General features: G+C 71.8%; 47 protein-coding genes and 1 pseudogene. 26 read left to right on the top strand and 22 right to left on the bottom strand.

From position 1 onward, the window contains the following. Positions 1-35: 35 nt before the first annotated feature. The 5 genes from ADK57_RS20110 to sucD all read left to right on the top strand — a co-directional run bounded on the left by ADK57_RS20110 (position 36) and on the right by sucD (position 7,339). Positions 36-1,199, top strand: a complete 1,164-nt coding sequence (locus ADK57_RS20110) for a VWA domain-containing protein (protein ID WP_053750859.1) — start codon at positions 36-38, stop codon at positions 1,197-1,199. 203 nt (positions 1,200-1,402) lie between these two features. Continuing rightward, positions 1,403-2,344 carry a hypothetical protein gene (locus ADK57_RS20105; RefSeq protein WP_159050106.1) on the top strand — a complete coding sequence of 314 codons (942 nt, stop codon included), beginning with the start codon at positions 1,403-1,405 and terminating at the stop codon, positions 2,342-2,344. A 429-nt stretch (positions 2,345-2,773) separates the two neighbouring features. After that, entirely contained in the window at positions 2,774-4,786 is a 2,013-nt protein-coding gene (locus ADK57_RS49130) for a hypothetical protein (RefSeq protein ID WP_053750857.1), read from the top strand. A gap of 468 nt (positions 4,787-5,254) precedes the next feature. Beyond that, positions 5,255-6,433, top strand: coding sequence for an ADP-forming succinate--CoA ligase subunit beta (gene sucC, locus ADK57_RS20095; protein ID WP_053750856.1), 1,179 nt, complete (start codon positions 5,255-5,257; stop codon positions 6,431-6,433). A 21-nt stretch (positions 6,434-6,454) separates the two neighbouring features. Then, complete coding sequence (gene sucD / locus ADK57_RS20090; RefSeq protein ID WP_053750855.1) at positions 6,455-7,339, top strand: succinate--CoA ligase subunit alpha; 885 nt, start codon at positions 6,455-6,457, stop codon at positions 7,337-7,339. 76 nt (positions 7,340-7,415) lie between these two features. On the opposite strand, the gene ADK57_RS20085 is transcribed toward sucD, so the two are convergent. Beyond that, positions 7,416-8,540, bottom strand: coding sequence for a helix-turn-helix domain-containing protein (locus ADK57_RS20085; protein WP_053750854.1), 1,125 nt, complete (start codon positions 8,538-8,540; stop codon positions 7,416-7,418). Between the two features lie 96 nt (positions 8,541-8,636). On the opposite strand from ADK57_RS20085, the gene ADK57_RS20080 reads away from it, so the two are divergent. Beyond that, positions 8,637-10,262, top strand: a complete 1,626-nt coding sequence (locus ADK57_RS20080) for a DUF6350 family protein (protein ID WP_078973226.1) — start codon at positions 8,637-8,639, stop codon at positions 10,260-10,262. Positions 10,263-10,271: 9 nt separating this feature from the next. Here the strand turns inward: ADK57_RS20080 and ADK57_RS20075 are convergent, their stop codons facing one another. After that, positions 10,272-11,087 (bottom strand): hypothetical protein, encoded by an 816-nt coding sequence (locus tag ADK57_RS20075; protein ID WP_053750852.1) that lies wholly within the window; start codon positions 11,085-11,087, stop codon positions 10,272-10,274. Between the two features lie 254 nt (positions 11,088-11,341). Here ADK57_RS20075 and purN point away from each other — a divergent pair, with 254 nt between their 5' ends. Further along, entirely contained in the window at positions 11,342-11,980 is a 639-nt protein-coding gene (gene purN / locus ADK57_RS20070; protein ID WP_053750851.1) for a phosphoribosylglycinamide formyltransferase, read from the top strand. Beyond that, positions 11,977-13,542: a bifunctional phosphoribosylaminoimidazolecarboxamide formyltransferase/IMP cyclohydrolase gene (gene purH, locus ADK57_RS20065; RefSeq protein ID WP_053750850.1), complete on the top strand. Its 1,566-nt coding sequence runs from the start codon at positions 11,977-11,979 to the stop codon at positions 13,540-13,542. The genes purN and purH overlap by 4 nt, the downstream gene beginning before the upstream one ends. Before the next feature lie 108 nt (positions 13,543-13,650). On the opposite strand, the gene ADK57_RS20060 is transcribed toward purH, so the two are convergent. From ADK57_RS20060 to ADK57_RS20050, 3 genes and pseudogenes are all read right to left on the bottom strand, one after another. Further along, positions 13,651-15,438 carry a protein kinase domain-containing protein gene (locus ADK57_RS20060; RefSeq protein ID WP_053750849.1) on the bottom strand — a complete coding sequence of 596 codons (1,788 nt, stop codon included), beginning with the start codon at positions 15,436-15,438 and terminating at the stop codon, positions 13,651-13,653. Between the two features lie 177 nt (positions 15,439-15,615). Next, positions 15,616-15,846, bottom strand: a pseudogene (locus ADK57_RS20055) (ALF repeat-containing protein); the annotation flags it as partial. 36 nt (positions 15,847-15,882) lie between these two features. Then, positions 15,883-17,934: a hypothetical protein gene (locus ADK57_RS20050; protein WP_053750848.1), complete on the bottom strand. Its 2,052-nt coding sequence runs from the start codon at positions 17,932-17,934 to the stop codon at positions 15,883-15,885. A 260-nt stretch (positions 17,935-18,194) separates the two neighbouring features. On the opposite strand from ADK57_RS20050, the gene ADK57_RS20045 reads away from it, so the two are divergent. Beyond that, positions 18,195-19,208 (top strand): ArsR/SmtB family transcription factor, encoded by a 1,014-nt coding sequence (locus ADK57_RS20045; protein WP_053750847.1) that lies wholly within the window; start codon positions 18,195-18,197, stop codon positions 19,206-19,208. Positions 19,209-19,231: 23 nt separating this feature from the next. On the opposite strand, the gene ADK57_RS20040 is transcribed toward ADK57_RS20045, so the two are convergent. From ADK57_RS20040 to ADK57_RS20020, 5 genes are all read right to left on the bottom strand, one after another. Then, on the bottom strand, positions 19,232-20,743 hold the full coding sequence (locus ADK57_RS20040) for a serine/threonine-protein kinase (protein WP_053750846.1): 1,512 nt from the start codon (positions 20,741-20,743) through the stop codon (positions 19,232-19,234). Continuing rightward, positions 20,740-21,480, bottom strand: a complete 741-nt coding sequence (locus ADK57_RS20035) for a hypothetical protein (RefSeq protein WP_053750845.1) — start codon at positions 21,478-21,480, stop codon at positions 20,740-20,742. The genes ADK57_RS20040 and ADK57_RS20035 overlap by 4 nt, the downstream gene beginning before the upstream one ends. A 174-nt stretch (positions 21,481-21,654) precedes the next feature. Next, complete coding sequence (locus ADK57_RS20030; RefSeq protein WP_053750844.1) at positions 21,655-23,256, bottom strand: serine/threonine protein kinase; 1,602 nt, start codon at positions 23,254-23,256, stop codon at positions 21,655-21,657. After that, a complete protein-coding gene (locus ADK57_RS20025) occupies positions 23,253-24,026 on the bottom strand; it encodes an FHA domain-containing protein (protein ID WP_053750843.1) in 774 nt (257 codons plus the stop codon). The genes ADK57_RS20030 and ADK57_RS20025 overlap by 4 nt, the downstream gene beginning before the upstream one ends. Before the next feature lie 139 nt (positions 24,027-24,165). Further along, positions 24,166-24,801, bottom strand: a complete 636-nt coding sequence (locus ADK57_RS20020; protein WP_053750842.1) for an RDD family protein — start codon at positions 24,799-24,801, stop codon at positions 24,166-24,168. A gap of 266 nt (positions 24,802-25,067) precedes the next feature. Here ADK57_RS20020 and ADK57_RS20015 point away from each other — a divergent pair, with 266 nt between their 5' ends. The 6 genes from ADK57_RS20015 to ADK57_RS19990 all read left to right on the top strand — a co-directional run bounded on the left by ADK57_RS20015 (position 25,068) and on the right by ADK57_RS19990 (position 30,937). Continuing rightward, the gene (locus ADK57_RS20015) at positions 25,068-25,922 is read left to right on the top strand and encodes a bifunctional methylenetetrahydrofolate dehydrogenase/methenyltetrahydrofolate cyclohydrolase (protein ID WP_053750841.1); all 855 of its coding nucleotides are present in this window, start codon (positions 25,068-25,070) and stop codon (positions 25,920-25,922) included. Between the two features lie 97 nt (positions 25,923-26,019). After that, positions 26,020-26,487 carry a DUF3017 domain-containing protein gene (locus ADK57_RS20010; protein WP_053750894.1) on the top strand — a complete coding sequence of 156 codons (468 nt, stop codon included), beginning with the start codon at positions 26,020-26,022 and terminating at the stop codon, positions 26,485-26,487. A 241-nt stretch (positions 26,488-26,728) separates the two neighbouring features. Continuing rightward, positions 26,729-27,199: a helix-turn-helix domain-containing protein gene (locus tag ADK57_RS20005; protein ID WP_053750840.1), complete on the top strand. Its 471-nt coding sequence runs from the start codon at positions 26,729-26,731 to the stop codon at positions 27,197-27,199. 323 nt (positions 27,200-27,522) lie between these two features. Beyond that, the gene (locus ADK57_RS20000; RefSeq protein ID WP_078973225.1) at positions 27,523-28,764 is read left to right on the top strand and encodes a helix-turn-helix domain-containing protein; all 1,242 of its coding nucleotides are present in this window, start codon (positions 27,523-27,525) and stop codon (positions 28,762-28,764) included. Positions 28,765-29,076: 312 nt separating this feature from the next. After that, positions 29,077-30,066 carry a malate dehydrogenase gene (locus tag ADK57_RS19995; RefSeq protein WP_053750838.1) on the top strand — a complete coding sequence of 330 codons (990 nt, stop codon included), beginning with the start codon at positions 29,077-29,079 and terminating at the stop codon, positions 30,064-30,066. Between the two features lie 142 nt (positions 30,067-30,208). Then, positions 30,209-30,937, top strand: a complete 729-nt coding sequence (locus tag ADK57_RS19990) for a hypothetical protein (RefSeq protein ID WP_053750837.1) — start codon at positions 30,209-30,211, stop codon at positions 30,935-30,937. A 3-nt stretch (positions 30,938-30,940) separates the two neighbouring features. Here ADK57_RS19990 and ADK57_RS19985 read toward each other — a convergent pair whose 3' ends face one another. Then, the gene (locus tag ADK57_RS19985) at positions 30,941-31,819 is read right to left on the bottom strand and encodes a bifunctional helix-turn-helix transcriptional regulator/GNAT family N-acetyltransferase (RefSeq protein WP_234390322.1); all 879 of its coding nucleotides are present in this window, start codon (positions 31,817-31,819) and stop codon (positions 30,941-30,943) included. 223 nt (positions 31,820-32,042) lie between these two features. On the opposite strand from ADK57_RS19985, the gene ADK57_RS19980 reads away from it, so the two are divergent. From ADK57_RS19980 to ADK57_RS51310, 3 genes are read left to right on the top strand one after another with little or no spacing between them, the layout of a single operon-like run. After that, positions 32,043-33,830: a hypothetical protein gene (locus tag ADK57_RS19980; protein WP_053750835.1), complete on the top strand. Its 1,788-nt coding sequence runs from the start codon at positions 32,043-32,045 to the stop codon at positions 33,828-33,830. Next, entirely contained in the window at positions 33,817-34,170 is a 354-nt protein-coding gene (locus ADK57_RS19975; protein ID WP_053750834.1) for a hypothetical protein, read from the top strand. The genes ADK57_RS19980 and ADK57_RS19975 overlap by 14 nt, the downstream gene beginning before the upstream one ends. Positions 34,171-34,180: 10 nt before the next feature. Further along, complete coding sequence (locus ADK57_RS51310) at positions 34,181-35,371, top strand: hypothetical protein (RefSeq protein ID WP_234390320.1); 1,191 nt, start codon at positions 34,181-34,183, stop codon at positions 35,369-35,371. A gap of 57 nt (positions 35,372-35,428) precedes the next feature. Here the strand turns inward: ADK57_RS51310 and ADK57_RS19965 are convergent, their stop codons facing one another. After that, positions 35,429-36,184 (bottom strand): hypothetical protein, encoded by a 756-nt coding sequence (locus tag ADK57_RS19965; protein WP_053750833.1) that lies wholly within the window; start codon positions 36,182-36,184, stop codon positions 35,429-35,431. A 204-nt stretch (positions 36,185-36,388) separates the two neighbouring features. Between ADK57_RS19965 and ADK57_RS19960 the strand changes: the two genes are divergently transcribed. From ADK57_RS19960 to ADK57_RS19940, 5 genes are all read left to right on the top strand, one after another. Beyond that, positions 36,389-37,909: an aldehyde dehydrogenase family protein gene (locus ADK57_RS19960; protein ID WP_053750832.1), complete on the top strand. Its 1,521-nt coding sequence runs from the start codon at positions 36,389-36,391 to the stop codon at positions 37,907-37,909. Between the two features lie 64 nt (positions 37,910-37,973). After that, the gene (locus tag ADK57_RS19955) at positions 37,974-39,503 is read left to right on the top strand and encodes a GMC family oxidoreductase (RefSeq protein WP_053750831.1); all 1,530 of its coding nucleotides are present in this window, start codon (positions 37,974-37,976) and stop codon (positions 39,501-39,503) included. Then, complete coding sequence (locus ADK57_RS19950) at positions 39,503-40,591, top strand: quaternary amine ABC transporter ATP-binding protein (RefSeq protein WP_053750830.1); 1,089 nt, start codon at positions 39,503-39,505, stop codon at positions 40,589-40,591. Before ADK57_RS19955 ends, ADK57_RS19950 begins: the two co-directional genes overlap by 1 nt. Further along, positions 40,591-42,537, top strand: coding sequence for an ABC transporter permease (locus ADK57_RS19945; protein WP_053750829.1), 1,947 nt, complete (start codon positions 40,591-40,593; stop codon positions 42,535-42,537). Before ADK57_RS19950 ends, ADK57_RS19945 begins: the two co-directional genes overlap by 1 nt. A gap of 1 nt (position 42,538) precedes the next feature. Next, positions 42,539-43,495 carry an ABC transporter substrate-binding protein gene (locus ADK57_RS19940; RefSeq protein WP_053750828.1) on the top strand — a complete coding sequence of 319 codons (957 nt, stop codon included), beginning with the start codon at positions 42,539-42,541 and terminating at the stop codon, positions 43,493-43,495. A gap of 3 nt (positions 43,496-43,498) precedes the next feature. Here ADK57_RS19940 and ADK57_RS19935 read toward each other — a convergent pair whose 3' ends face one another. From ADK57_RS19935 to ADK57_RS19925, 3 genes are read right to left on the bottom strand one after another with little or no spacing between them, the layout of a single operon-like run. Continuing rightward, positions 43,499-44,215 carry an isocitrate lyase/PEP mutase family protein gene (locus ADK57_RS19935; protein WP_053750827.1) on the bottom strand — a complete coding sequence of 239 codons (717 nt, stop codon included), beginning with the start codon at positions 44,213-44,215 and terminating at the stop codon, positions 43,499-43,501. Further along, complete coding sequence (locus ADK57_RS19930) at positions 44,212-44,685, bottom strand: carboxymuconolactone decarboxylase family protein (protein WP_324612199.1); 474 nt, start codon at positions 44,683-44,685, stop codon at positions 44,212-44,214. The genes ADK57_RS19935 and ADK57_RS19930 overlap by 4 nt, the downstream gene beginning before the upstream one ends. Beyond that, a complete protein-coding gene (locus ADK57_RS19925; protein WP_053750826.1) occupies positions 44,682-45,191 on the bottom strand; it encodes a carboxymuconolactone decarboxylase family protein in 510 nt (169 codons plus the stop codon). The genes ADK57_RS19930 and ADK57_RS19925 overlap by 4 nt, the downstream gene beginning before the upstream one ends. 47 nt (positions 45,192-45,238) lie before the next feature. On the opposite strand from ADK57_RS19925, the gene ADK57_RS19920 reads away from it, so the two are divergent. Both ADK57_RS19920 and ADK57_RS19915 read left to right on the top strand, forming a co-directional pair. Continuing rightward, on the top strand, positions 45,239-46,630 hold the full coding sequence (locus ADK57_RS19920) for a PLP-dependent aminotransferase family protein (protein ID WP_053750825.1): 1,392 nt from the start codon (positions 45,239-45,241) through the stop codon (positions 46,628-46,630). Between the two features lie 48 nt (positions 46,631-46,678). Then, positions 46,679-47,170 carry a carboxymuconolactone decarboxylase family protein gene (locus ADK57_RS19915; RefSeq protein WP_053750824.1) on the top strand — a complete coding sequence of 164 codons (492 nt, stop codon included), beginning with the start codon at positions 46,679-46,681 and terminating at the stop codon, positions 47,168-47,170. 182 nt (positions 47,171-47,352) lie between these two features. Here ADK57_RS19915 and ADK57_RS19910 read toward each other — a convergent pair whose 3' ends face one another. The 6 genes from ADK57_RS19910 to ADK57_RS19885 form a co-directional block, all read right to left on the bottom strand. Beyond that, positions 47,353-48,228, bottom strand: a complete 876-nt coding sequence (locus ADK57_RS19910; RefSeq protein WP_078973234.1) for an aminotransferase class IV — start codon at positions 48,226-48,228, stop codon at positions 47,353-47,355. Positions 48,229-48,241: 13 nt separating this feature from the next. Next, positions 48,242-49,465 carry an FAD-dependent monooxygenase gene (locus ADK57_RS19905; protein ID WP_053750823.1) on the bottom strand — a complete coding sequence of 408 codons (1,224 nt, stop codon included), beginning with the start codon at positions 49,463-49,465 and terminating at the stop codon, positions 48,242-48,244. Then, positions 49,462-51,027 (bottom strand): class I adenylate-forming enzyme family protein, encoded by a 1,566-nt coding sequence (locus ADK57_RS19900; RefSeq protein ID WP_053750822.1) that lies wholly within the window; start codon positions 51,025-51,027, stop codon positions 49,462-49,464. The genes ADK57_RS19905 and ADK57_RS19900 overlap by 4 nt, the downstream gene beginning before the upstream one ends. Before the next feature lie 23 nt (positions 51,028-51,050). After that, entirely contained in the window at positions 51,051-52,556 is a 1,506-nt protein-coding gene (locus ADK57_RS19895) for an AMP-binding protein (RefSeq protein ID WP_053750890.1), read from the bottom strand. Positions 52,557-52,630: 74 nt separating this feature from the next. Next, positions 52,631-54,895, bottom strand: coding sequence for an aminodeoxychorismate synthase component I (gene pabB, locus ADK57_RS19890; RefSeq protein WP_053750821.1), 2,265 nt, complete (start codon positions 54,893-54,895; stop codon positions 52,631-52,633). Between the two features lie 30 nt (positions 54,896-54,925). Beyond that, entirely contained in the window at positions 54,926-55,522 is a 597-nt protein-coding gene (locus ADK57_RS19885; protein ID WP_053750820.1) for an antibiotic biosynthesis monooxygenase, read from the bottom strand. A 185-nt stretch (positions 55,523-55,707) separates the two neighbouring features. On the opposite strand from ADK57_RS19885, the gene ADK57_RS47620 reads away from it, so the two are divergent. Further along, positions 55,708-56,085 carry a DUF3050 domain-containing protein gene (locus tag ADK57_RS47620; protein ID WP_324612198.1) on the top strand — a complete coding sequence of 126 codons (378 nt, stop codon included), beginning with the start codon at positions 55,708-55,710 and terminating at the stop codon, positions 56,083-56,085. 116 nt (positions 56,086-56,201) lie between these two features. Here ADK57_RS47620 and ADK57_RS19880 read toward each other — a convergent pair whose 3' ends face one another. Continuing rightward, positions 56,202-57,041: a DMT family transporter gene (locus ADK57_RS19880; RefSeq protein ID WP_053750889.1), complete on the bottom strand. Its 840-nt coding sequence runs from the start codon at positions 57,039-57,041 to the stop codon at positions 56,202-56,204. Between the last annotated feature and the right edge of the window lie 189 nt (positions 57,042-57,230).

Below are 57,230 nucleotides of genomic sequence, written 5' to 3'. Positions count from 1 at the left end.
GCGGAACGGGCCTTCGAGCGCAGAGGAGTTGCGGGATGACGACGGAGCTGACCGACCCGGCGCAGGAGCGCCTGCGGCGCTGGCGGCTGGTCCTCGGGGGCGACACGGCCGACGGCACCGGCTGCGCGCTGTCAGGGCAGGACGCCGCGATGGACGGGGCGCTGGCCGCGCTCTACGGCAAGGCGGACAAGGGGCCGGCGGGGCGGGACCGTTCGGCGGGCCTGGGGACGTCGGCGCCGGCCGTGGCGCGCTGGCTCGGGGACATCCGGACGTACTTCCCCTCCTCCGTCGTGCAGATCATGCAGCGCGACGCCATCGACCGGCTCGGGCTGTCCACGCTGCTGCTGGAACCGGAGATGCTGGAGGCGGTGGAGGCCGACGTGCACCTCGTGGGCACGCTCCTCTCCCTCAGCAAGGCGATGCCGGAGACCACCAAGGAGACGGCACGGGCGGTGGTGCGCAAGGTCGTCGAGGACCTGGAGAAGCGGCTGGCCAGCCGCACCCGTGCCACCCTCACCGGCGCCCTCGACCGCAGCGCGCGGGTCAACCGGCCCCGCCACCACGACATCGACTGGAACCGCACCATCGCGGCCAACCTCAAGCACTACCTGCCGGAGTACCGGACGATCGTGCCGGAGCGGCTCATCGGATACGGGCGGGCGTCCCAGTCCGTGAAGAAGGAGGTCATCCTCTGCATCGACCAGTCGGGGTCGATGGCGGCGTCCGTCGTCTACGCGTCCGTGTTCGGGGCGGTGCTGGCGTCCATGCGCTCGATCAGCACGCGGCTCGTCGTCTTCGACACGGCGGTCGTCGACCTCACCGACCAGCTCGACGACCCGGTCGACGTCCTGTTCGGCACCCAGCTCGGCGGCGGCACCGACATCAACCGGGCGCTGGCGTACTGCCAGTCGCAGATCACGCGGCCCGCGGAGACGGTCGTCGTCCTGATCAGCGACCTCTACGAAGGGGGCATACGGAACGAGATGCTCAAGCGGGTCGCGGCGATGAAGGCGTCGGGGGTGCAGTTCGTGACGCTGCTGGCGCTGTCGGACGAGGGGGCGCCCGCGTACGACCGGGAGCACGCGGCAGCGCTCGCCGGGCTGGGGGCGCCGGCCTTCGCCTGTACGCCCGATCTGTTTCCGGAGGTGATGGCGGCGGCGATCGAGAAGCGGCCGTTGCCGATACCGGAGAGTGCGTGAGGGGTCGGGAAGCGCGGTGGCTCGCAGGTGATTTGTCGACCCATTGACCTGCATTGTCGGGCGAGTCGAGTAGGCAAACCGGACATGACTACCCATCGGTAACGGGGGACTTGCGCAACCTCGGGAGGTCCGTGCGAGTATCAACGCGCCCGTCGGCGGTGCGTCGCGCTCCGCTTGTTCCGCACGGGAGGACCTCCCCCCTCTTGACTGTGCCAGCCGTTCTTTCCGGTGCCGCTCTGCGCGTGATGCGTACGGCGGCCGGGCGGCGTGCCCTGCAAGTGGCGTTGCTGGTGGGTGGGTTGTTCGCGCTCGGGTTCCTCTGCGGGGAGCAGGCGCATGCGGCGGACGGTGTGCTGTCGACGACCTCCAGGCCTTCGGTGACCTCAGCGACCTCTATGACCTCTACGACCTCTGCCGCTTCGACCGAGGTCGTCTCCTCGGATTCGGCGCACGGCGTCCGGTCGTTGACGAAGAGTTCGGTGGGCCGGGTGGTGAGTGGTTCGGACGACGATCAGGTCGTGCGGCCGGTTGCCCGCCACGTCGTCCGGAGCGTGGACACTCGCGTCGCGCAGCCGGTCGGCCGGCTTGTGGGCACCGTGGTCACAGGGCTGGCCGAGGTGGAGGCGAAACTGCCGGCGCTGCCCGGGTCCTCCGAGTTGCCGAGTCTGCCGGATCCTTCGGACCTGCCCGGTCCCTCCGAGCTGCCCGGCATGCCCGGCCTGCCCGCGCTTCCGGGGCAGACGCTGCCGGCACCGGTCACGTCCACGCCGCAGCCGGGCTCGCCGGCCGCGCCTTCGGCGACGGATGAACAGGACACGGAGGGGAGTTCCGCTGCGGCGATGCCCCTCACGTACGGACCGTGGTTCGCCGCCGACGCCGCCGTGACCGGCGGCGTGGCGGACCCGTCCGCACATCGGGCCGGGCCCGCCGTGCAGGCCCCCGTGCAGCAGGCGCCCCCCGGCGATCCGGGTGACGCGCTGAGCGGCAAGTCGGCGGTCGACAACGGCACGCCGAGGCATGGCGACGCGCACGCCGTCACCGGCTGCGACCGGGCACCGGTGCGGCTCGTGGCCGGCGTCGCCGCGCGCGCCGCGGCGGACAGTACCCGGGACAGGTACCGGGACATCCCCGTATTCCCCGGCTAGGGCAGGCACCTCCCCCGCTGTAGACCTGCCGCGCGGGGGCGGAACAGGTCTGCCCGACCGCCCGGACACCCCTCCGATCTCCGGACGGAAGCCCCCGGAGCCCTCACCGATTTCGCGGTCCCGCATGGATCCCCGGGTCCCTGGATCCCCGGGTCCCTGGATCCCCGGGTCCCTGGATCCCCGGGTCCCCGGATCCCCGGGTCCCTGGATCCCTGGGTCCCTGGATCCCCGGATCCCCGGATCCCCGGATCTCTGAGTCCCTGGATCCCCCAACTCCCGGACCGCGGCCGGAACCGGCGCCGGAATGTCCCCAAGCCTGCCCAAGTCCCGAGGCCGCGAGGGCCCTTCGAAGGAGCTCCTCGAACGAGCTCTTCCAGGAGCTCTTCCCGTGCTTCGGAACTCCCGAGGATCTAAGGATCTGACGTACGCATGAACAAGAACATCCGCCGTTCCATCGTCATAGCCGCCGGCGTCACCGGCGCGTGGGCGCTCGGCTCCAGCGTGGCCAGCGCGGACGAACTGCCCGCGTCCTCCCTCGCCGCGCCGGACGCCACCACCGACGCGACGACCGACGCGACCATCGGCCTCGATGACACCCTCGGCACGGTCACCGACACCGTCACCGGCACGGTCGACGGTGTCGTCTCCGGCGTGCAGGACACCGTCTCCGGTGTCACGGCCGCCGACACCGCCGACACCATCGGCACGGCCCAGAAGACGGCGCCCACCGAAGCCGCGGACCAGGCCCGCCGGTACGTCGACGCGAAGGTCACCGTCCCGAAGGCGTCCAAGGTCAAGGGCGCCGCGGCCATCCAGGGCGCGAAGGCCGCCCGCGCAGCCCGGGCCGCCACCACCACGGCCACGGCCACCGCCGACGAGAGGGTCACCGGCGTCCGGACCGCCGCCTCCGACGCGAGCACTGCAGGCACCGCGAGCACTCCGCGTGCTCCCCAGGACGAGATCGACTACCTCTTCGGTCCCCTCACCGCCTTCGCACCCGAGCTGGAGCAGGCCCTGGCCGCGGCCCAGACGAGGCTGCAGGGCGTGCAGTCGGCGGCCCGTTCCCAGGCGCAGGGCGTCGACGGCGTCGTACGGACGAAGGCGCAGCACTCGGTGGCCGGCGCGGGCCGCACCGCGGCAGGCGTGACCGACTCCGCGCAGGCGACGGTCGTGGGCGTCGAGGGCCGTACGGCCGACGCGGTCGCCACCGCCCACGGCGAGGCCACCACCGTCAGGACCGCCGCTGGGGCCACCGTCTCCTCCGTCCCGGGCCACGTCACGGGCACGGTCGGCGGTGTCGAGCAGCAGGTCGTCGGCACGGTCGCGAGCGTCCCCGGCAGGGTCACCCCGGTCGTCGAGCAGACGGCGGCCGCGGTCGTCCCGCCCGTGGCGACCGCCGCCGTGGACGGGGTCCTGCCGGTCGCCGGACATGCGGTGGCAGGAGTCGCACCGACCGCCGAGCACGCCGTCGCCGGGATCGTGCCCGTCGCAGGTCACGCCGCGAACGGGGTGCACCCGGTCGCCACCGACGCGGTGAACGGCGTGACGCCGGTCGCGGGCGGCGCCGTGGCCGGGGTCGAGCAGACCGCCGGGCACACCGTCGACGCCGCGACCGCGCTGGCGTACGGAGTCGTCGCCGACGTCCAGCCCGTCGCGGGCGGTGTCGTGCGGGGCGTACAGCCGGTCGCCGAGGGTGTGGTTCCGGGTGTGCGGCCGGTCGTCGGCGGGGTCGTCTCGGACGTACCCCGGTACGCAGCGGCCTCGGTCGCCGACGTCCAGTGGGTCGTGAACGGTGTTGCCACGGACGTTCCGCCCTACGCCACCGGCCTCGTCGGCCAGGTCGCCGACGGCACCACGGACGCCGTACTGCCCCCGGTCGCGAACACCGCCGTGCACGGCGTGGTGCCCGTCGCCGGGCAGGCCGTCGCGGACGCGAACACGCCGGCGTACGGCGTCACCCAGGACGTCCAGCCCTTCGCGTACGGCGTCGCCGGTGCCGTACCCCCGCTCGCGCACGGTGTGACCGGGCACGCGGGCGATCTGGCGTACGGCGTGGTCGGCCAGGTGCCGCCGTTCGCGCAGGGGGTTCACGGAGCCGTCCAGCCGGTGGTCGACGCGGTCGTCGAGACCGTCCGGCCCGTCGCGCAGGGCGTCGGCGGCAGCGCGACCGCGCTGGCGTACGGCGTCACCCAGGAGGTCCAGCCCTTCGCGTACGGCGTCGTCGGCGAGGTCGCCCCGTTCGCGTACGGCGTCACCGACCAGGTCGCGCCCTTCGCGGAGGACCTGACCGGGACCGTCCGGGCCACCGCCGGTCCGCTCGCCGGCCACGCCGTCACCGGCGTCGAGGGCGTCGCCGAGTCGATCACCCCGGGTTACGTGCAGGACGTACAGAACACGCAGGCCGCACAGAACCTGCACCACGGCACCACGTACACCGTCTGACCGCTTTGTGACCGGTGTCCACGGCGGCCCCCGACGGAGCCGCCGTACGGCACCCACCACCGACTCCGTGAGGTCGCAGGACCCGGACGGCCGAAAGCCGTCGGTTTGTCCGGCCGAAACCTCTCGGATGGGGCCGGGTGATCCTCATTGGGGTGAGGATCACCCGCCCCGCGCCCCTTTGGGGCTGTTCAAGGGGCCTCACCGGGTCAACCCCAACCCGGTGAGGCCCTTCACTTTCGGCACGGGGTGCCAGTGAACCCGGCATCATGTGACAGGTATCACCGCTCAGGTGTGACCCGCGATTTAGAGGCCTCCCGCAAGCAGGGATAACCTGCGAGACGGACATGCCGCGCGCTCGGACACCGTGTGCGCCTCCCTTGTGACTGACAGACGGCGGACGTCACGTTGCCCTCGCGGCACGCCCACGCAGACAACGAACCGCGAGATCACTGATAGGGACGGAAGCGCGTGGACCTGTTCGAGTACCAGGCGAGGGACCTCTTCGCCAAGCACGATGTACCGGTGCTGGCCGGTGAAGTCATCGACACGCCTGAGGCGGCCCGCGCAGCCACTGAGCGTCTCGGTGGCAAGTCCGTAGTCAAGGCCCAGGTGAAGGTCGGCGGCCGTGGCAAGGCCGGTGGCGTGAAGCTCGCCGCCACCCCGGACGAGGCCGTCGCCCGCGCGACGGACATCCTCGGCATGGACATCAAGGGCCACACGGTCCACAAGGTGATGATCGCCGAGACGGCCCCGGAGATCCTGGAGGAGTACTACGTCTCCTTCCTCCTCGACCGCACCAACCGCACCTTCCTCTCCATCGCCTCCGTCGAGGGCGGCATGGAGATCGAGGAGGTGGCGGCCAACCGCCCCGAGGCCGTCGCGAAGACCCCGATCGACGCCAACGAGGGTGTGACCCCCGAGAAGGCCCGCGAGATCGTCGCGGCCGCGAAGTTCCCGGCCGAGGTCGCCGACAAGGTGGCAGGCGTCCTCGTCACCCTGTGGAAGACCTTCATCGCCGAGGACGCGCTCCTCGTCGAGGTCAACCCGCTGGCGAAGGTCGCCTCCGGTGACGTCATCGCCCTGGACGGCAAGGTCTCCCTGGACGAGAACGCCGAGTTCCGTCAGCCGGAGCACGAGGCTCTCGCCGACAAGGACGCGGCCAACCCGCTCGAGGCCGCCGCCAAGGAGAAGAACCTCAACTACGTCAAGCTCGACGGTGAGGTCGGCATCATCGGCAACGGCGCGGGTCTCGTCATGAGCACCCTGGACGTCGTCGCGTACGCCGGTGAGGCGCACGGTGGAGTCAAGCCCGCCAACTTCCTCGACATCGGCGGCGGCGCCTCCGCCGCGGTCATGGCGAACGGCCTGGAGATCATCCTCGGCGACCCGGACGTCAAGTCCGTCTTCGTCAACGTCTTCGGCGGCATCACCGCCTGCGACGAGGTCGCCAACGGCATCGTGCAGGCGCTGCAGCTGCTCGCGGACAGGGGCGAGGAAGTCACCAAGCCGCTCGTCGTCCGCCTCGACGGCAACAACGCCGAGCTGGGTCGCAAGATCCTCTCCGACGCCAACCACCCGCTGGTACAGCGCGTGGACACCATGGACGGCGCGGCCGACAAGGCCGCCGAGCTCGCGGCTGCGAAGTAAGGAAGAGGGACAGACACAGCCATGGCTATCTTCCTCAACAAGGACAGCAAGGTCATCGTCCAGGGCATGACCGGTGCCACGGGCATGAAGCACACCAAGCTCATGCTGGCGGACGGCACGAACATCGTCGGTGGTGTGAACCCCCGCAAGGCGGGTCAGTCCGTCGACATCGACGGCACCGAGATCCCGGTCTTCGGCACGGTCGCCGAGGCGATCGAGAAGACGGGCGCCAACGTGTCCGTCCTCTTCGTGCCGCCGGCCTTCTCCAAGGCCGCCGTCGTCGAGGCGATCGACGCCGAGATCCCCCTCGCGGTCGTCATCACCGAGGGCATCGCGGTCCACGACTCGGCCGCGTTCTACGCGTACGCCGTGTCGAAGGGCAACAAGACCCGGATCATCGGCCCGAACTGCCCCGGTCTCATCACCCCGGGCCAGTCCAACGCCGGCATCATCCCGGGCGACATCACGAAGCCGGGCCGCATCGGCCTGGTCTCGAAGTCCGGCACGCTGACGTACCAGATGATGTACGAGCTGCGTGACATCGGCTTCTCGTCGGCGGTGGGCATCGGTGGCGACCCCGTCATCGGCACCACGCACATCGACGCTCTGGCCGCCTTCGAGGCCGACCCCGACACCGACCTGATCGTCATGATCGGCGAGATCGGCGGCGACGCCGAGGAGCGTGCGGCGGACTTCATCGCCAAGAACGTGACGAAGCCGGTCGTCGGCTACGTCGCCGGCTTCACCGCGCCCGAGGGCAAGACCATGGGCCACGCCGGCGCCATCGTCTCCGGCTCCTCCGGCACGGCCGCGGCCAAGAAGGAGGCCCTCGAGGCCGCCGGCGTCAAGGTCGGCAAGACGCCGACCGAGACGGCGAAGCTGGCGCGCGCCATTCTCGGCAGCTAGTACAGCCCCGCCGGCTGAAGCTGAACCACGGGCAAGGGCCCGCATCCTCATCGAGGGTGCGGGCCCTTGCCTCTGTTCAGTGTGCTTGCGGAGCCAACCTCATCGGCCCGCTCACCATCTCCCCCCGCAATTTCGCCCGCAGCTTCGCCTCCGCCTTCGACAGGGAACCCGGCGCCACCCGAGGCGGCACCCCCTGCACCGTCTCGCCCGGAGCCACCGGCGGTTCGTACCGCGTGGGCGCCGTCCGCACCGTCAGCGCCGTCGCCCCGATCAGGGCGACCGTGAAGGCGATGGCCGCCCGCGTCCAGAAGCGCGCCCTGCGCTCACTGACCGTCCGCACCGTCGGTGGCTTGGCGGCCCGCAGCCGCTCGGTGGAGGCCAGTTCGGCCAGCCGCCGGGCGAGCTCCGCGGGGTCGGACAGCTCCGGCAGCCGTGCGGCGACCGCCTCCCGCGCGTGCAGCAGCCGGTTCGCCGTCGCCGGCGTGCTCGCCTCCGTCTCCGCAGCCGTCTCCGGCAGGTCGAGGCCGACACCGTCGTACAGCAGGAGCGTGCGGCGGTGCGGCGGCGGGAGCGTCAGCAGTACGTCCATCAGTGCGCGGTCGGACGCGTCCGCGGGCGGCGCCTCGGGGTGCCGGTGGCGGGGCCGGAAGCGATGCCAGGGGGAGAGGGCGTACTCGTACGCCATGGCCCGCACCCAGCCCCCGGGATCCCGGTCGACGGCCACCTCGGGCCAGCGCTGCCAGGCGAGTTGGAAGGCCCGCTCGACCGACTCGCGCGCGAGTTCACGCCGGCCGGTGAGCAGATAGGCCTGCCGAACGAGGGCGGGGGCGCAGAACGCGTACAGGGCGTCGAAGGCCTGAGAAGGTGTCAGGGGAGGTGCGGGGACGTCCGGTTCGGGGGCCGGTTGGGGGGCCGGTGCGGGACTCGGTGGGGGGCTCGGTGTGGACGGTGGCTCGGGTGCCGGGGGGTCTTCCGTTCGTACGGGGCTGTCGGCGGCGTCGTTCGCCGACCTGGCCAGCAGCTTCGCGTACGCCTCCCGCTTCCGGCCGCGCGGCGTCGTACGGCCGGTCTCCCACGCGCGTACGGTCGCCGGGGTGACGCCCAGTCGTGCCGCGACCTGAGCCTGCGTCAACGACGCGGCCTCGCGCAGGCGTCGGCGCTCCTTCGGCGGGGGAAGCGGGGTTGCAGGACTCTGCGTCACCGGGCACCCCTTCGTACGAAAAAGTACATAAACGTATATTGAGCGACACTTCGGAGGTTCGCCTGTTACGGCCGGAAAGCGTGTGTCATTGGGAGCATGAGGGCCGTGATCCACATGACCGCACGCCGACCGTCGTTGTCGTCCCTGCTCACCCGGTTGCGCGACCGGCCGCCCGGACTCGCCGCCGGCCTCCTGGGCGGTGCGATCGCCGCCGGACTGGGACTCGGTTCGTTCGCCGTCCTCGTGATGGTGCTGTGGATCAGCTCGCCCTACCCCGACAGCGGGCCCGACGGTGCGCTGCACGTCGCCGCGGCGCTGTGGCTGCTGGCCCACGGAGCCGAACTGGTCCGCACCGACACGCTCTCCGGCGTCCCCGCGCCCGTCGGCGTCACCCCGCTGCTGCTCCTCGCGCTGCCGCTCTGGCTGGTGCACCGGGCGGCACGGGACGCGACCGACGGGGGAGAGGAGGACGACGGACGGACGGCTGTCTCGGGGAGGACGGCCTGTGCGGGCGTCGTCCTCGGCTATCTCGCCGTCGGCGCCGCCGCCGCGCTCTACGCGACGGGCGGCGGCCTGCGGCCGTCGTGGGTGTGGACGAGCGTGAGCGTGCCGCTGGTCGTGACGGTGGCGGCGGGCACGGGGGTGTGGATGGCGTACGGCCGCCCGCGCGAGATGGTGGACGAGGTGCTGATCCTGCTGCCGACGGGCCTGCGACGGCACGTCCTCGGCCCGGACGCCCCGGGCCGCCTCGACACGGCCGCGCGGGCCGCGGGCGCGGGGGCGGCGGTGCTCGTCGGAAGTGGGGCGCTGCTGCTGGCGGTGTCGCTGGTGTGGCACGGCGGGGCGGCCCGGGGGGCGTTCGTCCAGCTCACGGAGGGATGGTCGGGCCGGTTCGCCATCCTGGTGCTCTGCCTCGCCCTGGTCCCGAACGCGGTGATGTGGGCGGGGTCGTACGCCCTCGGCCCCGGCTTCACCCTCGGCGTCGGCCACGCCGTGACGCCCCTTGCCTCCGCCCCCGCTCCGTTGCTCCCGCCGTTTCCACTGCTGGCGGCGGTACCGGACACGGGCACCGGGACGCCTCTGCACTGGGCGGCGGGCGTGGTGCCGGTGGCGGTCGGGGGCACGGTGGGGTGGTTCGTGGGACGGGTCGCCGACGGGTCTGCGGGAGGCGACGAGGGCCGGACTGCTGCGTGGTCGCAGGGCCGGACCGCCGGGACCGCCGCATTGGCGGCCGTCCTGTGTGCGGCCCTGGTCTCCGTCCTCGCGGCGCTCGCGGGCGGGCCGCTCGGCGTCGGCGCGCTGGCCCGATTCGGGCCGGTGTGGTGGCAGACGGGGGCGGCGGCCCTGGCGTGGACCTCGGCGCTGGGGGTTCCTACGGCGCTGGGGCTGCGGGCGTGGCGGTGCCGGGAGGGCAAGGGGCGGGCGGAACGCGAGAAAGGCGGGGAGCGTGAGGCGACCATCGGGAAGCCGCGGGTGGAGGTACCGAAGGCCGTGGCGGTGCCGACGGCCGACGACGACACCTTCGAGCCCTACGACTTCCTGCCCACGGAGGCCGCGCAGCCGCTGTGGCACGACGACGACGTGGCGCGCGAGGCGCGCTGGGCGGCGCTGAGGGAGGCGTCCGCGGAGTCGGCACCGTCCGAATCGCGACCGTCCGAATCGCAACCGTCGGAGTCACGACCGTCTGAGTCACGACCGCCGGAGCCACCCGACGGCCTCTGAGGGCCGCCGTCAGCTACTCGCCCCCAACACCCCCCGCAGCTCCTTCGGCAGAAGCTCCGAGCAGGTCTGCTTCGCCTCGTTGGTGAGGGCGTCGTTCGTGCAGGTGTAGTAGTCGCTGTAGACCAGCTTCACGGTGAAGCCCGCGGCGACCAGGGCGATGGCCAGGGACGCCGTGACCAGGCCGCTCACCGCGGCGGTCCGCTGCGGGCGGCCGGTCTGCGCGTGCGCCGGGATGTTCGGGTCAGGGGCGGCGGCGCCGGGCTTGGCGCGCAGGGCGCCGATGCCCCAGTACAGGGCCAGCGCACCGAGCAGCAGTGCCACATAAGGCCAGCTGAACAGGGCGAAGAAGAAAGCCCACATGCCGGACAGGAGGGCGTACCGCGCGCGCCGCTGGGCCGGGTCCGTCGGGTCCCAGCGCAGCCCCGGGCCCTGCCCGCCGCCGCCCGGGCCCGGCCCCTCGGGACCGGCACCGGGGCGCTCGCCGAAGCCACCGGGGGAGCGGCCGGGCTGCCGGTCGCTCCACTGACTGCCCCAGGGGGCGTCACCGCCGTCGCCCTGCGAACCGTCGGCCCCCCGGCCGCCCTCGTCACCCTCGCCGCCCGCCGGGTGGCGAGGCTGCCACGGCCGGTCCGGTGTGCCCTCCGGCGGCGGTGCGAAGGGGTTGTCCTCCGTGCCCGCGCCGCCGCCCTGCCCCTCGCCGTGCTGCTTGTCCGAAGGGGCGTCGGGCGGTGAGGCGGGGCGCTCCCGCAGAAGCACGCCGCTGCGCTCCCCTCCCTGCGATGACTGCGGGGGGAGCGTAAGGAGTCGCAGACTGCGGTCCGGCATCAAGTGAGCGTCTTCCCCTAGGTGATACGGCTGTCTGTCCTGAGCTGTCACTTGGAGAACGCGCCGTACGACGACCGCGTTCCCGAGCCCGCTCCTTCCAGACGCTACCTTCCGGCCAAGCCCCCGTCCCGTGGGGGCCGCCCGGTGTGCCGGTATCGTTGCTGACGGTCGGCCGCTTCGTAGACTTCCCCGTATCCCGGGGCGCGAAGCATTCGTACGACCGTACAAACGCACCCCCGAGAAAGGGTCCCACCGTGGCCGCCAAGCCCGTGGCCAAGCGCCTCGTCGTGCTGGTCTCCGGTTCCGGTACGAACCTGCAGGCGTTGCTCGACGCCATCCAGACCGTCGGCAGCGAGGCCTACGGCGCCGAGATCGTGGCCGTCGGTGCGGACCGCGCGGGCATCGAAGGACTGGCCCGAGCCGAGCGCGCCGGGATCCCCACCTTCGTCCGCAGGGTGAAGGACTACGGGACGCGTGAGGAGTGGGACGCGGCGCTCGCCGAGGCGACGGCCGCCTACGAGCCCGACCTCGTGGTCTCCGCAGGGTTCATGAAGATCGTGGGCAAGGAGTTCCTCGCGCGCTTCGGCGGGCGGTTCGTGAACACCCACCCCGCTCTCCTCCCCAGTTTTCCCGGCGCCCACGGCGTCCGCGACGCGCTCGCGTACGGCGCCAGGGTCACCGGCTGCACCGTCCACTTCGTCGACGACGGCGTCGACACCGGACCGATCATCGCGCAGGGCGTGGTGGAGGTCCGGGAGGAGGACTACGAGGACGAGGGTGCCGCTCTGCACGAGCGCATCAAGGAAGTCGAGCGAAGGCTGCTCGTCGATGTCGTGGGGCGGCTCGCCCGCAACGGCTATCGCATCGAGGGACGAAAGGTAGTTATCCAGTGACCGCCGAGAGCAACAAGCGGGCCATCCGACGGGCGCTCGTCAGCGTCTACGACAAGACGGGCCTCGAAGACCTGGCACGCGGCCTGCACGAGGCGGGCGTGGAGCTCGTCTCCACCGGGTCGACCGCCTCCCGCATCGCCGCCGCCGGTGTTCCCGTCACCAAGGTCGAGGAGCTCACCGGCTTCCCCGAGTGCCTGGACGGCCGCGTCAAGACGTTGCACCCGAAGGTCCACGCGGGCATCCTCGCGGACCTCCGGCTGGAGGACCACCGGCGCCAGCTCGCCGAACTCGGCGTCGAGCCGTTCGACCTGGTCGTGGTCAACCTCTACCCGTTCCGCGAGACGGTCGCCTCCGGCGCCTCGCCCGACGAGTGCGTGGAGCAGATCGACATCGGCGGCCCGTCGATGGTGCGCGCGGCGGCGAAGAACCACCCGTCGGTCGCGGTGGTGACCAGCCCGGCCCGCTACGGCGACGTCCTGGCGGCCGTCCGCGACGGCGGTTTCGACCTGTCGACGCGCAAGCGACTGGCGGCGGAGGCCTTCCAGCACACGGCGTCGTACGACGTGGCGGTGGCGTCGTGGTTCGCCTCCTCCTACGCCCCGGCCGACGAGTCGCAGTTCCCCGACTTCCTGGGCGCCACCTGGGAGCGCAAGAACACCCTCCGCTACGGCGAGAACCCGCACCAGCCGGCCGCCCTCTACGTCGACGGCACGGGTGGCGGCCTGGCCGAGGCCGAGCAGCTGCACGGCAAGGAGATGTCGTACAACAACTACACGGACACGGACGCCGCCCGCCGTGCCGCGTACGACCACGACGAGCCCTGCGTGGCGATCATCAAGCACGCCAACCCCTGCGGCATCGCCATCGGCGCGGACGTCGCCGAGGCGCACCGCAAGGCGCACGCCTGCGACCCGCTCTCGGCGTTCGGCGGCGTGATCGCCGTCAACCGCCCGGTGTCGAAGGAGATGGCCGAGCAGGTCGCCGAGATCTTCACCGAGGTCGTCGTCGCGCCCGACTACGAGGACGGCGCGCTCGAGGCCCTCGCCAAGAAGAAGAACATCCGCGTCCTGAAGGCCCCGAGCGGCCCGTCGAACCCGGTCGAGCTAAAGCCGGTCGACGGCGGCGTGCTGCTCCAGGTCACGGACCGTCTCCAGGCGGACGGCGACGACCCGGCCAACTGGACGCTGGCGACGGGCGAGGCGCTGTCGCCCGCCGAACTGCGCGAGCTGTCCTTCGCCTGGAAGGCCTGCCGAGCCGTCAAGTCCAACGCCATCCTCCTCGCCAAGGACGGCGCCTCGGTCGGCGTCGGCATGGGCCAGGTCAACCGCGTCGACTCCTGCAAACTGGCGGTCGAGCGCGCCGGGGAGGAGCGGGCCCGGGGCTCGTACGCCGCGTCGGACGCCTTCTTCCCGTTCCCCGACAACATCGACGTCCTGAGCGCCGCCGGCATCAAGGCCATCGTCCAGCCCGGCGGTTCGGTCCGCGACGAACTGGTCGTCGAGGCCGCTCAGAAGGCCGGCATCACGATGTACTTCACGGGGACGCGGCACTTCTTCCACTAGCCGCCCAGTCCCTACGACGGCTCACCCCTCCGCCCGTACGTGGTTCGCGCCGCGTACGGGCGGTTTTGTCGATGCCCGTCATCGCCAATGCCCGTCATCGCCCCGTCATCACGTCGACCTCCGCAACCCCGCCCAGGTGTCGGGCCCCACATCGCCATCGACAGCCAGCCCCTTGTCGCTCTGGAACAGCCTGACCGCCGACACGGTGTCCTCGCCGAACTGGCCGTCCACGCCCGCGCCGCCGACGCTGTAGCCGCGCTTGGTGAGCATGCACTGCACCTGGACGACGCGTTGTCCCTTGTCGCCGTAGGTGGTGAGTTCGGTGCCGGAGTAGTAGGTGCACTGGGAGATCCAGGGCGGGGCGGCGGGCTCGGCCGCGGTCTTGGTGGGGGTGGGGGTCGGGGTACTGCCGCTGCCGCGGGTGGCGGTCGGGTCGTCGTCGGGGGCGGAGTGTGCTCCGCCGGCGGATCCGGACGGGACGCTGCCGGTGCGTTCCGACTCCTCGTCCGTCACCTTCTCCTCGGCGGTCTCCTTCGTTTTGGCGGCGGAGGGCGAGCCGGAGGCGGCGGGCAGGGCCGAGGCCCCCTCGGTTCGGGGGGACGCCGTGGGGGCCGTAGGAGTGGCGGAGGCCGTCTCGTCGAGGTCGGGGCGGGGGAGGAAGAAGGCACCCCCGGCGACGGCGACCACGGCGATGCCGGCTGCGAGGACGAAGAGGCGCGCCGTTCGCTTACGGCGGTCGCCGTGCTCGCCGGACGGGTGCGCGGTGGAGGGGAGCGCGGTGGAGGGGACGTACTGCACGGGCGTCCCTGCACCGCCGTGCTGCCCCGGCGGCGTCGCGGGACCGAACGCCGGGCCGGGCGCGGGAGCCGCCATCTCCCACGGCGGCGGACGGAAGTGTCCGGTCTCCTCGGCGGAAGCCTGTTCCAGCAGCTCGCAGCCCTGCTCCCGGGCGATCAGGCGGGTGGCCAACGGTTCCTGCCAGGAAGAGGCGCGGCCGTACCCGGCAGCCGTGGCCGCGTCGATCAGCTGCTGCGGGGTCGGCCGCCCGGCGGGATCCTTGGCGAGGCAGGCGGACAGCAGTGCGGCCAACGCGGGGTCGGCGGCGGAGAGTTCGGCCATGATCTCGAGCTTGGGTTCCTCGAAGGCGACCCGGTGCATCACGTCGACCCCGGTCCCGTCCCCGAAGGGCGCGTGTCCGGTGGTGGCGTACACGAGCGAGCACGCGAGCGAGAAGACGTCGGAGGTGGTGTCGCAGCGGCCCTCGCGCAGGTACTCGGGTGACATGAAGGCGGGTGTGCCGACCCGGTTGCCGGTCGTGGTGATCGCACTGCTGTCGGCGGCCTGCGAGATGCCGAAGTCGATGACGTGCGCGCCCTGCGGGGACAGGATGACGTTGGACGGCTTGAGGTCCCGGTGGACGACCCCGGCGGCGGCCAGCGCCGACAGCGCCTGCCCGAGCTCGGCCACCAGCCGCCACACGCCGGCCGGCTCCAGCGGACCGCACTCGCGGACGGCGTCGGCCAGGTTGAGGCCCGGTAAGTACTGCGTGGCCATCCACAGGAGCGAGTCCTCGAATCCGCTGCCGAGCAGCCGCGGAGCGTGCGGCGCACCGACCCGCCCGTGCACCGCGGCCTCCCGCTCGAACCGCCGCCGGAAATCGGGGTTCTCGGCGTACTCGGGGCGGATCACCTTGACGGCGGCGAGCCCCGGAGTGTCGTCGGCGGGCCGCGCCAGATAGACCCGGCCCATGCCACCGCTGCCGAGCAGACCCAGCGCGACGTACGGCCCCATGCGCCCCGGATCGGCGGGCCGCAGCGGTACCGCCCCTGCCTGCTTCAGCGCAGCGTCACCGGACGCCGGGGTGTAAGACGGTATCGGGTGCCGCTGGTCTGTCATGGATCCCCCGTGTGCCGTTCTGCCTCAACGTCCTTGTGCACCATCCCGGTTGAGGCGAGGCTATCGTGCCCCCCGGCACGGTCCCCGTCCGCGGCTCCAAGACCCCGCAGGGCCCGGCCCTCGTGTTCCCCTCCCCCACGAGGCCCGGGCGCTGTTCCTCGACTCGCTCCGGACGTCCTAGCCGTCCACCTCGTACTGCCCGACCTCCAGGAAGTACCGCAGTTCTTCAGGCGTACCGTCGATCGCCGTCCCGGCCGCCGCGCGGAGTGCGTCGCTGATCGTCGCGTCGGCGAGGATGCGGGCGACGGCGACACGGTCGTCCTCGGCCTGGGCGAGGCGGTAGCCGGTCTCCAGGAAGGCGCGCATGTCTTCCACGGTGCCGTCGAGGGCTTTGGTGGCTTCGCGGACGCACCTCGTACGACCCGCATCTTGCACGGCCCGCACCTAGTACGGCTCGTAAGGCTCCCGCGAGCGGACCTCCCCGGCGTAGGCGACCGCACGCGTGCTGCCGGTCTCCTCGTTCGTGCAGGTGAGGAGCATGGTCGGGGAGGTGTGTGCCATGAGGAGGCCCTTGTGGTCCGCGCAGTCGGACACCGGGGGGAGGGGCGCCGGCTGCGTCGCGGCGATTTTGAAGTCATGGTTCCCTGCGGGGAGTTCGTCCACCGCGTGGACCCGGCCCGAGGCGCCCAGGACCAGCAGGCCGTTGAGGCCGTAGTGGTCGGAGCTGTTGATCCCACGGACCTCGTCGGGCGCGAAGGCCACCGCCGGGTCGCCGTCCGCCAGCCGGACGACGCGCGTGTCCGCCCGGTCGCCGTATCCGCCCACGACGAGCAGGCCCTCGCGGTGCGGGATCACATAGCCGCTCGCCATGCTCGCGGGCTGTGTGGCCACCTGGATTGCCGGGGAATAGCCGGTCCAGCGCCGCACCTGTACCGAAGGGACGGTGATGTCCTCGTCGAAGCGGATCCACCACGCGTCGCGCCGGTCGGCGGTGCACTGTTCCAGGAGTACCAGGAGACCGCTGCCCGAGGAGACGGTCGCCGAGGGGGAACCCCGCTCGCACTGCCGCGGGATGCGGGCGCTGATCTGGGGATGCCCGTACAGCAGCGGCGCAGGGTTCTCGGACTCGTCGTACTCCACGATTCCGAAGCTGCGCACCCAGTCCACGCAGTCGTCCACGACCAGCGCCTGTCCCCACTTCCGGTACGCACCGTGCGCCAGGAAGTTGCAGGCCCCGTCGTAGACGCCCCGCGCCACCGCCCTGCCGTCGACGTTCCGGACGGCCAGCACGGTCGCCGCCGGGTCCCGGACGAGCGTGAAGTCCCGCGCCGACAGCGGCACCAGCCGGGGCGGCCTGCCCTCGTCGTCCCTCGTCACGAGGGCGGAGGTGATGAACTCCCACCCCGCGTCCGTCTCAAGCCCGTCGATGTCCGTCTGCTCGCCGCGGTGCCGTGTCGACAGCAGGACGCGTCCACGTACCGAGCCGTCGAAGGCGTCCAGGGTGGTGAGCGAGTTGTCGACGAGCACGGCGACGGCGCACTGCTCGCCGACGCCGACCTGGTCGATGGTCGCGTGCCGGGTAGTGGGCACGGTGTAGTGCCAGCGGCGTTCGCCGGTGCGGGCGTCGACGCCGACCACCGACGCGCCGTCCCCGTCGAGGTCGTCGTCGACCCCCACCACCGTGCCGCGCTGGTACGGCGATGCGTCCCTGTCGCTCTGGTCACGCTTGCGGTCGCACGTGCTCAGCGCGACCGGGCTGTCGAACTCCCGCTCCCAGGCGCGCTTCGACGGCACGCCCTTCGGCCACTCCATCGGAGCGCGCGTCTGCAGCGCTCCCTCGAACAACCGCTCCTCCGCCACGGAGTGCACCTCCTGCCGCGGCAGGGTCAGCTGCTCACGCTCACCCCGTACCAGTACGGCGCCCAGCGCCCCGACACCCGCCAGCACCCCGCCCAGCAGCGAACCGACCATCAGCAGCGCCATGACCTGCTGGATCCGGCGGCGTACCACGGGCCCCGGTGCCGTACCCAGGCCGAACCACGGCCTGCGTCGGAGGAACAGGGCGACGCACAGGGCGGCCACCGTCGCGCACATCAGCGTCAGGGCCAGTGCCGCCGCGGGCCGCAACTCCACGCTGGGCGGCAGGACCCACGCGGTTTCGGGGCGCTTCCACGTCAGGTAGCGCACCAGGCTGACGAGGGCCGCCAGCGCGGCCAGCGCGCCTGCCGCGAGTGCTCCTTCACGCCGCCCCATCGACAGCACCAGTACGACGGACGCGCCCACCGCCAGCACGCGCGGGAAACCGGGCGCCTCACCGAAGTCGGCGGCCTGCGCGGCGGTGAGCGCGCCGGTGAGCGGGAACGCGGCATACCAGGCCAGGACCGCGGCGCAGCCGAGGGCGAGGGCGAGGAGGAGGCGGGCAGGGCGGGGAGGCGGAGGATCCGGGCGTTGCCCGGTGTCCTCCGACCGGCCCTGGCCGTCGTCGTGTTCAGCCATCCCCCGTCCCCCCCCGGATGGTGATGGTCTTGGCGAGTGTCCGCGCCCGTGCTTCTTCCTCCAGGTCGCCGGAACCTGCCGTTCTCCGGGTGGTGCCTGCGACCACGATGGCGCAGGCGGAGAACGACACGGACCCGAACCCTTCGGGGGCGTGGCGCATACGCGCCACGCCCGATACGCCAACTGTTGCCCGCAGGAGCCACGCCCGGCCATGCTGTTGCGGCTGAACGCAAAAGCTGAGTTCAACGGGGGAGAACGAGATGCTCCGCGTCCACTTCAGCGAAACCGACCTGGCCCGCACCCGGTTGTGCCCCGCACCGGATCCGCTCTGGGACATCGTCGTCAGCCTGCACCGCCTCCAGACCAGGCAGGGCCGCCGGAGGTACGCGGAGTGGCATCGCACCACGCGCGAGCGGCTGCGGCAGAAGGGGCTGGAGCGTGTCGTGCGGAGTGTGCTGCTGCCGCTGTGTCCGAGGGCCGCCTACTTCCCGGACTTCCTCACCCCCGCCCGGTCCGACGGCGGGCTCGAGGCCGGGCTGGATGCCGTCCTGGCCACTGAGCCCCACCGGGTGCGTGCGGAAGTCGCCACCCTGGACCGGGTCGTCGGAGCGCCCCGGTGGGCCTCGCGGCTGGCCGAGTTGCCGGTCCGCAGGGAGTTGGTGCGGGTGCTGCGCGCCTATCACGAGGCCGCCATCGCCCCGTACGAGGAGCTGATCCACACCCGAGTCGAAGCCGAGCGCGCGGCCCGCTGTCGCGGGCTCATGGACGGCGGCGTCGAGGGCATGCTCGCGGGCCTCGGCCCCTCGATGCGCTGGCAGCGGCCCGTCCTGCACGTCGACTACCACCCTGCCGTGGACCGGGACTTACGGCTGGACGGCCGCGGCCTGCTCCTCGTGCCGTCGTACTTCCTCCTGGAGCGTCCGATCACCCTCGCCGACCCCACCCTGCCGCCGGTGCTGGTCTATCCGCTGGTCCACGAACAGCCCGGGGCCGACGAGGGCGGTTCGCCCATCGCGCCGCTGACCGCCCTGCTCGGGCGTGCCCGGGCCGCCGCGTTGTGCGCCGTCGCCGTCGGCGCCACGACCGGCGAGATCGCCCGTGCGGCGGGCGTGACCGCGTCTTCGGCCAGCCGGCATGCCACCGCACTGCGCGACGCGGGACTCCTCACCACCCAACGGCACGGTCCGGCCGTGCTGCACACCCTCACCCCCGCGGGGGCGTCCCTGCTCCGGGCCGCCGCCGAGCGGAGCTCCGGCGGCGACGGCCGCGGATGAGGGGGTGCTGCGGGCGCAGGAGCTCACCAGAACAATGACAGCAGCGTCCCGAGCAGCGGCTCGGACTCGCAGGTGTCGACCAGTTCGTGCGACCGGGGCGCGTAGGTGCCCGCCAGGTTGCCCATGCCGTTCACATCGGTGCAACCGGTGCGCTGGGCTTCCCGGCGGCGGTCGTATCCGGCCGGGCTGAAGTCGGTGCCGCGGTAGTACGCCACGTCGTGACGCGTCCGCTCCTCCGAGAGGTTGTTGAAGATCGACCGGACCGGCCCGTCGGCAGCCCAGGCGCAGGTCTCCCCGCCCGACTGCCAGTCCGTGTCGTCGCCCCGCCAGCTGCACATCTCGCCGTTGCCGTTGTGCTCGCTGAAGAAGCAGAGGTTGTCCTCGGGGCAGCGGTGGTAGCCGTAGACCATCTCGCCGTCGGGGCCGGTGGGGAAGGCCGACTCCCCGGCCAGGGCCGCGTACACGGGCGGGTCTTCGCCGTGGTGGACGTACAGGTGTCCCGCCGTCGCCGTCCCCGCCGAGGCCAGAACCACCGCCGCGAGCGCCGCCGTCAGCACGGGACGCCGACGCCACACGCGCGGCCGCAGCCGCGGCAGCCGCGCCGAGCGTGCCACGTCCGCGGCTTCCTCCACGCGGGGCAGGAGGGCCGCTGTGCTGTGCACGGCGCGCTCCTCGTGGTTGCGCGCCAGGCAGTCGGTGATGATCTCCCGCCAGGCGGGCGGGAGTTCGGGGGACAGCCGCAGCTCCTCCGTGCCCCGCGCATACCGTGTCGCCGCGTCGCAGCGGGCCTCCGTCGTGGCGCCCGGCAGCGGGAACGTCCCGGTGAGCACGATGTGGGCGAGGACGCCGAAGGCCCAGACGTCGGCGGAGGGACGGACCCGGGCGCCCCGCTCGTCCACCTCCGGCCACAGGAGTTCCGGCGCGGCGTAGTCGGGGGTCGCGAAGGCGGGCGTGTAGGCGTGGGTGCCCTGCATTTCCCCGGCCATGTTGAAGTCGGCCAGCCGTACCGAACCGTCCTTCATCAGAAGGACGTTGGCCGGCTTCAGGTCCCCGTGCACCCAGCCCGCGTGATGCAGTTGGTGCAGTCCCTCGCAGATCTGGGCGAGCACGGCGCCGGGGTTCGGGGCCCTGCCCGGTACGGAGCCCGGGGAGCCCTCGGTCCGCTCCAGTACGGATTCCAGGGAGCCCTCCGCCCGCTCCAGTACGAGGACCGTGGCGCCGTCGAGTTCCGGGTGCTCCGGATCGTCGACCGTCAGGGTGTCGTACATGCGGATCAGGCGGGGTGCGCGCAGTCGCTGCAGCAACTCCACCTCGCGGTCGGCCAGTTCGCGCAGGTGGTGCAGTTGGCGCGGGGTCCGGGTGCCGGTGGGCAGGAACTTCAGGGCGGCCCGGCGGGGCAGGTCCGGCTGCGCCTCGCCGACGAGTCTGCCCGCGTAGACGGTGGCGAAGGCTCCGGATGCGAGAGGTTCGCGAATCTCCCAGGGGCCGACCCGGTACCCCTTCGGGACGGTGACGGCGTACGACCGCCCGGTCACCGGCCCACCCCGCTCGGAGCGGCGGCCAGCGCCACCAGGTCGTCCTCGCGCACCAGGTCGAAGCGGAGGGCGAGGGAGACGAGGGACTCCTTCTTGCCGTTGACGCGTTGGCCGGGCTCGGCCGTGTCGGGGCCGGGCCTCAGGCGCAGCTTGAGGGCCAGGTAGTCGATGTTCCAGTAGACGGCGGAGCGGCTGACCGTCGGCCACACCGGGCGCAGGCGTTCCACCAGCTGCTCGACCGCCGGCAGCGGAACGTGCAGCTCGCCGCGCAGGCGGGGTTCGCACAGCGCGGTCAGGACCGCGAAGTACCGCTTGGTGCGGTCGAGGGTGAACGCCGGTGCGGTCACGGCCCCGGAGAGCGCGTGGCGGTCGGCGCTGCGGAAGGTGTGGCGCGGTGCCCAGACGTCGAAGGTGAGCAGGTCGCCCGCGGCGGGCAGGACCACGCGCGCGAACTCGAACGGCACGGGCGCGTCCAGACGGCCCGGCCCGACCTTGATGTGCTCGCCCGCGCCCTCCGGGTTCTCCACCACGTAGGTCTGGTCCGCGCTGAGGTTGCTCAGCATCCAGAAGTTGCGGTGTGCCGTGATCTCGCCGGCGATCCGGGGCACCCCCTCGTGCCCGATGGTGAGGCCGCCGCCCGTCGCGGCCCTGCCGAAGCCGAGCTGCTCACCTGTGGCGATCCTGATCTGACCGTCCGGCCTTGCACAGGCCGGCGGCACGACGATGACGCTGTACATGGATTCGTCCCCTCGCCCGATCCATGAGGGCCACCCTCCCCCAGTCCAACGAAGTGGAGGGTAAGGGACGTTCTCGGGCGAGCACGAAGCATTGCCCGTGATACGGCGCGTCTGTGAAGATTTCGGGGAGTATGCGCTGACCGCGTCGGCCGCGGTACCTCAGAACTCTCAGGGTCACGTCTTCCCCGGCGGCGTGTACTCCTTGAGGTAGTGGGCGACGCGGGCGGCGTAGTCGCGGTACTTCGGGGGAACGCCGCCCGCGGCGTTCACGCTCTTGACCGACGTCCGGTACGCGGCCGCCAGCAGCACCCGGCGGTCGCCGGACAACCCGGTCTGTTCCAGGCGCGGTTCCATGAAGCAGAGGTAGCGGCCCACGGCCGGGATGGACTCGGCGGGGGTGAGGGGAGGTCGGGGGGTCTCCGTCGCGGGGACGCCGTCCGCGCGGACGTACCAGCGCAGGATGCTCGGGGTCCAGCGGGCGATGCCGTACTCGCCCTCGTCGCCCGCGGTCGGGTCGGAGAGGTCGGGGTCGAAGTTGCTCTCCGCTTTCAGGAGCGCGGCGATCAGCGCGGGAGTGACCTCGGGCTGGACGCAGTCGTGGGCCGAGTCGACGATCAGCCGGCGGTAGGCCACCGGGACGCCCTTGTCCGTACGGAGCTCGGAGGCGCCGTAGGTGGCGGGCGTGACCTTCTCGGTGCCGGTGCCGGTGCCGGTGGCGGTGGCGGCCGAGCCCTTGCCGTCCGCGTCGGAGCCGGTCCAGCTGCTGATGCCGTAGCCGAGGACCGCGACCGCGGCGGTGGCGGCCGCGGTGGCCAGGACCGTCGTACGGCGGGAGCGGCGGCGGGGGAGCAGTACCCGGGGCAGCCGGGGCGAGCGGCCGGTGCCCGCGGCGGCCTCGACCCGCCGCAGCAGGCCGTCGGTGGCGATGCGGTCCGCGTGTGTCCGGGTCAGGCACTCGCGCACGATCTCCCGCCAGACGTCCGGCAGTTCGGGCGACAGGCGCAGCTCGTCGGTGCCACGGGCGTAGGCGGCGGCCGCGTCGCGGCGGGCCGTGGGGGTGCCGCCGGGCAGTGGGAAGGAGTTGGTCAGCAGCAGGTGCGCCAGCACGCCGAAGGCCCAGACGTCGGCGGACGGGCGGATCCGGCGGCCGCGTTCGCCGATCTCCGACCAGAGGAGTTCCGGCGGGGTGTAGTCCGGGGTGGAGAAGGCGGGCGTGTAGGCGTGGGTGCCCTCCAGCTCCGCGGCCATGTTGAAGTCGGCGAGACGGGCCGAACCGTCCTGCATCAGCAGGACGTTGGCGGGTTTGAGGTCCCCGTGCACCCAGCCCGCCCGGTGCAGCTGGGCCAGTCCCTCGCAGATCTGCGCGAGCAGGGCGGGCCCCGACGCCGGTCTCGGTGCGCTCTCCAGCAGGGCCGACAGCGACCCTTTCGCCTGCTCCAGTACGAGGACGGTGGCGCCGTCGAGTTGGGGGTGCCCGGGGTCGTCGACGGTGAGGGTGTCGTACATGCGGATCAGCCGGGGGCGCCGCAGCCTGCGGTGCAACTCGACTTCCCGGTCGATCAGTTCCCGCAGGTGGGCCAGTTGACGGGGGGTGCCGGTGCCGGTCGGCAGGAACTTCAGGGCGGCCGTGCGCGGCAGATCCTCACCGCCCTCGACCTCCTCGGTGCGCCGCGCCTCGTACACGCTCCCGAACGCCCCCGTCGCGATCGGCTCGCGCACCTCCCAGACGCCGATCCGGTACCCGCGGGGGACCTGCACGGCGTAGGGCTCGGTCACCGTGTGCCCCGTGCGGCCCTTGTGTCCCGTGCGTCCCGTGCGTCCCGTGCGGCCAGGACGGCCAGGTCGTCCTCCCGGACCAGGTCGAAGCGGAGCGCCAGCGACACCAGGGACTCCTTCTTGCCGTTGAGGCGCGGGCCCGTCTCCGCCGCCTCGGGAGCGGGCTTGAGGCGCAGCTTCACGGCCAGGTAGTCGATGTTCCACTGGACGGAGGTGCGGGACGCGGCCGGCCAGATCGGGCGCAGCCGGTCCACGACCTGGTCGACGGTGGGCAGCGGGGCGTGCGGTTCACCGCGCAGGCGGGGTTCGCACAGGGCGGCCAGGACCGCGAAGTAGCGCTTGGTGCGGTCGACGGAGAAGGCGGGCGCGGTGGTGTCGCCGGCGAGTCCGGCCTCGGCGCGCAGATGGTCGTGGCGCGGCGCCCAGACGTCGAAGGTGAGCAGGTCGCCCGCCGCCGGCAGCACGATCCGGGAGAACTCGAACGGCACGGGCGCGTCCAGACGGCCCGGGCCGACCTTGATGTGCTCGCCCGCGCCCTCCGGGTTCTCCACGACGTACGTCTGGTGGGCGCTGAGGTTGCTCAGGGTCCAGAAGGTGCCCTGCGCGGTGATGGCACCCGCTCTGCGGGACACCCCGTCGTGCGGAACGACCAGGTCGTTGCCGTCCGCGGCGCGGCCGAAAGTCAGCTGTTCGCCGGGCGCGAGCCGCAGCTGCCGGCGGTCCGGCTCGTCCTCCGTGGTCGGCGGAGGTACCACGATGATGCTGTACACGGTGCGTCTCCCCGTCCCGCATGTCTACGAGTCAGGGTGGGCGACGCCCAGGGGCCGTGTCACGACGTGACACGGCCCCTGGGAAAGGTTGGCGAGAAGGCGTCGTAGCGATCCGCCGTCAGTTGTGGTGAACCGGTGCTCAATTCGAGCGGATCACGATGGACGAGCAGACCTTGTCGGCGAACGTCTGACGCTTGGCGTCCCACGCCGGCCACAGCCAGCCGAGGTAGCAGGCCAGGCTGTCCAGGAAGTGCGCGAGGCGGCGGACGAAGGCCATACCGACGCCGAGGGGCTGTCCGTCGCTCTCCCGTACGAGGCGGATGCCGAGGGCCTTCTTGCCGACCGTCTGGCCGGTGCGGCCCTCCTTTATCAGCTGCCAGATCGCCAGGCCGATGACGCCGAGCGCGCCGACGACCGACAGGAACCCGGTCTGGGCGTTGACGTCGATGATGACGAGGATGTACGGGATCATGAAGATGAGGCCGTCGACCAGGGTGCCGAGGAACCGCTGACCCCAGTTCGCGTACGACGGCGGCATGCCGTAACCCGGCTGCTGCGGGTAGCCGTAACCGGCCGGGGCCTGCGGCGCCTGCGGGTAGCCGTAGCCCTGCTGCGGCGGGACGCCCTGAGGGGCCTGCTGCGGGTAGCCGTAACCCGGCTGCTGCTGGCCCTGCTGCGGGTAGCCGTAACCCGGCTGCTGCGGCTGCTGCGGCTGCTGGGGGTTCTGCGGGTTCTGTGGCTGACCGTAGGGGTTGTTGGGCGAGCCGAAACTCATGGCGGGATTCCTCCGTTGCGCAAGCTGGGGACAATGCGGACTGTGCGGAGGAACGTCAAGATATGAGCGGTTTGCCCCCCGAACATCAACCGCGATACTGCGCCCCACATGGTTCTAGGTGAGGCGAGTTGTTGTCCAGCCGCATTCCGTATGTGTTGTGCAAGTGCAACATCGCTGATCATGGCGGGATACGGGCGGACGGGCGCCGTGCTGTCCGGTGGCACCCGGATTGGAACCGGGGCGGGGTCATCCGCGAGGATGGGGGCATGACCGCCCAGATTCTCGATGGCAAGGCCACCGCAGCCGCGATCAAGTCCGATCTGACCGCCCGCGTGGCGGCGCTGAAGGAGAAGGGCGTCACGCCCGGCCTCGGCACGATCCTCGTCGGGGACGACCCCGGCAGCCAGAAGTACGTCGCCGGCAAGCACCGCGACTGCGCCCAGGTCGGCATCGCCTCCATCCAGCGCGAACTTCCGGCCACTGCGACGCAGGAGGAGATCGAGGCGGTCGTCCGCGAACTGAACGAGGACCCGGCCTGCACCGGCTACATCGTCCAGCTGCCGCTCCCCAAGGGCATCGACGAGAACCGGATCCTGGAGCTCATGGACCCGGACAAGGACGCCGACGGCCTGCACCCGATGAACCTCGGCCGCCTGGTCCTGAACGAGCCCGCCCCGCTGCCCTGCACCCCGAACGGCGTCCTCACCCTCCTCCGCCGCTACGGCGTCGAGATCAAGGGTGCCGAGGTCGTGGTCGTCGGCCGTGGCGTCACCATCGGCCGGCCGATGCCGCTGCTGCTCACGCGACGCAGCGAGAACGCCACGGTGACCCAGGCCCACACCGGTACGCGTGACCTGTCGGCCCACCTGAAGCGCGCGGACATCATCGTCGCCGCCGCCGGTTCCGCCCACCTGATCCGCGCCGAGGACGTGAAGCCGGGCGCGGCCGTCCTCGACGTCGGCGTCTCCCGCAGCGCCGAGGGCAAGATCGTGGGCGACGTCCACCCGGACGTCGCCGAGGTGGCCGGCTTCATCTCCCCGAACCCGGGCGGCGTCGGCCCGATGACCCGGGCCCAGTTGCTCGTCAACGTGGTTGAGGCGGCGGAGCGCAGTGTCGGCTGAGGGTGTGTCCGGCCAGACGCCGTCGGGCAACGCGGCGCCCGGCGGCACCGCGCCCGGCAAGGCGGAGGACGTCGAGACGGTCGAGCCCGTCGAGCCCGTGGAGAACGGCGGCGGCATCGACGAGATCGAGGTGCGGGACCCCGTCAGCGCTCCCGACGCCGAGGGGAAGCCGCGCCGGACGACCCGTCGCTTCCCGTTGTTCACGCGGGACACCGCGCGCCCCGAGGGCGGCGGCCGGGCCGCCGCGAGCGGCGCCCCGGCGCCCGCCCGGCAGTGGCCGGTCCTCGCCGTACTGACGATGACCGGGCTCGGACTGCTGCTGACCGCCTTCGACCTGTTCCGCTACGGCACGCTCCTGATCGGCGTCGCGCTGCTCACCGGCGGCGTGCTGCGCTGGCTGCTGCCGGACGTCGGCATGCTCGCGGTGCGCTCCCGCTTCACCGACATCGTCACGTACGGCGTGCTCGGCCTCGCGATCGCCCTGCTGGCGCTGATGGTGCAGCCGAACCCCTTGCTGGTGATCCCGTTCCTGAAGGACACGCTGCACCTCACGGTCAGCAGCTGATCGGTGCCGTACGGCGACGGAGGCGGCCCGTCCTCTCCCCCGAGCAAGGACGGGCCGCCTCCGTGCACCACACTCCTGCACGGTGAAGCGTCTGTTCAATGGCTGTCAGTGCGCTGTGGCACGGAAGTGACCGTTCCGCCACGGTGTCCGCGCCTTGCGACAGTCGCACCCGCCAAGGGAACCGATCAGCCCTCTGACGTCGTCACTTGTTCAGGATCGGAGTTCCGGGTGGAGGTGGCTGATGGGCGGCTGGCAGCCGTTGCCGGACGATCTGCCGCCGGAGGTGCGGCACTTCGTGGAACAGTTGCGGCTTCTGAAGGACCGCACGGGACTCAGCCTGGTCGCCCTCGGCGCCCGCACCGCCTACAGCAAGTCCTCCTGGCACCGCTATCTCAACGCCACCCAGCCCCCGCCCCGGCAGGCCGTCGCCGCCCTGTGCCGGATCGCGGGCCTCGGTGGCACGGACGCCGAACGCTACGGCGTGCGCTGGGAACTGGCGGTCCAGGCGTGGCCCCGCCCCGCGACGTTGCCGGCCCCACCCGCCGAGAGTGCGGCGGGCGACGGGTACGAGGACGATCCCACGCTGCCGTGGTGGGACACGCCCCCCGAGGAGAGCGGGCGCGGGCGGAGCGGGCGACTGCTGCTGTCCGCCGTGCTGCTGCTCCTGGTCACGCTGCTGATCGGCGTCGTCGGCACCGTTGCGTTTGGGTGAGCCGAACACTTGCGTGACAGGCGGTATTTCCGGTGTGTGACACTCGTGTCGATGTATTGACAAGTTCACGGATTTTGCCCGAAGTCGTTGGACATCGGCGCTAGCGTGTCCCTTTCTGCCGTCGGCGTACTGGACCTCCGCCCGGTGGGCGTGCAACGGTGCATGCCCGCGGCCACGATGCACCCGTGCGCCCCCACCCCGGGAACTGAGATCCTGACTGGGCGCATCCCTGTGGGTAGCCACAACGGGGACTCGGCAGAGGCACCACGCACGGGGAAAAGCGGGGAACAACCAGCACAACCGGGGGGAAGAGGGGGGTAGCAATGCCTCGTTGGAGGGCCTTGCCCGACGAACTCGATCCGCAGGTCAGAGAGTTCGCAAGCCAACTGCGGCGGCTCGTGGACCGCAGCGGCCTGAGCGTCGCCGCGGTGGCGGACCGCACGGGTTACAGCAAGACGTCCTGGGAGCGTTATCTCAACGGCCGGCTTCTCGCGCCCAAGGGCGCGATCGTCGCCCTGGCCGAGGTCACCGGCACCAATCCCATTCATCTGACCACGATGTGGGAGCTCGCCGAGCGCGCCTGGAGCCGCTCGGAGATGCGCCACGACATGACCATGGAGGCCATCCGGATATCCCAGGCGCGGGCCGCGCTCGGCGAGTTCGGGGCGCCTCCGGCGGGCGCCAAGGGCAGCAAGACGGCCCGCAGGAGCAGCAGTGCCACGGCCACGCCCGGCATCGCCGGACCGGCCGGTGTGGTCCCGTCGGTACCGCCACAGCCGACGGCACCGGAAGCCCGGGACTCGGCGGGCGACGTACGGGACGCACTCCCTTCGACTGGGTCCTCGGGCGGATCCGCGGGCGGCTCGTCCGCCGGGTCCGCGGGCGGCAACTCGTGGGGCCTGGCGGGGTATCAGCGGCCGGCTCCGACCGGGGGGCGTGGTGCCGGATCCCCGGCAGCGGCGTCGCCGTCGGCACCGGCCGACGGTCCGGCTCGGACTGAGGCGCCGTCGAGCCTGTACGGCGAACCCCCACAGGGTCCGCGTCCTGGCGGGGAGTCCTCCGGCGGGGCGGCCGGCAAGCGGCGGCTGACGATGTTCCTCGCGGGCGTCTGCGGTGTGCTCGTGGTGGTCGTGGCCGCGTACTTCCTGACCGACGGAGGGGACGACGGCAAGAAGGAGGGCGCCGCCGACTCGCCCTCGCCGTCGGCAACCACCAATCCCGACCTGCCGGCCGGAGTGAAGTGCAGCGGTGACTCCTGCACCGGCAAGGACGCGGAGAGCATGGGGTGCAGCGGTGACCTCGTGACCACCGCCAAGACGGCGACCGTCGGCACGACCGTCGTCGAGGTCCGTTACAGCGAGACCTGCGGCGCCGCATGGGGGCGCATCACGCAGGCCGCGCAGGGCGACGAGGTGCGGGTGACCGTGGGGAAGTCCGAGCAGACCGGGAGCATCACGGTGGCCGGGGACACCATCGCGTACACGCCGATGGTTGCGGTGAAGGACGCGGGAGAGGCGGAGGCCTGCGTGACGCTGGCCGCGGGTCAGGAGGGGTGCACGAAGTAACGGGAAAAGAATCCGGGGAGACGTGCATGCCCGCCCGAATCGGGGGCACGCGCACGTTACCCCCACGGGAGTCCGGCAACCGGTACCCCCATACGGCGGCCGCCTTCGTCCCCCCTCTCCCGGACGGGCGGCCGCCTCTTTTTGTGCGCACACGCTTCCGGAGGCGGCTCTGTGGGGTGGGCCACACAGCCCCGGACGTCCGACATCCCGGATGCGCGATAGCCTGACCGCTGGATCTCTCTTGACGCCAAGAGATCGATCAAACGTCCGGGGCAGGGACGCCCCACCGCCAGCTGTCATACGGAGAACGCCATGACCCGCACTCCCGTGAACGTCACCGTCACCGGCGCGGCCGGCCAGATCGGTTACGCCCTGCTCTTCCGCATCGCCTCCGGCCAGCTGCTCGGCGCGGACGTGCCGGTCAGGCTTCGCCTCCTGGAGATCACGCCGGCCCTGAAGGCCGCCGAGGGCACCGCCATGGAGCTGGACGACTGCGCCTTCCCGCTCCTTCAGGGCATCGACATCACGGACGACCCGAACGTCGCCTTCGACGGCGCCAACGTCGCCCTCCTCGTGGGCGCCCGCCCGCGTACCAAGGGCATGGAGCGCGGTGACCTCCTCTCGGCCAACGGCGGCATCTTCAAGCCGCAGGGCAAGGCCATCAACGACAACGCCGCGGACGACATCAAGGTCCTCGTCGTCGGCAACCCGGCCAACACCAACGCCCTGATCGCCCAGGCCGCCGCCCCGGACGTACCGGCGGAGCGTTTCACCGCGATGACCCGCCTGGACCACAACCGCGCGCTGACCCAGCTCGCGAAGAAGACGGGTTCGACGGTCGCCGACATCAGGCGCCTGACCATCTGGGGCAACCACTCCGCCACCCAGTACCCGGACATCTTCCACGCCACGGTCGGCGGCAAGAACGCCGCCGAGGTCGTCAGCGACGAGAAGTGGCTGGCCGAGGACTTCATCCCGACCGTCGCCAAGCGCGGTGCCGCGATCATCGAGGCCCGTGGCGCGTCCTCCGCGGCCTCCGCCGCCAACGCCGCCATCGACCACGTGTACACCTGGGTCAACGGCACCGCCGAGGGCGACTGGACCTCCATGGGCATCCCGTCGGACGGCTCCTACGGCGTCCCGGAGGGCCTGATCTCCTCCTTCCCGGTCACCACCAAGGACGGCAAGTACGAGATCGTCCAGGGCCTGGACATCAACGAGTTCTCCCGCGCCCGTATCGACGCCTCGGTGCAGGAGCTGGCGGAGGAGCGCGAGGCCGTCCGCGGTCTCGGGCTGATCTGAGCCGTCACGGCGGCCGTCTCCTCGACGGCTCTGTCACGACCCCGCACGGGCTCTGTTCCGGTTCCGACCGGAACGGGGCCCGTGCCCCTTTCCGCCACTACCGTCGGAACATCGCCATGGGCCGGTTGTTCGGGGGGTCGTGATGAGCGGCGAAGGGTACGGCCACAGCTCCGGCTCGGGAGCGGAACACGAGCCGAGCGAGGAGAGAGGGCAGGCGCCCTGGGCATGGGCGCCGACGCGGACGGCCCTTGTGTACGCGCCCACTCCACCGCCCCGCCATGGGGTACGCCGCCTGCTGCTCGCCTTCGCCGTCGCCGTCGCGGTGGGCACAGGGGTGGGCGTCGGCGTCTGGTTCCTGATCCGCGACACCTCCTCGGGCCCCGGAGCCGGACCCGATCCGGCGGTGAGTGTCACCGTGACCCCGTCGACCGCCGCCCCGGGCTACCGTCGTGCCCAGGACCCCGTCGGCTACTCCGTCGACGTCCCCGAGGGCTGGACCCGCACCCAGAGGCAGGGCCGGCCGGCTCCCGTCGTCTCCTACGACGCCCCGGCCGACGGACGCCGACTGCAGATCTTCCGGCTCGCGGAGCCCACCGTGGCCGAGTCCCTCGCCCTCGCCGAGACCCACCCGGGATACGGCTTCGCCCGCCGGCCCGGCTACCGGCCCCTCGACCGGGCCTCCGGCGCCACCTGGTCCGAACTCTCCTACCGCTACGACGACTCGGACACCGGCCCGCGGCAGGTCGTCGACCACCGCTTCGAGTCGGCCGACGGCACCCTGTACGCGATCCGCTCCAGCGGCCCCGAGAGCCTCACCACGGCGTCGGTGCGCGAGCCGCTCACCAGGGCGGTCGGCTCGTTCGAGCCGTGAGCCTCAGCCGAGGCGCTTCTCGAACCAGTGGGCGGCGTACTCGTTGTCGTCGTAGCGGGGGATCTCCCGGTACCCGCACGCCCGGTACATCGCCTGTGCCTCCGTGAGCGTCGCGTGCGTGTCCAGCCGTACGACGTCGAAGCCGCGGGCGGCGGCCTCGCCCTCCAGCGCCGCGAGCAGCCGTCGGGCGAGGCCGAGGCGGCGGGCGTCCGGGTGCACCCACACGTGCCGGATCTCGCCGGCCCGGGGCTCCAGCCGACGCAGCGCCCCGCAGCCCACCGGGCGGCTCTCCTCGTACGCGACGAAGAAGGCCCCGGCGTCGCCGGACACCTCCTCGGGCCGTACGAGCGCGGACGCGTCGAAGCCCTCCGGGAACCGGGCGTCGATGTCGGCGGCGTACGCGTCCAGGCAGGTGCGGGCGTCGGGGGAGGCGCCGGGGACGAGGGCGACGGTGATGGCGGCCAGGCGGAGCAGGCGCTGGGCGCCGGCCAGGGCGGCGGTCAGTTCGGTGCGCTGGGCCGGGGCGAGGCCTTCGAGCAGGCCGGCGGCGAGGGCGCCCGCCCGGCGGTTCTGCTCCTTGACCTCGGCACGTCCGGCGGGGGTCAGTTCCACCCTGCGCAGCCGGTTGTCGTCGGGGTGCACGCTCGTACGGACCAGGCCCTGCGCCTCCAGGGCCTTCGCCATCCGGCTCAGGTACCCGGCGTCGAGACCGAGCCGCGTCCTGAGCTCCCGCAGGGACGCGCCGGACGCGCTCTCGTGGATCTCGAACAGCAGCCGCGCCTCGCCGAGCGGGCGGTCCTGGCCGAGGTAGTGGTCGTCCAGCACGCCGATGCGGCGTGTGAAGTAGCGGTTGAAGCGGCGCAGGGCCGTCACGTCTTCCATCGACACTGGCTTCATACTTCTTTGACTGTAGTCAAAGGATTCCCGGGGGTCCATCGCCCGAGGGCCGGCCGTCAGCGGCGGCCCGTAACGTGCTGGCATGCCCGGGGCACCCGGCGTGACATTCCGGTTCCGTCGGTGCCGCCCGTCCCTCTATGCTGATGGTTTGTCAACAACAGTGTGAGCAAGGGTTTTCCGGAGTTCGTCCACGCATCGGGGGAATGGCGTGAGCACCGCATACGTGCCTCAGCAACCACACCAGACATCCGCCGGCACACCGCCGGCCGAACCGCCGCCCGTCGCGCCGCACGCCAGCGAGGCGACCCGGCTGTTGTGCGCGGGCACGTATCTCGACTCCGCTTACCGCGACAAGGTCATCGAGGAGCTGCACCTCAACGAGCAGCGGATCGTGGCCCCTTCACTCGGCTTCGACGCGGCCCGCGTCCTCGCGCACGCCCTGCGGGCCCGCCGCCAGGAGCTGACCTGGGCCGGGGCGATCCTCGGGCTGTGGGTGGTCGGCACCGTTCTGACCGGGGGTGTGCTGGGCCTCTTTCTGGGCCCCAGCCTGTACCTCGCGGTCGCCAAGTGGGTCAGGGGCCGCGGCGAGCAGCCGCCGCTGTACCGGAGGGTGCCCGCCTTCCTGTTCCGCTGGTGGGGTCGCATCATGTTCGCGATCCTGCTGATCGTCGTGGTGATCGCGGCGTTCGGCGGCTCGGACGACAGTGATGTGTACGGCTCCTCCTACGACCCGTACGGCTCCTCCGGCCTGTACGGCGACAGCTTCTCGGACTCGCCGAGCCTGACCGACGTGCTGTTCCCCTTCGACGACCTCGGCAGTCTCATCGAGCCCTGGCAGGCCTGGGCCACGCTCGTCCTGTTCGGCCTGATCGCGCTCTGCATCGCCGGGCAGCGCGGCCAGTTCGCCCGGGTGATGGCCGCCGAACTGTCCCCGCAGCGCTTCCCGGACGCCGCCGGCGACCCTGCCGAGCGGGCCGACGGGCAGCGGTTCCAGCGGCTGAAGGACCGCATCCGGCTGGAACAGCACGCGCCGATGATCATGTACCACGAGGGACGGCCGTTCTGCGGCGCGGGCGCGGCCTACGAGACCTGGGTGCTCGCCGTCGAACTGCGTCCCGACGAGATGAAGAAGCAGCAGCCGCTCGGCAACCGCACGGTCCTGGAGAAGATCCGGCCCCTGCTCGAACAACTGCGCCTGCCCGCCGAGTACGCCGGGAACCTGGGCCGCGACCGGCTGCGTCGGCTGGAGATCGACGAGTGCGTGTTCCTGCCCGTCGAGGGGCTGCGGCGGCGCGAGGAGGCGCCGTACACCCCGCACGCCTTCGAGGAACACCGGGCGCGCGCGGTCGAGGAGGGCGCCGAGAAGCGCCGGCACTTCCTGCGCATCCGCGTCGGCGGCTGGGAGGAGGAGCTGGTCGTCACGGTCTTCGTGCGCATCCACACCCAGGGCCGCATGCTCATGCTGGAGGTCGCGCCGCACGTGCTGACGCCGGTCCGCGAGGACTTCAAGAACGCCGACCGCACCGCCCACCGCTTCCGCCACAACAACGCGCTCGGCAAGGCGGCCTGGGCGGTGGTCCGGGTGCCCGGCTCCGCGGCCGGCTCCCTGGTCACGCTGGGCAAGGGAGTGGCGTACGTCTGGCGGCTGCTCACCGGCGGGTACGCGGGCGCGCTGCCCGACGGGCCGGCCGTGTCGGTGCGGGAACTGGGTTCGGTGACCGCCGGGTCCCTGTTCCAGGAGATGGACGTCCTGCGGTACCTCAAGAGCGTGCAGGACCGCGTCGCGAACGGGGTACGGGCCGCGCTCGCCGATTCCGGTTACCGGACCGGCGAGTTCGTCCAGAAGATCGTGAACATCAGCCAGGGCGGCGTGAACATCGACCGGGTCGAGGGCAGCACCTTCGCCGTCGGCAGCCACGCCTCCGCGTCGTCCACCTCGACCACGACAGGCGCCACCGCGCCGCAGAAGGGAACCCGGAGCGATGGCAACGGATGAGCCGAACGTCAGCATCGGCGACGTCTCCCACAGCACCTTCGCCATCGGCAGCCACGCGCATGCCGAGAGCCACCACGGCACGGCAATTCAGCGCGACCAGGCCGCCGAGGAACTCCTGAAGGCGGTACGCGAGCTGCGCGCCGACCTGACCCGGGTCCGGGCCACCGGGGAGACGGCCACCCTGGACGAGGCGCTCGCCGAGACCGAGGACGAGATCACCCGCACCGGACAGGCCGGCCCGTCACGCCTCGACCGACTGCGGCAGTTGCTCACCGACTCGCAGGCCCTGGTCGGCCTCATCGCGTCCGCCGGTGCCGTCGCCGGTCTGCTGGGGCTGTGAGAGGGGCGGCATGAGCGGCAGCGGGGGAGCGCGGTACTGGAACGAGGAAGCCCAGCGCTGGGAGGAGGACGACGGAACCACGCCCGACCTCCCGGCGCCGACAACTCCGCCACCGCCGGCCCGGCCGGAGTTCGCGCCGGCGTGGCCGACGGGCGGCCCGGCAGCGGGGACGGAGGTGGCAGGGGATCCGGCTGCGGAGGGGGCGGGCGGTCCGGCTGCGGAGGCGGCGGGCGGTCCGGATGCGGATGCGGCGGTGCCTGCGGTCCCAGTAGCCCCGGGGACCGTCTGGCCTCCGGCGGGGTCGGCCGGCGGTGCCGGCGGGGCGTGGCCTGCGACGGAGGTGACGGGCGGCGGTCTGCCGCCGTCGGCGCAGGGCGTCGGCGCCGGCGGCGTATGGCCTCCGACCCAGTGGCCCAGTGAGACCTGGCCGCCCGTCGGCCCGTCCGCCGCGCCCGCCTCTGCCCCGGGCCGGGGTATGAGCCGGCGGCTCGTGTGGTCCGTGCTGATCGGAGCCGCCGCCGTAGGGGTCGCCGTGAGTCTGGTGCTGACGTTGGTGGTCGGCGCCGGGGACGACGACGACCCGGCGGCCGCGGCGAGCACGTCGCCGACCTCCCCGGCGGGCGAGGTCTCACAGCAGAACGACCCGAGCGCGTCGCCCACCGAGGACTCGGCGTCGCCCACTGTCTCGGGCCCCGAACTCCCCAGCGGCTACGAGGAGTACGAGGACGCCGAGGGCTTCCGGATCGCGATACCCGAGGGGTGGTCGCGAACCACCGTGGACTCCCAGTTCGGCATCGCCGTCGTCAACTACCGCAGCGGCGACAGCGAACAACGCCTGCAGGTCTACCAGGTGTCGGAGGAGTCGCCGGACGCGTCGTTCGAGCTGTACCTGTCGGACGCCACCCACAAGCCGGCCGGCTTCGAGCAGCTGTCCCTGCAGACCCTGGACGACGGCGAGTTCACCGGGTCACGGCTGGAGTACCTCGCCGACAGCATCAAGGGCGAGCCGGACGTCGGCACCTGGCACGTCTACGACGAGCGTTTCGTCGCCTCGGACGGCAACATCTACGCCATCGCCGCCTACGGCGCCGACGCGGACGGCCGTGAAGACGAACTGGAGCTGCTCACCACGGCGTTGGACTGGTTCTGCCCGCCGCTCGGGGAGTGTGCACCGGCCGCCGGCTCGTTCGACATCGACTGACCGCCATGACTCCCCTGTGGGCCACCTGACTCACCTGGCTCACCTGACCCACCTGGCTCACACGCTCTGCAGCTCGTCCTGGAGCTTCCCGATGTCCACGCTGTCGCCGGCCGACGGCGTCTTCGTCGGGATCGGCTTGTCGTAGTCCGTGAAGGTCAGCGTCATGTCGGTCCCGCCGCCCTGCTGCGTGGCCGAGACCAGCCGGTGCGGGGAGTCGGACGTGACGTACAGGGTCGCGCGCTTGCCGTCCTCCCGGCCCTTCAGCGGGATCACCTTCGTGTCGTCGAGCGTCGTCTCGTCGCCCTTGGTGAGGGCGCCCTTGCCGGAGGAGCCGGGAGTGTCGACGTCCTTCTGGAAGGCCCTCAGGTCGCAGATGTCGGCCATGCCCTTGAGCATGGCGTCGTGCGTGGAGCCGTGGATGTAGCGGTTCTTGAACAGCTCGGCCACCGCGTCGCCCTGGCCGCCGGGCACCTGGGACTTCCAGAACGCGGTGTCCGGTTTCATCCACACCTCGTCGCCCTGCTTGACGATCTCTACGCTGCCGCCGTCCGAGCCCATCTTCATCGTGCCGACGCAGTTGCCGTCCTGGTCGAGGGAGAGGTCCATCGAGGTCGGCTGTGTCTTGCTGGTGCTCGCGTCCGCGCTGCGGTCCGTCAGCTTCAGATGGACGGACTCGGCGTCGAGAAGGTTGTCCTTCGCCTGCGTCGCGAGTTCCCGGGCGCTCAGGTCGTCGGCGTCGCCCGCCGCGGCGAGGGTCGGCGAAAGGAGCAGGGCCGCGCTCGCCGCCGCGCAGATCAACGCTTTCGAGGCCATGCCGTCACCTCCGTGGTGCGCGTCACCCGCACGCCACTCTCAGCGTACGGTTCGCCCCATTTGACCGCATGTCCAGTGACACAGCGCACTTTCAGCCATGGATTGCGCATGCAATCGAAGGGCGGGGGCATGCGCTAACGGTCCCGGTGAGTGACACGTGTGTGACACAGGGGCACTGAACAGGAACGGAAGGCAAAACCGATCATGGCGGACACACCAGAACTTCAGGCGCGGAAGACCATCCACGTGGACGGAGAGTGGCTCGAAGCCGTCTCCGGTGCCACGCGCGAGATCATCGACCCCGCGGACGCCCTGCCGTTCGCCCTGGTCGCGGAGGGTGACGAGAAGGACACCGATCTGGCGGTCGCCGCGGCCCGGCAGGCCTTCGCCCACGGCGACTGGCCGCGCACCCCCGTCGCCGAACGCGCCGCACTGCTGCGCCGCGTCGCCGATCTCCTCGTACGCGACCGTGAAGAACTCGGCCTGCTGGAGAGCCGGGACGCGGGCAAGACCCTCGAGGAGGGTCGCGTCGACATCGACTGCGTCGCGGACGCCTTCCGGTACTTCGCCGACCTCGTCGCCGCCGAGGCCCCGGGCCGGGTCGTCGACGCGGGCTCGCCCGACATCCACAGCGTGGTCGTGCACGAGCCCCTCGGCGTGTGCGCCCTGATCACCCCCTGGAACTACCCGCTCCTGCAGGCCAGTTGGAAGATCGCCCCCGCGCTCGCGGCCGGCAACACCTTCGTGGTCAAGCCGAGCGAGATCACCCCGCTGACGACGATCGCCCTCATCGACCTGCTGGCGGAGGCAGGGCTCCCTGCCGGTGTGGCGAACATCGTCACCGGGCCCGGCCACTCGGTCGGCGCCCGCCTCGCCGAGCACCCCGACGTGGACCTGGTCTCCTTCACCGGCGGCCTGGTCAGCGGCACGAAGGTGGCCCAGGCCGCCGCCCCGAGCGTCAAGAAGGTCGCCCTCGAACTCGGCGGCAAGAACCCCAACGTCGTCTTCGCCGACGCCTGCGCCACCGACGAGGCCTTCGACACCGCAGTCGACCAGGCCCTCAACGCGGCCTTCATCCACAGCGGCCAGGTCTGCTCGGCAGGCGCCCGCCTCATCGTCGAGGAGAGTGTCCGGGACCGCTTCGTCGCCGAACTCGCCCGCAGGGCGGACCGTATCCGGCTCGGCCGGGGCACGGTGGACGGCGTCGAGTGCGGCCCGCTCGTCTCCGAGCAGCAGCGCGACAAGGTGGAGTCGTACGTCGACTCCGCGCTCGCCGAGGGCGCGGTGCTGCGCTCCGGCGGCAAGCGGCCGGAGCCGAGCGACACCCGCCCCGCCACCGGCTACTTCTACGAGCCGACCGTCCTCGATCACTGCCACCGCGACATGAGGGTCGTACGGGAGGAGGTCTTCGGACCCGTGCTCACCGTCGAGACCTTCCGCACCGAGGACGAGGCGGTCGCCCTCGCCAACGACACCGAGTACGGCCTCGCGGGCGGCGTCTGGACCAGCGACGCGGGCCGGGCCCGCAGGGTCGCGGGCCGGCTGCGCCACGGCACGGTCTGGATCAACGACTTCCACCCCTACCTCCCCCAGGCGGAGTGGGGCGGCTTCGGCAAGAGCGGTGTGGGCCGCGAACTCGGCCCCGCCGGACTCGCCGAGTACCGCGAGACCAAGCACGTCTACCAGAACCTCGCGCCGAAGCCCGTCCGCTGGTTCGCCGGCTGAGCCCCCTGCTCACCCCGCTCATCCCGCTCTCCCCGCTCCCTCGCAAGCCCCTGGAGTACCCCCCATGTCCGAGAACAGTCATATATACGACTACGTCGTGATCGGCGGCGGCACCGCAGGATCCGTCATCGCCTCCCGTCTCACCGAGAACCCCGACGTCACCGTCGCCGTCATCGAGGGCGGCCCCAGCGACGTCGGCCGAGACGACGTCCTGACCCTGCGCCGCTGGATGGGTCTGCTCGGCGGCGAGCTCGACTACGACTACCCGACCACCGAGCAGCCGCGCGGCAACTCCCACATCCGGCACAGCCGGGCCCGCGTCCTCGGCGGGTGTTCGTCCCACAACACCCTGATCGCCTTCAAGCCGCTGCCGTCCGACTGGGACGAGTGGGAGGCGGCCGGCGCCAAGGGCTGGGGCGCGGTGCCGATGGAGGCGTACTTCGCGCGGCTGAAGAACAACATCGTCCCGGTCGACGAGAAGGACCGGAACGCCATCGCCCGCGACTTCGTCGACGCCGCTGAGAAGGCGCTCGACGTCCCCCGCGTCGAGGGCTTCAACAAGAAGCCTTTCAACGACGGTGTCGGCTTCTTCGACCTCGCCTACCACCCGGAGAACAACAAGCGCTCGTCGGCGTCGGTGGCGTATCTGCACCCGGTGATGGACGAGCGGCCCAACCTCCGCGTCATGCTGGAGACCTGGGCGTACAAGCTGGAGCTCGACGGCACCCGTGCCGAGGGCGTGCACGTCCGCACGAAGGACGGCGAGGAGATCCTCGTACGGGCGCGGGGCGAGGTCCTGCTGTGCGCGGGCGCCGTCGACTCGCCCCGCCTGCTGCTGCACTCGGGCATCGGCCCGAAGGCCGACCTGGAGGCGCTCGGCATCCCCGTCGTGCACGACCTGCCGGGAGTCGGCGAGAACCTGCTCGACCACCCCGAGTCGGTGATCGTCTGGGAGACGAACGGCCCCATCCCCGAGAACTCCGCGATGGACTCCGACGCGGGCCTGTTCGTGCGCCGCGACCCCGAACACGCGGGCCCCGACCTGATGTTCCACTTCTACCAGATCCCGTTCACGGACAATCCGGAGCGCCTGGGCTACGAACGCCCGCCGTACGGCGTCTCGATGACCCCGAACATCCCCAAGCCGAAGAGCCGCGGCCGGCTGTTCCTGACCAGCGCCGACCCGTCGGTCAAGCCGGCCCTCGACTTCCGATACTTCACCGACGAGGACGACCACGACGGCCGTACCCTCGTCGACGGCATCAAGATCGCCCGTGAGATCGCCAAGACCGAGCCGCTCGCCGGCTGGCTCAAGCGCGAGGTGGCCCCCGGGCCGCAGATCACGGGCGACGAGGAGCTGAGCGAGTACGCCCGCAAGGTCGCGCACACCGTGTACCACCCGGCGGGCACCTGCCGGATGGGCGCCGCCGACGATCGGTCGGCCGTCGTCGACCCCGAGTTGAAGATCCGAGGACTGGACGGCATCCGCATCGCCGACGCGTCCGTCTTCCCGACCATGCCGGCCGTGAACCCGATGATCGGGGTGTTGATGGTCGGGGAACGGGCCGTCGACCTCCTTGGAGGTGGTGCGTGATGAGCACGACGACAACCACGACTACAGCTACGACCACGACTGCGACCACGGCTCCCGTGTTCTCCGTCGAGGGCCTGTGGAAGGTCTTCGGCCCCAAGGCCGACAGCATCCCCGCCGACCCCGAACTGGCCGCCCTCCCGCCCGCCGAACTGCGCGCCCGCACCGGCTGCACCGCCGCCGTCCAGGACGTCTCCTTCGACGTGCACAAGGGTGAGGTCTTCGTCGTCATGGGCCTGTCCGGCTCCGGCAAGTCCACGCTGGTGCGCTGTCTGACCCGGCTGATCGAACCGACCGCCGGCACGATCGTCATCGACGGCGAGGACGTCCGTGCGATGGACAAGTCCCGGCTGCGCGAACTGCGCCGTCACCGCGCCGCGATGGTCTTCCAGCACTTCGGCCTGCTCCCGCACCGCACGGTCCTCGACAACGTGGCCTACGGCCTCGAGATCCAGGGCATGGGCAAGTCCGAGCGCCGCGAGCGGGCCAGGCAGGTCGTCGAGAAGGTCGGCCTGGAGGGCATGGAGCAGCGCAGGCCCGCCCAGCTGTCCGGCGGTCAGCAGCAGCGCGTCGGGCTGGCCCGCGCGCTCGCCGTCGACCCCGAAGTCCTCCTCTTCGACGAGCCGTTCAGCGCGCTCGACCCGCTGATCCGGCGCGACATGCAGGAGGAGGTCGTGCGGCTGCACCGCGAGGAGGGCCGCACGATGGTCTTCATCACCCACGACCTCAGCGAGGCCCTGAAGCTCGGCGACCGCATCGCGCTCATGCGCGACGGCCGCGTGGTGCAGCTGGGCACGCCGGAGGAGATCGTGGGCTCGCCCGCCGACGACTACGTCCGCGAGTTCGTCCGCGACGTCCCGCGAGAGCAGGTCATGACGGCCCGTACGGCCATGCGTGCCGGGGAGTGCGGCGGCCCGGACCACCCGGGCTCGATCGCCGCCGACGCGGTGGTCGCCGAGGCGATCAAGGTCGTCTCCCGCAGCCACAAGCCCGCGTGTGTCGTGGAGGACGGCCGGTGTCTGGGGGTCGTCGATCACGAACGGCTCCTGGATGTCGTAGCCGGAACGGAGCTCCGCAAGGAGGCGGTCTGATGGCAACGGTCACCGCACCCGCCCCCCGGATCGCCCTCCCCGGCATCCTCAAGCAACGAGCCGTCCACAAGCTGCTGCTGCTCGCGGTCGCCGCGGCGATTCTCGTGCCGCTGGCGAACGCCCGTTGGGCGAGCGGCAGTTGGCCGGGCGCGCTCACCGTCGATCTCACCGATCCGCTGACGAAGACCAGCGACTGGATCATCGACAACCGCGACAGCCACCCGCTGTTCCTCTACGGCTTCGGCCACGTCAGCAACGCGGTCGTGCTCTCGGTACGGGCCGTGTACCTGGTGCTGCTCGCCGCCGGATGGGCCGGGGTGAGCGCCTTCGCCGGCCTGGTCGCCTGGCGGGTCGCCGGCGTGAAGCTGGCCCTCGGCACCGCCGCGGCCTTTGTGGCCTGCGGCCTGCTCGGCATGTGGATCCCGACCATGCAGACGCTCGCGCTGATGATCGTGGCGGTGCTGGCGTCGGTCGTCGTGGGCGCCCTGCTGGGGCTCGCCGCCGGGCTGTCCGACCGTATGGACCGGATCCTGCGCCCGATCCTGGACACCATGCAGGTGCTGCCCGCCTTCGCCTATCTGCTCCCGGTCGTGCTCGTCTTCGGCATCGGCGTCCCCGCGGCCGTCCTCGCCACCGTCGTGTACGCCGCTCCGCCCATGGCCCGCCTCACCTCGCTCGGCCTGCGCGGCGCCGACAAGGAGGTGCTGGAGGCGGTCGAGTCGCTGGGGTCCACCGCACGGCAGCGCCTGGTGACCGCGCGTATCCCGCTGGCCCGCAAGGAACTCCTCCTCGGCCTCAACCAGACGATCATGATGGCGCTGTCCATGGCGGTCATCGCGTCGGTGATCGGCGCGGGCGGCCTCGGTGACCGTGTCTACCAGGCGCTGGCGTCGGTCGACGTCGGCGCGGCCCTCGCCGCCGGTATCCCGATCGTGCTCCTCGCCGTCGTACTGGACCGGATCACCGGTGCGGCAGGAGACGGCACCCCGGGCTCCGGGCGATCGAGTCGCGCGGGATGGGCGTACGCGCTCGTCGCCGCCGTGGCCGTCGCCGTGGCCGGACGTCTCGCGGGCCGTCTCGACTGGCCCGACTCCTGGACGCTGAACATCGCCGAGCCGGTCAACCGCGCGGTCGACTGGATGACCGCGCACCTCTACTCCGGCGTGCCCGTCGTCGGCGGCACCGCCGACTGGGCCGGCCACTTCACCACCTGGGTCCTCGACCCGGTGCGGGACGGCCTGCAGGGGCTGCCCTGGTGGTCGGTGCTTCTCATCGTCGCCGCACTCGCCTGGGTGATCGGCACCTGGCGGACCGCGCTCACCGCGGTCCTCGCCATGGCCGCGATCGGCGTACTCGGAGTGTGGAAGCCGTCGTTGGACACGCTGTCGCAGGTGCTCGCGGCGGTCGCCGTGACCCTCGTCCTGGGCTTCGCGACCGGTATCGCGGCCGCCCGCAGCGACCGCTTCGAGAGGATGCTGCGACCCGTCCTGGACGTCTTCCAGACGATGCCGCAGTTCGTGTACCTGATCCCGGTCGTCGCGCTGTTCGGCGTGGGCCGCGCGCCCGCTGTCGCCGCGGCCGTCGTCTACGCGCTGCCCGCCGTCGTCCGTATCACCACCCAGGGCCTGCGCCAGGTCGACCAGGCCTCACTGGAGTCGGCCCGCTCGCTCGGCGCGACCACCGGCCAGCAGATCAGGCAGGTCCAGCTTCCGCTCGCCCGCCCGGCGTTGCTGCTCGCCGTCAACCAGGGCGTGGTCCTGGTCCTCGCCGTCGTCATCATCGGCGGCCTGGTCGGCGGTGGCGCCCTCGGCTACGACGTCGTCTTCGGCCTCGCACAGGGCGACCTCGCCACCGGTCTGGTGGCCGGCGCGGCGATCGTCTGCCTCGGCCTGATGCTCGACCGGGTGACCCAGCCGACCGAACGCCGCACGAAGAAGGGAGCGTGACATGCGACTTCGTACGACTGCCGTAGTGGCGGGAGTGTCCTCGCTCGCGCTGCTGACCAGTTGCGGCGCCGCCGACATGACCAAGCAGGCCTCGCCGTTCGCCAACGCCCAGGGCGCGAAGACGGTGACCCTGTCCACCCAGTCCTGGGTGGGCGCACAGGCCAACGTGGCCGTCGCGCAGTACCTGCTGGAGCACAAGCTCGGCTACCGCGTCGACACCGTCCAGGTCGACGAGGTGCCCGCCTGGGACGCGCTCAGCCAGGGCCGCGTCGACGCCATCCTGGAGGACTGGGGCCACCCCGATCAGGAACAGCGGTACGTCAAGGACAAGAAGACGATCACACGGGGCGGCGACCTCGGGGTGACCGGGCACATCGGCTGGTACGTCCCGACGTACTTCGCCAAGCAGCACCCGGACGTCACGAACTGGAAGAACCTCAACAAGTACGCCTCGCAGATGCGCACGGCGGAGAGCGGCGGCAAGGGCCAGCTGATGGACGGCTCGCCCTCCTACGTCACCAACGACAAGGCGCTGGTGAAGAACCTGAAGCTCGACTACCAGGTCGTCTTCGCCGGTTCGGAGGCCGCCCAGATCACGCAGATGAGGCAGTTCGCGAAGGAGAAGAAGCCCTTCCTCACCTACTGGTACACGCCGCAGTGGCTCTTCAAGAAGGTCCCCATGACCGAGGTGAAGCTGCCGGAGTACAAGGAGGGCTGCGACGCGGATCCGGAGAAGGTGGCCTGCGCCTATCCGCACACCCCGCTGCAGAAGTACCTCAACACGGACTTCGCGAAGAGCGGCAGCAAGGCGGCCGCCCTCCTGAAGAAGTTCAAGTGGACGACCGAGGACCAGAACGAGGTCTCCCTGATGATCGCCGACCAGAAGATGTCACCGGAGGAGGCGGCGAAGAAGTGGGTGGACAGCCACGAGTCCACCTGGAAGGCGTGGCTGTCCTGACGCTCACCTCACCTCTGCGGTGATCTCCCGCAGGGCGGCGGTGGCCCGGCGTTGCAGCCCCGGCCCGAACGTGACGCGAGTGGCCCCCAGTTCACCGAGTTCGGTGGGGGAGGGGCCCTCGCCGACCTTCGCGAACACGTTCATCGGCCCCTGGATGCCGGACCGCAGCAGCGGCAGTACGCTCGCCGGAGCGTCGATCGGATAGACGCAGTCGGCGCCCGCGGCGACGTACAACGCGGCCCGGTGGATGGCCTGTTCGGGTTCGTGCACGCCTCGGAGGAAGGTGTCGATGCGGGCGTTGACGAACAGCCGGTCACCGGCCGCGTACCGCACCTGGGCCAGCCAGTCGGCGTGTTCCCTCGGGTCCTTGAGGACACCCCCGTCGGAGTCCTCAAGGTTGCACCCGACGGCCCCCGTCTCCAGCAGCCGCTCCACCAGCTCCTTCGGCGCCAGCCCGTAACCGCCCTCGACGTCCGCCGACACCGGCACGTCCACGGCCCGCACGATCCGCGCGACTGCCGCGAACATCTCGTCCGCCGGGGTAGCCCCGTCCTCGTGTCCGAGGGAGGCGGCGACACCGGCACTGGGCGTGGCGAGCGCCCGGAAACCGGCCTCGACGAAGATGCGGGCGCTCGCCGCGTCCCACGGGCCGGGCAGGACGAGGGGGTCGTCCGGGGTCCGGCCGCGGTGGAGCCTGCGGAAAGTCTCGACCTTGCTCATGGCGTACGGCCCCCCGGCGGGATCCGGCGGGCCACCATCACCCGGTTCCAGTTGTTGATCGCGGCGATCAGCGCGACGAGATGGGCGAGTCGACAGTCGTCGAAGTACTTCGCCGCCCGCTCGTACACGTCGTCCGGCACGAACCCTTCCCCAGAGCCGAAGGCCTGGGAGGTGCCCCCGGTCAGAACGGTCACCGCCTCCGTCAGCGCGAGGGCGGCCCGCTCGCGCTCGTCGTAGACGTCCCCGGCCTCCTCCCAGGCGCTGAGGAGATCGAGCTGTTTCTCGCTCACCCCGTGCTCGCGCGCGATGGCGAGGTGCATGTCGAGGCAGAAGGCGCAGTGGTTGAGCTGCGAGGCGCGGATGACGACGAGTTCGGCGAGAGCGGGGTCGCCGAGCCCCTTCTTCGCGGTGGCGCTGACCGCGGACATGGCCCGCCCGACCTCACGGTCCAGGAGTGTCGTACGGCTCACTTGTACTGGCCCGCCTCGTAGTGCCCCGGGGCCATACGGAAGGTCACCCCGAACCGGTTCCACGCGTTGATCACCGCGATCGCGGAGATCAACTGCGCCAGCTCGGCCTCGTCGAAGTGCTCGGCGGCGTTCTCGTACACCTCGTCGGGCACGAAACCGTCCGTCAGGACGGTCACCGCTTCGGTCAGCTCCAGCGCCGCGAGTTCCTTCCCGGTGTAGAAGTGCCGCGACTCGTCCCAGGCACTGAGCTGGATGATCCGCTCGACGCTCTCGCCCGCCGCGAGCGCGTCCTTGGTGTGCATGTCGATGCAGAAGGCGCAGTGGTTGATCTGCGAGGCGCGGATCTTCACCAGCTCGTACAGCTTGTGGTCGAGACCCTGCTTGGCTGCCGTGTCGAGGCGGATCATCGCCTTGTAGACCTCGGGGGCGAGCTGGGCCCACTGCATCCTGGCCGGCGGTTCGGGTGCGTACTCCATGGTCTTGGCGGTGTCGTCGGTCGTCGTCATGCCTTCGACCCTAGAAGTCAGGCAGCCCAGGGGTATGGTCCATTTCCATGCCGAAACCTTGGGCCACCCTGGGCATCGACCTGCACGTGGAGCCGACCGGTCCGGGCCTGCGCCAGGGCCTCACCGACGCCCTGCGCGAGGCCGTCCGCACCGGCCGCCTGGCACCGGGGACGCGCCTGCCCTCCTCCCGCACCCTCGCCGTCGACCTGGGCATCGCCCGCAACACGGTCGCCGAGGCCTACGCCGACCTGGTCGCCGAGGGCTGGCTCACCGCCCGCCAGGGCTCGGGCACGCGGGTCCCGGACCGGACGGTCGTCCCGCCGACCGGCGCGGCACGCCGTCCCCGCGAGCCCGCCCGTTCCGCGTACGACCTGCGTCCCGGCTTCCCCGACCTCGCCTCCTTCCCGCGTACGGAGTGGCTCAAGGCAGCGCGCCGCGCCCTGACCGCGGCCCCGTACGACGCCTTCGGCTACGGCGATCCCCGCGGCCGTGTGGAGCTGCGTACCGCGCTCGCCGGCTACCTCGCCCGGGCGCGGGCAGTGCGTGCCGACCCGGAACGGATCGTGGTGTGCGCCGGGTTCTCCCACGGCCTGAAGGTGCTCGGCGCGGTACTGCGGGCACGGGGGGTCCGCACGGTCGCCGTCGAGTCGTACGGCCTCGCCGTACACTGGCGGCTTCTGGGCGCGGCCGGCCTGCGCACCGCACCGCTGCCCTTCGACCGACTGGGTACGCAGCCCGGGGAGTTGGCGGACGTGGGCGCCGTCCTGCTCACCCCCGCCCACCAGTTCCCCATGGGCGTACCCCTGCACCGCGACCGGCGCGCGTTCGTCGTCGAGTGGGCGCGGCGCACCGGCGGCCTGGTCCTGGAGGACGACTACGACGGTGAGTTCCGCTACGACCGCCAGCCCGTGGGCGCCCTCCAGGGCCTGGACCCGGACCGCGTGGTCTACCTGGGCACCGCGAGCAAGTCCCTCGCCCCCGGCCTGCGGCTGGCGTGGATGGTGCTGCCGCCCGGGCTCGCCGAGGAGGCCGCGGCGGCGAAGGGCGGCGTCGACACGTGCGGGGTGATGGACCAGTTGACGCTGGCGGAGTTCATCACGTCCGGGGCCTACGACCGTCATGTCCGCTCGGCGCGCCTTCGCTACCGTCGTCGCCGGGACGCCCTCGTGGCCGCCCTCGCCGCCCGCGCCCCCGAGGTGCACGCCACCGGCATCGCGGCAGGCCTGCACGCCGTCCTGCGGCTGCCGCCCGGCAGCGAGCAGTCGATCGTCCAAGCGGCCGCCTGGCAGGGCCTGGCGGTCGACGGCCTCACCCGCTACCGCCACCCCGACGCGATCGCCGAGCAGCCCGAGGACGCTCTGGTCGTCGGGTACGGGACACCGCCGGACCACGCATGGTCGGGAGCCCTGGACGCATTGTGTGCGGCACTTCCCGGATAATCGGAGGTTTTCTCTTCCGGAATGCGGTTCGACGGATAGAGTCGCCCCATGAGTAATATCGATGCGATATCCCGCGTGGCCCTGAAGAAGATTACCCCCGACGTCTCCGCCGCAATGGGTTCTCTGCATGGCGCCGCCGTTTCCGCGTCCCGGGACGCCAAGATCGAACCGGAACTCCTGGAACTGATCAGGATCCGTGCCTCGCAGCTCAACGGCTGCGCGTTCTGCCTCGACATGCACACCAAGGACGCCCGTGCCCAGGGCGAGACCGAGCAGCGGATCTACGCGCTGAACGCCTGGCGGGAGACCCCCTTCTTCAGCGGACGAGAGCGCGCCGCACTGGCGTTGACCGAGGCTGTGACCCTGGTGCACGACGGTCACGTCCCGGATGCGGTCTACGCCGAGGCCGCGGCGGTCTTCGACGAGGAGCAGATCGCCGCACTGATCTGGACGGCCACCGTCATCAACGCCTACAACCGGATCGCGATCGCGACCCGGATGGTGCCGGGGGCTTATCAGCCGGCGCAGAAGAAGGATTGAAGAAGCCCGAAGAACCGGAGAACCGGAGAACCGGAGAACCGGAGAACCGGAGAACCGGAGAACCGGAGAACCGGAGAACCGGAGAACAACTGAATTCGGGCAGTTTTGATCGCGCCGGGGCGAATGGCATTCAGGAATACGGGATGTCATTCACCCCGGCGCATGTCGTCGGGGTCGGGAATTCAGTGCTCCGGCAGCGGCTCCATGACGTCGTCCAGCCATTTCCGCCATTCCGGTGCCCGCACCGCCGGCGCCGCCCGCATGGGCCGGGCCGTCCAGCCCGTCACGGGCCGGATTCCGTGCAGCGCGTTCACCAGCCACACCTCACGCCCGTCCAGCTCGGCCAAGGTCCGCTCGCGGTGGGCGACGCGGGTCCCGGTGCGCCAGGCCTGCTCCTGGAGGAGTCCGATGGTCACCCCGGGCAGGACGGGCAGCCGCGGCGGGGGCAGGCACAGGGTGTCGTCCTCCCACCACAGCACGCTGGCGGTGGCCGCCTCCAGCACCACTCCGGACGGCGCGATCAGCACCGCCTCTTCCGCTCCCTCGCCGGACGCCCGCCGCCGGATCCGGGCCAGGGCGTCCAGGTCCGGTCCCTTGCGGCGGGGGACGGTCCGCGGATCGGACTGCCCCGCCGCCCACACCCGTACCCCGCAGCCGAGCGGCGGCGCGTGCCGCAGCAGCAGTCGCAACTCCGGCGAACCGGCGGCGAGTTCCACTCGGGGAAACCACTCGCCGGTACGTGGCAGCGCCGCCGTCATGTCCTGCCAGAACTCCACGAGCCGGCGCAACGGCGGCCCGCCGCACTCGCCGCACGCGCGCAGGAACCGCTCCCGGTGCCGCTCGAAGCCACGCACCCGCCCGTCCCGCACCAGCCAGGAGTCCGCGACGAGCAACCGCCCCCCGGCCGCCGCACCCGTCTGAGGCCGCAGACCCGGCGCGGCCCCTGCCGCCGACCACCCCCCGGCCGCCGCCCCCGTGTCCGGGCCACCGTCCGCCGCCACCGGGCCATCGCCCGGCGTCCACGTCAAAAGTCCTTCCGCAACCGGCGGTTGTGTCACCACAGTCCCCTCCTCAGTACTTTCCGCCGGCCACCACCGGCGCCCCGCCCCGCGGCCCGTACGGGGCGTGCTCCAGCCACGAACCGCACCACGGAAGCACCGGCGCGAGGGCAGCCGCCGCCCGCTGCCTGACCCGGACGCTCCGCCGCCGAGGCCGCAGATGGTCCAGCGCCTTCCCGGCGGCCGCGCTGTTGAACAGGGCGGCAGCGCGCCGCACCGCGGCGAACTCGGCGACCGCCCCCGCGGGCCCCACGGCGACCGCCCCCGCGGGCCCCACGGCGACGGCCCCCGCAGCCGCCGCGACGGCGTCCGCCGCCGCTGCCGCGTCCGCGATTCCGCTGTTCATGCCGCGCGCCCCGAACGGCGGAAAGAGATGCGCCGCCTCCCCGACGAGCAGCACCCTCCCGTGCGCGTCGGTGAACGAGGCCGCGACCTTGCGCAGGAAGCGGTACGTCGACACCCACAGAATCCGCTCGGCGTACCCGTCCCCCACGACCGAGGGCAGCCACCGGCGTACGGCCTCCTCACTGCCGTACGCCTCCTGCCGGTCGTCGTCCCGGCACTGCAGGTCGACCTGGAAGCCCCCGGTGAACGGCACCCGCATCACGCTGCGGCCGCCCACGCCCGGATGCTCGTAGTGGAAGACCCGCTCCAACGGGAGTTCGGCGCCGGGGATGTCGGCGACGTCGACGACGACGTGGAAGCCCTCGCCGTGGCCGCCTTCCATGGCGATGCCCAGCCCGCTCCGGAGCGTGGAGCGGGCGCCGTCGGCGGCGATCGCGTACCCGCCGCTCCACACCCGCCCGTCCTCGCCGGTCAGCACGACCCCGGTCGCCGTGGTGCGGACGTCCTTCACGCGGGCGTCCCACACGAACTCCACCCCGGCCCGCTCGCAGGCGGTCCGCAGGAAGCGTTCGGTGTCCACCTGGCGCAGGCTGGTGAAGGGCGGGGTGCCCGAAGCGGGCGGATAGGTCCGCGAGTACACCTCGCGGCCCCGGTAGAGGGTGCGCCGGGTCTGCCAGGTCCGTCCGTACGACGTGATCTCGTCGGCGAGCCCGGGCTGCATCCCGTCGAGGAGACGCAGGGTCTCCCGGTGTACGAACAGGGCCCGGCTGCCCGGCCGTTCACGGTCCTTCGGGTCGGCCTCCAGGAGGACGGCCGGCATCCCGTGCGCCCGCAGGGCGAGCGCCGCCGACAGACCGACGGGGCCGGCGCCGACGACCAGGACTTCGTTCACGTGCGCGCGCCCTCGGCCAGCATGCGGGTGATCTCCACCCGCTTCACCTTCCACGTGGCGGTCATCGGCAGGTCCTCGAACCGCCACTGCCGCGGTTCGGCCATGGCCGGCAGATCGGCCGTGGCCTCCCGCCAGCGCTCCGCGTCCAGCGGTCGCTCGCCACGCACGCACACCACCGGCACCGGCTCCCGGCCCGCGCCGGGCACGATGACGACCTCCCGCAGTTCCTCCAGCCGGGACATCAGCACGTCCTCGACCTCCAGATTGCTGTGCACCGAGTCGATCCGGTCGATCTCACGGTCGATCAGATGCAGGACACCCAGACGGCTGCGGTACCCCATGTCGCCCATCTGCCACCAACCGCGGTCGAGTTGGCGCCCGTACTGCTCCCGCGCCCCGAGGTAGGTGAGGATCAGCCCCCTGGTACGGGCCTCGATCCGGCCTTCCGTCCCGGGCGCCACCCGTCTGCCGTCGGCGTCGGTGACCCGGACCCGGGTGAACCCCGGTATCCCGATGCCGACCCGGCGGCCGTCCGAGCGAGCGGCACCGCGCCGGGTGAACCACTGGAACGCGACCGGCCCCGTCTCGCTCTGCCCGTACAACTGGACCAGCCAAGGCGTACGCCGTTTCGAGGCGCCCAGCAGGCGCCGTACGGTCCGCGGATGGATCGCGTCGAACGTGGAGCCGTACGCCTTGACCCGCGACAGCGGTGCCCCCGGCGCGTCGACCAACTCCTCCCACAGCACGAAGGTGTTGGGATGCGTCTCCACGATCCCGGGCCGGTGCCGCACCAGCAGCGGCCCGACGGTCGCCGGGTACGGGTCGGTGATCAGCACCAGCGGACTGCCGAAGTGCAGCAGTACACCGAGCAGATGGTAGAAACGCGAGTGCACGAACGACATGTGCAGCGCCGCGGTCTCGCCCCGCGTGGGCCAGCCCATCGCCTGCTGCGGTACCAGCCGGTTCCACATGGTCCGCGCGCAGTGCACGGCGAGCTTGGGGACGCCGGTGGTGCCCGAACTGTGGGTGATCAGCGCGGGTTCCCGGGGGTGGAGCCGTACCGGCGCGGGCGGCTCGGCGCCGGCGTACTTCTCCAGGGGCACGGCGCCGGGAGCGTCGTCCACGGAGAGGGTGCTCCGCACGAGCCCGGACAGGTCGACGTCCCCCAGCGGGCCGTCCAGCTTCGCCCGGTCGGTGATCAGCCAGGGCCGCTGCAGCCGCGCCAGCAACTGTCCCACGACGGGACCGGCCAGGGCGGGCGAGAGCAGCACCGGCACGGCTCCGATCCGGGAGACCGCGCAGGTCAGCAGCATGATGTCAACGTTGTCCGTCTTGTGCACGACCACCTGTTCCGAGGGACGTACCCCGGCCTCCCACAGCCGGCCCGACAGCTCCTCGACGACCTCGGCGAGCACCGGATAGCTCAGGTCGACCCCGAGCGACGGGTTGACGTCCAGGGGCCGGTCCAGGGTGACGAAGACGGCCCCGTGGCGGTCGGCCGCCCGCCGGAACAGCGGTCCGAGATAGAACCCGCGGTCGGTGAGCAGGGGTTGTTCGGGCATGAGGCCCTTCCTTTCGGCCATGGTCACCACGCGCCCCTGCGGACCAGGTGACGGCGGAGCTTTCCGGTCGGGGTGCGCGGCAGGGACGGGACGAGGCTGACGCTGCGGGGGACCCTGAAGGCGGCCAGGTGCTCCCGCGCCAGCCGGATCAGGTCGTCCTCCAGACCGGTCGGCGGCGCTGCCATCGGCACGACGAAGGCACGCAGCCTGCTGAAACCGCGCCCGTCCCGCACGGCCGCGACCGCGACCTCCCGCACCGCCGGATGCGTCCGCAGTACGGCCTCCACCTCCAGCGGGGAGACGGTGATGCCGCCGACCATCTCCATGTCGTCGCTGCGGCCCAGATGCCGGTAGCTGCCGTCCGGTTCACGGCGCGCCCGGTCCCGGGTGGCCAGCCAGCCGCCGGCCAGGGCGCGGGCCGTCTCCTCGGGCCGGTTCAGATAGCCGGGCGTCACCGTCGGCCCGCGCACCCACAGTTCGCCCTCCGCCCCGTCCGGCACCGGTCGCCCGTCACGGTCCCGCAACTCCACCTCGAAGCCGGGCACCGGACGGCCGACCGTGCCGGGATGGTTGTGCTCGTGGCTGTTGGCGCAGAACGCGTGCCCCGCCTCGGTGGAGCCGATCTGCTCCAGCACCGGCGCGCCGAGCAGTTCGGCGGCCTGCCTCCCGAGCTCGGTCGGCATGCCCTCGCCGGCCGACACCGCGGCGCGTACCGAGGCGAAGCAGGCGTCGTGGCCGCTGCCCCGGTCGGCCACCAGCGCGGCGTACGCCGACGGCACGGAGTACAGCAGCGTCACCCGGTGCCGGGCGATCAGCTCGTCGACGGCGGCCGGGGTCGGTCGCCGGTCCACCAGCACGGCCGACGACCCCGAGAACAGCGGGAAGACGAAGGCGTTGCCGAAGCCGTACGCGAAGTACAGCTTCGACACCGACAGCGTGACGTCGTCCTGGGTGATCCGCAGCACCCGCTGCCCGATCAGGTCGTGGTACGCCCTCGTGTCGCCGTGCGTGTGCACGACACCCTTGGGGCGGCCCGTCGTGCCGGAGGTGTACTGGACGTACAGCGGGGTGTGCGCGTCGACCGGATGCGCCGGTGCCGGGTCGGTGGCCGGGGTGAACGCGAGGAACTGGTCGGCGCCGAGGCGGGCCCGGTCGCTGAAACGGTCCTCCAGGCCCGGTCCGGTCACGCACAGCACCGCCTCGGTGTCCTCGGCCATGAACGTGTGTTCGACCGCGGGGAGTTCGGGGTTGACCAGGACCGCCACCGCCCCGAGCCGGGCGGTGGCGAGGAAGGCCGTCACCCAGGCGATCCCGTCGGGCAGGGCGAGCAGCACCCGGTTGCCGGGGCGCACACCGTGCTCGGCGAGCACACCGGCCGCGCGGGCCGCGAGAGCGTGCACCTCGCCGTGCGTCCAGACCCGGTGGCCCTGGTGGAAGGCGGCCCGCCCGGTCCACCCGCGCCGCTCCGCGAGGCCGGAGAGATACGCGGCGATGTTGCCGGGGACGTCCGCGTCGGGCGGGGAGGGCATGGGACCGGCCGAGGGGAGCGTGGGACGGGGGCTCGTCATCGGGTGGGCTTCTCCGTGACGGTCGGCGGCGGTCGTCATCGGGCGGGCTCCTCGGTGACGGTCTTCGGCATCGGGGTGTCGATCCGCTCCCGCTGCTCCCGGATCCGGGCGACCGTGTGCTCCCGGTGCGCCCGCATCTGCGCGGCCGTCTTCAGCAGCATCTCGTCGTACTCCGCGACCGGATCCGAGTCGAGGACGATCGCCCCGCCCGCGCCCAACTGCATCAGCCCGTCGGCGAGTACGGCCGTACGGATCACGATGCTGAGATCCGCGCCGCCGCCGCACCCCAGATAGCCGAGTGCTCCGGAGTAGACGCCACGGGCCTCGGTCTCCAGCGAGTCGATGATCTCCATGGTGCGCAGCTTCGGCGCGCCGGTCATGGAACCGCCGGGAAAGCAGGCGCGCACGCAGTCCACCGCGTCCGTGCCCTCGCGCAACCGGCCCTCGACGGTGGACACGAGCTGGTGGACGGTGGCGTAGGTCTCGGTGGCCATCAGCCGGGAGACCCGTACCGTCCCGGTCCGGCAGACCCGGCCCAGGTCGTTGCGGAGCAGGTCGACGATCATCAGGTTCTCGGCGCGGGTCTTGGCGTCCGCCGCGAGCGCGTCCCTGAGCCGGGCGTCCTCCTCCGGCCCGTCGCCGCGAGGCGCGGTGCCCTTGATGGGTCTGGCCTCGGCGACGCCGTCCCGGCTGATCCGCAGGAAACGCTCGGGGGAGGAGCCCGCCACGTCGAGCTCCTTGAACCGCAGGAAGGCCGCGTACGGTGCCGGGTTGACGCGCCGCAGGACCCGGTAGAAGTCGTAGGAGTCGGGCGGGGCGGGTAAGCGGGCGGCGTCGGTCAGACAGATCTCGTAGCTGGTGCCCGCCCGCAGCTCCCGTCGGCAGGCCTCGATGTCCGCGAGGTAGGTCGCCCGGTCGCGCACCAGCCAGGGCTCGGCGGCGAGGAGGTCCGGCTCGGGGGCCGGCGCGGACCGGGTCGGCGCCTCGACGGCAGGGCTCATGTCGGATCCGACACAGGTGAGTCGGGCGAGCGTGCCGTCCAGCCAGTCCGTGGCCTCCCGCGCGGCCTGCGGGGTGTCCTCCGCCAGGCAGACCGCGTAGGTGAAGCCCTCCTGGTGGTCGACCGCGATCAGCCGGTCGGCGAACAGCCAGCAGGCGTCCGGTACGTCGGAGGAGTATCGGTTCGGTGAGCCGCAGTCGGCCTTCGTCTCGTAGCCGAAGTAGCCGACGTAGCCGCCGGTGAAGTCGAAGGGCAGTCCGGTGGCGTCCACACGCCGGTTGGCCAACTGCCGTTTCAGGTAGTCGAAGACGCTCGCCGTGACCTTGCGCGGCGGCCGCCCCGCCCGCTCGATCTCGCAGCGCCCGGTACCGACGTCGTACCGCACGAACTCGGCGAGTGGCCCGCTGCCGTCCCCGAAGAACGAGAACCGCGACCGGCCCGGCTCGACCAGCGAACTGTCAAGCCAGAACGCCCGCTCGGCGGCGGCGTACATCCGCGTGAAGGCCGCCTCCGCGTCGACCGCTCCGGCGATACGGCGGGTGTGCAGCCGGTAGGAGGGGCCGCCGGAACGTCGGGGGCGGGGGATGGACACGCGGGAGGGCGGCGGTGTGTCCGTGGCGGACGGCTTCGTGGTGGTCGTCGATGCCGCGGCGGCCGGCGGGCGAGGGATCGCCGCCTCGGCCGGGGGTACGGCCGTGTTCTTCGTGCGCAGCTTGCGGGCCCGTTCCGCCGTGAGGTTGCGGAAGTTCACGAGCATGCGGTGGCCGTGCTCGGTCAGGACGGACTCCGGGTGGAACTGCACGCCCCACAGGGGCCGGGTGCGGTGCCGCAGCCCCATCAGTACACCGTCCTCGGCCCACGCGGTGGCCTCCAGCGTGTCGGGCAGCGGCTCGCGCACGGCCAGCGAGTGGTAGCGGACCGCGGTGAAGCCCTGCGGCACCCCCTGGAACAGGTCCTGCCCGTCGTGCCGTACGGAGGTCAGATGCCCGTGCCGGGGCTCCGGGGCCGGTCCCACCCGGCCGCGCTCCGCGAGGGCGATGCCCTGGTGGCCCAGGCAGACGCCCAGGACGGGCACCGGGGACTCGGCCAGCATTCGGGCGCTGATGCCGAAGTCGCGGACCTGCGCCGGGTGCCCCGGGCCCGGCGACACCACCACGTTGTCGAATTCCGCAAGATCCGGAATCAAGTCGCCGGGGGTGTCATTGAGGATCACCACCGGCTCCTCGCCGTTGACCTCGGCGATCAGCTGGAACAGGTTGTACGTGTACGAGTCGTAATTGTCGATGAGCAGGGTCTTCACCCGCCCACCTCCCTTGCGTCGTTCTCTGGCCTACGCGGTCCGTTTGTGTCGTCCGCGGAGCGCCTGGAGCGGTGGATACAGCCATTTCTTGAAGAAACGCTGAAGGCGCGGCATCAGAATCCAGGTGACGAGAGCCGTCACGCACAGACACAACAGCAGCGTACGGACGAACGGATTGAGGTCGCCGAGATAGGGCAACACAATCAGATTGAACAGAAGCACCGGCGGGAACACGGCGCTCATATTCACAAACCACAGTTTCCATTTCGACGGAGGGGCCGGCGGCGCGGCGGGCCGGTCTGCCTGGGCGTCGAACCACGCCTTCGCGCCCCGGACGCTCCGGCGGCCCGTCTTCCGGGCGACCGGCTCCGCGCGAAGGTCCCACTGTCTGCGGGTGGTGGAGTTTTCCCAGGCCAGGGCGGTGCCTTCGCTGGCGAAGCGATAGACGACATGCCACTCCGCCTCTCCGTCGACAAGGACGCCACCCCCCAGGAAGCCAGGCTGCTGCGCGCTCGCGGCCAGCATGGCCCACCCCCAGGAGTGAAAGTCTCCCTCGTGGCCCGGCGCCACGTGATAGGCCACGGTGACGGTGACGGGATTACTGGTCACCCTGTCGAGTACGCACATAAGGCCGGGTCCGTTCAAAGATTCAACGAAGTTTTTCGGCTGTCCGGAACATGGCTCTTTATAGCCCTTTCGGCGGCCTTGGGCTCTTGTGTCGGTGGTACTGCGGGTAACTTTCATCGAATTCACGGAAGTACCTGCCGGGAAGTTGACGGGAGCTGCGCGATCGCCTCCCCGGCCCAGGCTCCATGTCCAGATACGACTGGAATATGCGTCACGAGGGAATGGACCGGGCTCGGGTCGATATCGAACCCGCAAGAAAACAAGTTTCCGCTCATCTCCTTTGCCGGCGGATAAGCAGCCGGGAACGCATGGCGACGTTCATGACGCACCGCGTGTTCGCGGTGTGGGACTTCATGTCCCTGTTCGAGTCCCCGCAGCGCGAGCCGACCTGTGTCGACGTCCCCGGGGTGCGGCGAGGCTCGGACAGGTGGTCGCCGACCTCCGCGGCACGGACGACATCCGCCGAAGGAGGCGATCGAGACGGCGGACCTCGCGTTGGAGGTCAGGGACGGTCGGGCGCGCCGGGCAGTGGGACGGGATCACGGCGGCTGTCGACGGGGTGAGGTGAGGGGGGAGAGGCGAGGGGGTGAGGTGAGGGGGAGAGGGCCCAAGGTCGGGCGCGGGGCTGGGCGGTGTTCTGGTTCCCTCGGCGGGAGCCGTCTTCGCCCCCGTCTGTCCCTCACGCCGCGTCGGCGGACACCGGTGCCGGTGCCGGCGCCTCTCCGAACCGGGCCAGGGCCAACGCCCCGACCACCGCGATGAGGAACCCCAGCACCGCCACCCATGCCAAGCCCTCCCGGGTGCGGTCTCCGAGCCAGATCACACCCACCGCCGCCGGTCCGACCGTCTCGCCGATCACCATGCCGGCGGTGGCGGCTGTGACCGAGCCCGTGCGCAGCGCCGAGGTCAGGGACAGAAACGCCGCCGCGCCGCCCAGCAGCAGGGCGTACGCCGCCGGATCGCGCACCAGGTCCGGGAGTGCGGCCGAGTCGATCAGCCGTACCGCCACCTCGACCACCCCGAACCCGAACCCGGCCCCCAGCCCGAGCAACCCGGCCCGCCCCCGCTCCGGCAGCCGTCCCCCGGCCAGCCCGAGCAGCAATACCGCCAGCGCCACCCCGAGCAACGCGTACTCCAACGCCGTCGGTCCGCTGCGGTCCCCCTCCGTCCCGGACGCGATCCCCAACAATGCGAGCCCCGCGCACACCACACCCACGGCACCCCACTCCCGCCCGCTCAGCCGAACCCGCAGCACCCGCGCCGCGACCACCGCCGTCACCGCGAGACTCGACGCCAGCGCCGCGCCGACCGCGTAGATCGGGATCGACCGCAGCGCGGCGACCTGCAACAGGAACCCCAGCCCGTCCAGCGCCAGTCCGGCCAGATACCGCCATTGCCGGACCGCCCGCAGAAACAGCGCAGCCTCCCCGCCCTCGCCGTTGTCCGCCGCCCGCGCCGCCATCGCCTGCAACACCGTCGCCGTACCGAAGCAGACCGCGGCACCAAGTGCGCACACCATTCCAAAGAGCACAAAGCGACTGTAGGGGAGGTCGTGGCGGGTGGGGTGCCCGCACACCCGCTCTTACTGATCTCTAGGCTGTCCGCCGGACAACGCACACCGGGCCAACGCACACCGGGCCAACGCACACCGGGCCAACGCACACCGGGCCAACGCACACCGGGCCAACGCACACCGGGCCAACGCACA

It is taken from the genome of Streptomyces sp. MMG1533, assembly GCF_001279775.1.
In the GTDB taxonomy this organism is placed as follows: domain Bacteria; phylum Actinomycetota; class Actinomycetes; order Streptomycetales; family Streptomycetaceae; genus Streptomyces.
This window is presented reverse-complemented; position numbering and strand designations above follow the sequence as displayed.

What these genes read in the sequence shown, in the direction of transcription:
- ADK57_RS19975 (WP_053750834.1), top strand. Translation starts at nt 33,817, where the DNA reads ATGGCAACGGATGAGCCGAACGTCAGCATCGGCGACGTCTCCCACAGC.
- ADK57_RS20060 (WP_053750849.1), bottom strand. Translation starts at nt 15,438, where the DNA reads ATGACAGACCAGCGGCACCCGATACCGTCTTACACCCCGGCGTCCGGT.
- ADK57_RS19885 (WP_053750820.1), bottom strand. Translation starts at nt 55,522, where the DNA reads ATGTGCGTACTCGACAGGGTGACCAGTAATCCCGTCACCGTCACCGTG.
- ADK57_RS19900 (WP_053750822.1), bottom strand. Translation starts at nt 51,027, where the DNA reads ATGCCCGAACAACCCCTGCTCACCGACCGCGGGTTCTATCTCGGACCG.
- ADK57_RS20020 (WP_053750842.1), bottom strand. Translation starts at nt 24,801, where the DNA reads ATGAGTTTCGGCTCGCCCAACAACCCCTACGGTCAGCCACAGAACCCG.
- ADK57_RS19925 (WP_053750826.1), bottom strand. Translation starts at nt 45,191, where the DNA reads ATGACGACGACCGACGACACCGCCAAGACCATGGAGTACGCACCCGAA.
- ADK57_RS49130 (WP_053750857.1), top strand. Translation starts at nt 2,774, where the DNA reads ATGAACAAGAACATCCGCCGTTCCATCGTCATAGCCGCCGGCGTCACC.
- ADK57_RS20050 (WP_053750848.1), bottom strand. Translation starts at nt 17,934, where the DNA reads ATGGCTGAACACGACGACGGCCAGGGCCGGTCGGAGGACACCGGGCAA.
- ADK57_RS47620 (WP_324612198.1), top strand. Translation starts at nt 55,708, where the DNA reads ATGTCCAGATACGACTGGAATATGCGTCACGAGGGAATGGACCGGGCT.
- ADK57_RS19960 (WP_053750832.1), top strand. Translation starts at nt 36,389, where the DNA reads ATGGCGGACACACCAGAACTTCAGGCGCGGAAGACCATCCACGTGGAC.
- ADK57_RS20075 (WP_053750852.1), bottom strand. Translation starts at nt 11,087, where the DNA reads ATGCCGGACCGCAGTCTGCGACTCCTTACGCTCCCCCCGCAGTCATCG.
- ADK57_RS19945 (WP_053750829.1), top strand. Translation starts at nt 40,591, where the DNA reads ATGGCAACGGTCACCGCACCCGCCCCCCGGATCGCCCTCCCCGGCATC.
- ADK57_RS19915 (WP_053750824.1), top strand. Translation starts at nt 46,679, where the DNA reads ATGAGTAATATCGATGCGATATCCCGCGTGGCCCTGAAGAAGATTACC.
- ADK57_RS19940 (WP_053750828.1), top strand. Translation starts at nt 42,539, where the DNA reads ATGCGACTTCGTACGACTGCCGTAGTGGCGGGAGTGTCCTCGCTCGCG.
- ADK57_RS19995 (WP_053750838.1), top strand. Translation starts at nt 29,077, where the DNA reads ATGACCCGCACTCCCGTGAACGTCACCGTCACCGGCGCGGCCGGCCAG.
- ADK57_RS20035 (WP_053750845.1), bottom strand. Translation starts at nt 21,480, where the DNA reads ATGTACAGCGTCATCGTCGTGCCGCCGGCCTGTGCAAGGCCGGACGGT.
- ADK57_RS19920 (WP_053750825.1), top strand. Translation starts at nt 45,239, where the DNA reads ATGCCGAAACCTTGGGCCACCCTGGGCATCGACCTGCACGTGGAGCCG.
- ADK57_RS20005 (WP_053750840.1), top strand. Translation starts at nt 26,729, where the DNA reads ATGGGCGGCTGGCAGCCGTTGCCGGACGATCTGCCGCCGGAGGTGCGG.
- ADK57_RS19990 (WP_053750837.1), top strand. Translation starts at nt 30,209, where the DNA reads ATGAGCGGCGAAGGGTACGGCCACAGCTCCGGCTCGGGAGCGGAACAC.
- ADK57_RS20015 (WP_053750841.1), top strand. Translation starts at nt 25,068, where the DNA reads ATGACCGCCCAGATTCTCGATGGCAAGGCCACCGCAGCCGCGATCAAG.
- ADK57_RS20045 (WP_053750847.1), top strand. Translation starts at nt 18,195, where the DNA reads ATGCTCCGCGTCCACTTCAGCGAAACCGACCTGGCCCGCACCCGGTTG.
- ADK57_RS19985 (WP_234390322.1), bottom strand. Translation starts at nt 31,819, where the DNA reads ATGGAAGACGTGACGGCCCTGCGCCGCTTCAACCGCTACTTCACACGC.
- ADK57_RS20080 (WP_078973226.1), top strand. Translation starts at nt 8,637, where the DNA reads ATGAGGGCCGTGATCCACATGACCGCACGCCGACCGTCGTTGTCGTCC.
- ADK57_RS51310 (WP_234390320.1), top strand. Translation starts at nt 34,181, where the DNA reads ATGAGCGGCAGCGGGGGAGCGCGGTACTGGAACGAGGAAGCCCAGCGC.
- ADK57_RS19880 (WP_053750889.1), bottom strand. Translation starts at nt 57,041, where the DNA reads ATGGTGTGCGCACTTGGTGCCGCGGTCTGCTTCGGTACGGCGACGGTG.
- ADK57_RS19955 (WP_053750831.1), top strand. Translation starts at nt 37,974, where the DNA reads ATGTCCGAGAACAGTCATATATACGACTACGTCGTGATCGGCGGCGGC.
- ADK57_RS19950 (WP_053750830.1), top strand. Translation starts at nt 39,503, where the DNA reads ATGAGCACGACGACAACCACGACTACAGCTACGACCACGACTGCGACC.
- ADK57_RS20000 (WP_078973225.1), top strand. Translation starts at nt 27,523, where the DNA reads ATGCCTCGTTGGAGGGCCTTGCCCGACGAACTCGATCCGCAGGTCAGA.
- ADK57_RS20110 (WP_053750859.1), top strand. Translation starts at nt 36, where the DNA reads ATGACGACGGAGCTGACCGACCCGGCGCAGGAGCGCCTGCGGCGCTGG.
- ADK57_RS19935 (WP_053750827.1), bottom strand. Translation starts at nt 44,215, where the DNA reads ATGAGCAAGGTCGAGACTTTCCGCAGGCTCCACCGCGGCCGGACCCCG.
- ADK57_RS19965 (WP_053750833.1), bottom strand. Translation starts at nt 36,184, where the DNA reads ATGGCCTCGAAAGCGTTGATCTGCGCGGCGGCGAGCGCGGCCCTGCTC.
- sucD (WP_053750855.1), top strand. Translation starts at nt 6,455, where the DNA reads ATGGCTATCTTCCTCAACAAGGACAGCAAGGTCATCGTCCAGGGCATG.
- ADK57_RS19895 (WP_053750890.1), bottom strand. Translation starts at nt 52,556, where the DNA reads ATGCCCTCCCCGCCCGACGCGGACGTCCCCGGCAACATCGCCGCGTAT.